Genomic DNA, 53,219 nt, shown 5'->3' on the forward strand with positions numbered 1-53,219 from the left:
AGGCAAACCTCTGGACAATGTAGGTAACAGCCTGGGTCTGTACAGGATGGGCAATAAATATCAGGGAGGCCGCAAGGGCTATAAACCACCTGGTCCTCGAATCCATTTTGAAGCGCTCCATGACAGGTGTCCTTAATGTCAGACCAGCAAGCAGCCAGACCAGGAGGCCGTTTATTATATGTATGACGATATTCACTACATGATACCCGAAGACGCTGAGACGGCCAAAATGATAGTTCAGTGCAAAGGAGAGCTCTCCTATATATCTTGTCCCCGAAAAATTATGGAAATTTGCAAGGCTTCTGATCTTGCTGTTCTTTATGATATTGCCAATATCATCAAAGTGGAAGGGAGAGAAAAAGCTGTTGGAATAGATAAGGAGGGCAGTTGCTGACACAAGTATCAGGGCCAGTGTAAAGCCGGACTTTTTATATACCTCTTTTTTCATCTCTGTCTTTCCTTTATTTCCTTTGCCTTGAAGGCCAAAACGAGGTTATTGCGGGCTTCAGAAAAATCAGGGTTCAGTCTTAAGGCTGCCCTGAATTCCCCTATCGCCTCGTCTATCTTTCCCATATTTGCAAAGATAAAGCCAAGACTGTTGTGGGCCTTGGCAAAGTCAGCATCGAGATTTAAGACGGTCTTGAATTCCTCTATCGCCTCATTAGAAAGGCCCTTTTTATAGTAAGCGACCCCAAGGTCGTAATGGGCCTCTGTCAGCTTCGGATTAAGCCGCAGGGCATTCCTGTATTCTTCTATCGCTTCATCAGCCCTCCCCTGTCCTGAATAGACAGATCCGAGGAGATGGTGTACCGGAGCACTTTCAGGCCTGAGTCTCAGAAAGGTCTTGAATTGTTCTATCGCCTCATTGTAGAGGCCTTTTTTCCTGTAGGCAACTGCGAGGTCATATATGGCCTCTACAAGATCAGGCTTGAACATTAAGGCAGTCTTGTATTCGTTTATGGCCTCGTCTATTCGACCCTCCTTATAATAAGCAGCTCCGAGGTTGTCATACCCCCTTGCCTTTTTAGGGCTTTTACGCACCACATCTGTCCAGAGGGCAACTTCATTCCCCCAGACAAGGTTCCTTTTAAACGTAAGCAGGGAAAGTGGAATGACAACAACAGCTATCACAATGGAGGCTGCAAGCATCTGAGAAACCCTGATCCCTGACCTCTCCCGCCAGTATTCAATACCATACAGCAGCGCTGAACCAGATGACATAGCAAATCCCGCACCAGGCAGATAGAGTCTGTGCTCAAAGATCACATCCTTTATAGGTATGATACTTGATTCAACTGAAAGGGTTATAAAAAACCAGAGGATGCCAAAGGACGTCAACAGCAGATACACATTACCGTTCCTACGGGAATAGACAAAAAGATATACAGCGAGACACAGGATAGCCAAAAGGAACAGAAAGGATAAGAAGACTGCAGGTGTAGAAAGGGAATGATAGACGGGGTAGTCATAATCAAGATTCTGATTGACAGGAAGAACCAGCAATCTGATATATGTAACTATCACCCGGAATTGTGTAAGTAAATAATCACCTCTTGAAATATTCAATGTGTTCTGAGCCGCCCCTTCCAGACTTCCCGCAATGTTGCTGACAGGTATATGGAAATCCATAAGGGTCAGGGGAATGACGGCAAGGGTTAGAAGATATGGAACAAAAACGTACAGATGCCTCCTCCTGTCCTTAAAAAATGTGAATTCAAATAGAAGGATCATAAAGGGGAGGGTAAAGCTGATCTCCTTGGTCTTCATGGCAAGGATGGCAGAAGATATGGAAAGAAGATAGATGATAATCCTGAATCTCTTACCGGAAGCGAGTCTCCATTTCAGAAAAAGCACCAGTGATAAGAAATAAAACAGCGTCGCCAGGGAGGCAAACCTCTGGATAATATATGTGACCGCCTGGGTCTGTACCGGATGAGTAATAAAGATCAGGGACGCAGCAAGTGCTATAAAACCGTTAAGCTGCTCCCTTCCGGATGCACCTGCCATCATCGCCGGCGTCCTGAATATCAAAGTGACTAAACACCAGACAAGGAGGCCATTAATAATGTGGATGGAGACATTGACCAGGTGGTAGCCAAAGACGTTAAGTCCTCCGAAATAATAGTTCAGTGCAATAGATAGTTCACCCACATATCTGGTTCCTGAAAGATCAAGAAAATTGGAGAGATCTCTGATCCTGCCTCCTTCAAAGACAATATGAGGGATGTCGTCAAAGACGAAGGGGGATGAGAATGTGCCGGAGTTGACAAGAATTGCAATTATGGTGACAAGAGACATTACTACAACAAAGGGAACCCCCTGCTGCATGTAAGAACGTGCCGGAAATTCCTTATGGAGATTTTGCACACCTGAAGCCATGATCAAAATCGCTGTGCCAGTTATGTCCCCTTGTCGCAAGGGTTGATCTTATAGCATATCTTGAGGCAGTTCTTGTATACCTGTAGAGGGGAGTCTCATAGGACCCGCCGCGCAGTACGCGATAAGGCCCGGTATAATGGCCGGCTGAAACAGTATTTCCCGGATAAGGCGTATACCACTCAGACGTCCACTCTCTTACATTACCGGCCATGTCATATACACCATACGGACTGACATCCCCCGGATAGCTGCCAACAGCCGCTGTCCACTTTCTCCCGGACTCTGCGGTGTTTGCCTTTCCAGTGTCATATTCATTCCCCCAGGGCCATAGCCTGCCGTCAGTACCACGGGCTGCCTTCTCCCACTCAACCTCTGTGGGAAGACGTTTCCCGGCCCACTTGCAGTAGGAATCGGCATCCAGCCAATCCACATCAACAACAGGATAGTTGTCCTCGCCCTTTTTAAATACCTCTCTCTCCACCCAGTGGCTTGGCCGATAGGGATCATTTACCTTGAGCACAAAGTCTAAAAACTGGGCATTAGTAACCTCATAGCGGTCCATGTAGAAATCATCTACATAAACCATATGCCTTGGAAGTTCATCCACTCCAATGGCCATACCAAGTTTGCCGTCGGATTCACTGCTTCCCATCTCAAAAGATCCGGCAGGTATATAGACCATGTCAGCAGGCAGATCCTTCTTTACAATAAAATTCTGATGACTGCAGCCGGCCAGCAGAGATACAATCGTTAGGATCACCAGGAACATCTTACCTCCTTTACTCAGCATTCATTACTCAGCATCCAGGGCACATCGGAATCCGTGGCCGGGATGATCCCACTGCGGGGCTACTGAATGTCTGTAGGCAGTTCTGGCAAAAGGCACAGAGGGGTTTTCAAATGAGCCGCCGCGCAGAACCTTATATTTTTCTCCAAATGCCTCACGCTTCAGGGTGCTCCCTGGATAGGGCTTATACCAGGAAGAGGTCCATTCCATCACATTTCCCCCCATATCATAAACCCCGTAGGGGCTCACCCCCTGCGGATAACTTCCAACAGGTGTTGTCCAGCTTGTCAGGGCCTCTAATGTATTGGCTTTTAAATCCTCTGGAACGTTTGGTTCGTTGCCCCAGGGCCACTGGCGGCCGTCTGTACCCCTTGCGGCCTTTTCCCACTCTTCTTCAGTTGGAAGTCTTTTCCCAACCCAGCGGCAATAGTCATCTGCATCATACCAGGATATAGCGTTCATTGGATGATTTATTTTTGGTACGGGATATATCTTAACCCACTCCTCAACTTTCCATATCCGCGGGGTCCTTCGTCCTGTTATATCAAGAAACTTCCTGAACTCCCCAACGGTAACTTCATACAGGTCTATGTAATAGCCCTTCAGATACACCCTGTGCTGCGGGATTTCATCAACCCCGACTGCCAGTCCCAGGAGGCCGTCTTTCTCATTGCTCCCCATCAGAAACCATCCTTCAGGGATGTATGCCATCCCATCAGGCGGAGCAGGAGGTTTGACCTCTCTCATCATTGTACTGCATCCGGTTAATAAAAGACCATAGACAAAACAACACAAAAGAGAAAAACCTGCTGTCGAAACACTCTGGTAAAATTTATTCCGCATCCTTCACACATCTGAAACCGAGTCCGCGATGTTTATATTCCGGCTCATAGGTATTGGAGCGATAGGCCGACCTGCTGTATGGAAGGGCTGGCATAACCCATGAGCCCCCCCTGCCAATCCTGTATATCTTACCATAGGATTCCCGCGTAAGTGAACTCCCAGGATACGGAAGGAACCATGATGACGTCCACTCCCCGACATTTCCACACATATCATAGACCCCATAAGGACTGACATCTTCCGGCAGACTCCCCGGTACAAGAATTCTGCCCGGTCCTGTATATTTTGAATTACAATACTCTCCTTTAAAATCATTCCCCCAGGGCCACTGACGATGGTCTGTACCCCGTGCAGCCTTCTCCCACTGCTCCTCAGTCGGGAGTCTCTTTCCGGCCCAGCGGCAGTAGGCTTCAGCATCATACCAACTGACGTATGTAACCGGGATATCGTCCTGGCCTTCCGGTGGAGAACCATCCTTCCACGAATATAAGCCTTCTTTAATATCCACCGGTGGGGGATGGCCGGTTGCCCTTACGAATAATTTATATTCACCATTAGTCACTTCATATCTGTCTATGAAATAGCTATCCAGAGACACCTTGTGCAGTGGAATCTCATCTACCCCTACAGATGTCCCTACTTGTCCATCATTTTCTGAGCTGCCCATGAGGAACTCTCCGGAAGGGATCAGAACCATCCCGTCTTCTAATGGTGGATAGTGATTGCCTGCTGATGATACTTCTTCTGCCTTCGCTGTTGATGCAATTACCATCACCAGAGCCATTGCAACTACCTGAGACAATAAAAAAAGCACGTACTCCCCCGGCCTCTCTAAAACTCCTCCCCTGCGGTCCCTGCACACCATAAGGGACCTATGAATGAGCTTGGATTGGGACGGTAGTGGCAGGTAGACATGGTCGTTCCATGACATTTCAGATCACAACGAAAGAGAGTAAAACTCCCCTGAACATCCATATACCACCTTGGTTTAATCGCCGTGGCGCCTTCTACGAGTCCGGGGGCGAAGTTAATAAGATGCGTATCTACCACCCCGTCAATAATACCATCTTCGTCATCCGGAGGAAGACACCCGGGAGGGTCTGACATGGAGTCTCCGCCGCCGCAGTTCGGGTAGATTCTACCGGTTCCATTCCCATAGATGGTGTTCGGCGCCTCAATATTGCTGTGGACGTTGTTGTGGCATTCATGACAGTAGGCGCCGCCAAGCAACAAGTGGTATACATGAAGATTGTAATCCCAGGCAGACGAAATCAATCCAGGATTCCCGAAGAAGTTGGTCCATGATGGATCATATGGATTCGCCCCGGACTGATTCGGATCAAATGCGCGCCGGTCATGGCACTGGAAACAGAGGCTGAAGTTATCATAATTTGAACTGCTCTTGCCATCCTCACCATAGTTTCTTCCCGGATTCCGGATGTCAGTATTGTACATGTTCCTCAGTATGCGTGTATAGATGGAACCATGTGGCCCCTGAGGTTTGGTTGGATCTATACTGGTATCTTCACCTATCTTGGACGGACGATCGGTTATCCTCCTGTATGAAGCACCATTCGGAAGGCCTGTTACAGGGCCTTTGACATCACCAATCCCTGACACGTTATTGTTATGGCAATCCGTACATTGGATGGTAATGTTCCTTAGCGCCCCGGCAGGGTCTGCATCACAGCTCCCATTGGTACCTGCCGGATTAACACTTGACTCACTGATATCAAAGGCAATGGCAAGCTGCTTACAGAGCTGACGTGTGCCATTTCTTCCAGGAGCAGCCACAGGGTGAAAGGCCGGATTATAAAACTGCTGCGTATGATCCAGACCTATATCCGCACTGTTAGGGTCGAACTCTTTCCGCTTGTTGCTGTAACCCCTGAGGCTCAAATTAGCATTAGTGGGACCGGCATCTCTTGGATCTGAACGATAGTTGGTATCCTCGGGGTATCTGCTGCCTAAAAACAGATTAGTATAACTATTCCCGTGACACCTTAAACAGACTTCATATACATATGGTTCACGGCTGTTCCCGGCTATCTTTGCCCCTACGACACTACCATTAATATCAATCCCCTTCATACCCTTTAACCTGTTGGTCTTCGCAACCTGATGCGGGTTGTGGCAATCTACACATTCGATATGTGTAGTATCCTGTATGGTGGTACCAGGGGTATATTCATTGAAAACCGGAGGGGAGGAACTCCAGAGTTCCACTCCTTCCTGAGGTCTGGCTACAAATACAGGTTCATGGCCCGGGTCCATGGTAATGTTCATTGCGCTGCCGGTGCCGCCGCGGCCTAAGTTTACATCTTTATAAAATTCGCTCCTGATATCAGGCGGCGTTACACCAGGCACAGGTGTGATTCCCATCTCCGTTGCCGGTCTGTGGCAAAGATAGCAGGTATTCTCTATGGCCAGATTATTGTTGAAATCCACTCCTTCGCGCAAGAGCCTCTTTGCACCCTGAGCCGTGTGTGGATCGTGGCAGGCCCGGCAGGCATATTTACCCACTGTATGATCCGGGGCCCCGTCAAAGTTATACGGATTAGACTGTGTCGGATTTGCCGGCGGTACAAATGTAGCCACATCGTGTGAACTCCCCGACCAGCCCGGCTTATCGTGACAGTAAACACAGATGATCTTTCCCCTGTCAGGACTCTCAGGCTCGTTGAAGAAGTTGGCACGCAGGAACTTGGGAAAAGTTGCAGCATGAGGATTATGACAGGAGGTACACTGCACTGAATCGTACCTGCCCGAAAGATTGCCGGGATATCTCCTCATCGGTGAAATAGGGGTGGTATCTCCCACCTTGGCAGGCGGAACCAACGGCGCACCCGGGTCTACAAGTTCTTCATCCCTGAGGGCAAGGACCGTATCGTATACAAAAGACACAGGATGGTCATTCTGCAGGTTAGTGCCAATAACCCTTGTATCCCCTGTTGAAACCCCTGATCCCACAGGCATTGTCCCGGCGCCTCCTGCCGATGCCTGACCTGTCGGATAAATCATGTCGAACGAAGGGAAAAATATCCCTGAACCAGGCGGATTGACGACTGTCCCCATGGCAATTGTCCCGTCATGACAGGAAAGACATAATCTCGAATAACCAGTAGGGGCATTAGGCTTTGGGGGGCTTACTTCATATGCCTCAAAACTGGTACTCCAGATCTGGTCGTAAAGGATATAGCGTGCTGCAGACAGATTTCTATTCCATAATGGCGCTGAAAGTGTCGTTGTGGCTTCTGCATCTGACCCGTGAGGAGTGTGACAGAAAATACATACTTCAGTTGTCTGTTCGGTGTATACATTGCGCTCTATACCTGAGGGAGGAACAGAGGAAAGATTATGTTTCGTATTTCTGATGTCTTCAAGCAGTGATGGCACTAATGGCACCGGTGGAGGCGGGGGAGCCGGAGGTGACTGGGAATGGCTGCTCTCTCCAGGCACAAGGACAATAGAAAGACATGCTAAGGAGATGACGACTACAAGTAAAATTAAGTATCTTTTAGAAGCGGCTATTTTATCCATTTAATTGAATCCATTATAAAGATAATCTAAAACATGTCAACTCTGCGGAAAGAAAAAAAACGACGAGATTTAAAGAATATTATTGGCAAGAATAAGCAAGCCACACTCAGTACGTCTATTCCACCACTTTCGGGGCCATCCCTGTGTGATCTTATAGTTCCGCACCCTAAGCCGTTTCCGTTCCTGACAGAGGCCTTGGATAACTCTAATGACATAGATCTCGTCCCCTCATCTGTAGATAAAAATGAGTAACTTGATTCCATGGAAATATCTGTCTGCTGCGGCTGCCCATCACTACCCGCAGAGCCGTTGTCTTTCAGTATAAGCCGCTCACCGGACTTTAACATGTCCTGAGGAATATCCCAGGTCAACACTACCTTCTTACCCTTTGGGACTGAATCAATGGAAATCCTCCACATTGTATTACCATCCGCAAATCCCCTGATGTCCTTCCAGAGTTGTACAGACTGTTTTCCTCCGGCAGCCTTTCCGCTCAGGTAGGCCCTCAGGATTAAAGGGTGGTCAGAATCAGGATGAGATGTCAGTGCAGGGGTATCCCATAGATAATCAAGATCATCGGTAGCCCCTTGTTCCTTGCCGATTACAAGCTTGTTGTAAATCTTTTCTCCATTATCAGAGACTGTAGAGACCTCTATAGGGAACTTCCATGCAGAGGCATGCGGAGGACACAGGAGAAAATTAGAAATAATTATTATGAACACAAAAATAGCGATAATACTGATTTGTTTTTCGGGTGCGTCTTTTATACTCATTTTTTACATTTACCTCATTATTCTGATATTAATATATAATATTTGTTTTTCCTATGCTACGGTTTTTTGAATCTTATCTCTACCCCATTCACATTATTCACATATATCCAATAGCCAATCCATGGCTCAAATGCCGCCGGAGGGAGGTCATTGAACGAGGCGAAATCATAGTTATTTCCGTTAAGATAGTACAGGGTATTCCCTATCAGGCCGTTCTGAACTGCCTCCATAAATGGCTGAGCAATGCCATTGGCACTATTGTCCTTCACAGATATTTCACTCAACAGGATTGCCTTCTCATACGGGTTGCCTATCATGTTCCAGCCATTTTGCAACATGACGCTATACTCCGGGTCCACAGTCTTGAGACCCTCAACAGTCAGGGTTATATTGTCAGATGGAGAATAGAGAAAATATCCGTTGCCCGGGAATATCATATCTTCCATGTAATACCTTGGCGGTGTAATGCCTGGATATGCAGAATACCATCTGTAGAGAGCAACAGGTTTTCCCACCATACGCTCAAAGAGCAAATCTATGTCATTCTGCACAGGCATAAGCGGGATTGATATGAGATTATATCCCTTTTTCAATATAACTGACGAGGTCAGATCTGAAAGCTCTGTTGCCCCCCTTTCGCCTGATAATGGGAAATTGACTATATTGGATATAGCCGATATGTGCCCCAATGAATCCATACTCTTGATGGCAATACAGTATGATGTTCCTGCCTTAAGTCCTGACAGGGTATATGTCTGAAGAGACCTTGCCTGCGGTCTCCTTTCACCATGCAGCTCGACCGCCATATCCCATGTCCCCTCATCAAGTTCTGAGGAGCCGGGACAGCTTTCCATATAACGTAAATCATAGATGGCTGCAGTGCCTGTCAAACTGTCGTCTGATGGTGCAGACCACATCAGCAGCAGCGATGTATCCGTCAGATAGATCCCCCGCAAGTCACTAATCGCATCCGGCGGTTCTTTATCGTCGGGTTCTTTCACTGTAATCCTGATATCCTTTGAATCAGTGGCCCCGTTAACATCCCTGATACCGGCGGTAAAATCATATATCCCAGGGACGATCAATGTCCCTGATAATATTCCTGTCTTACTATCGAGTAATACTCCTTCAGGGAGATTACCTAATATACTCCATACAATTGGCGCACTACCCCCCCTGACTGTAATCCGGCCGCGGTAGGCTTCACCTGCAACACCATCCGGCAGAGTCGAAACGTCAATATTCGGTATTGAGTTGATATTCAGCGTATAATCCCGTGACCTGCTGTATTTACTAACCGGGTCAACCCCGGTGATTGTAAAGCTGTAAATGCCGGTTTCGGTCGGGGTACCGGTGATATCGCCCGTGTTTGTATTTAATGACATACCGGGTGGAAGATTCCCACTGGCAAGCTTCCATACAGGAGATCCCCCTATTGCCGATAACTTCTCATTATAGGAGGAGCCCATCGTACCATCAGGGAGTTGAGGCGGGGTGATGAAAAGCCCTTTCGTTTTCATCCTTATCTCAAAATAGCGGACCCCATACTTCTTGCCTGCCTCATGTGTGTTTGTGTAAACATATAGCGAAGAGTTCCTCATATCCATACTTTTTGCCGCATTAGCCGCATTGGAAAGCTCAACAAGTGTTATATCCATATCCGCAGGCTTGTCTTCGAAACTCCAATTTAGTGTGACAGTCCCGCCATTCAAGGTGGAGAAGACAAGGAATGACCAGACCTTATATTCCCCAAATGCCCTTATATCCCGCCATAGTGAACACTCCTGATCCGTATATCCTTCTTCAGGGTTTTTGCATACCCAGTTATCCACCACGCCATCATTGTTCTTATCTTCCGGTATGGTGCCATGGGTAAACATGGACTGGATCGGGTAGTCAGCTTCAACCATAGAGAGGGTGTCCAGGGCGCTGTTAAACCCGTCCGTGGCCCCTTCCCGCACGCCTGCAATAAGGTGGTTCCAGACCGTCCCATCGGCCCCCCTCGAGTCTGGCACGGATACCTTGATATGGACAGACCAGTCGGCCTCCCCGGCAAAGGCTGAGGATATTATGCTGATTGAGAACAATATGATGATTATTATCGAACGCTTAAACACCGCTCTTCCTCTCATAATCACTTTAGTCAAAACTTTCAAAACACCTGCAATGCTGAACACTGCGCTATTTCGCAGGCTTCAGCCTCATTCTACTTTGGCGCCAGAATTTCAAAGGTTACCAGTGCGCCTTCTCCATGCACTTTGATCCAGTAGGCCTTCCATGGCTGCATGACAAGGCTGCACCGGGTACCCTGCGGTTCACCCGGCCTGTCCTGATCGCAAACCTCATAGGTATGATTTGTAAATACAGATGCGTCTATCCAGCTTCTTGAAATGACAGCATCCTGAAACGTTGCCACTGTCACTGCACCCTGGTTTGTCCTCCTGATATATAAACCTCTCTCGCTATTTTCTATGCCTCCGTTATTATTGATATCCCTCGGGCTGAAGTTTATCTCCTTATCATATGGGGCCCCTATCATATTCCATCCGTCCTGGAGAGATAATACATTGCATTGGAATGTAACCCCCCTGTCATCCAGGCAGCTCTGAGCCGGAGCCGGTGTTGATGCTAACGGGACATCAAGAGTAATATTCCCGGGTGGTACCCACAGGTAATATCCAATGCCTTCTTTGATGGATGTCAGCTTTGAGCATGTATAACTCGCCGGGGCCGTGCTATACGGGGATGGCTCGCCATTATAACACCCGCTGTTGAAGTCCGGGCCCCTCGAATCCCACTGATAAACAGTGAGCTGAGCCCCGACATCATCGCCGAAGACAGCCGCCGGGGTATCCGGAACAGGATGATAAGGTACAGAAACCATGTTATAGTCATAAGGGACAAGGGGCGTGAGGCCCATAACCTCTCCTGTGGAGATTAAAGATTTGTGGGCATCGGCTATAGAAGTATCTGCATCCTTTCCCCTCTCGTCCATTGCCTTGACTGCAAAATAAAACCTTGTATTCAAGGTCCTGTCATCTATCACACCACCGCCTGTATCAATCTTATTTTCTACCGGGACTATGTAGCACTCCTTCATCCCGGGCGATTTTGGGGGTAAAAACCCTCCTGACGGAATCACTGATTTTGCAGAGGGGAATACAACCTGTCCGGCACCCGGTGTCGAACTATCCACGACAATCTCCCTTGTAGAATAGCGCAGGTCATATCCTGTAACGGCGCCCGAGGATAAGTTCGTCCCGTCATCTGCAGGCGCAGTCCAGCAGAGGGTCATGGAATCTTTTGAAACATCCGTTACAACAAGATCTGTAATCGTCCCGGGTCTTGTTGCATCACCGGATATCTGCGTATGGGCCGGACACCCGCTGCAGGTAGATATGGAAGAGACATTCCCTGCCTCATCAGAAGTCTTCAAGGCGACATAATAATCGGTATTTGCATAGAGTTGTGAGATTGTACATGACTCGGAATTACCTGCAGATTTTGGCTTACCAAGGTTGCTCTCACCGGCTTTACAACTGCTCACCCTGGGATTCTGTAAAAAGTTATTGTCAGTAATTGGTGATGTGGAATAACGCAGATCATATGAAGTTGCTGTTCCACTGACCCCGTCATCTCCCGGCGCCGTCCACGACACCTTAAAGGAAGTGGTTGTCAAGCTGTCTATGTCCAGGACTACAGGGGCCGGGGGGGTCGTATCACTGCTGTTGATAACCGCCCTGACTGAATCAAATTTACTGCTGTCCCCTATTGATTGTATGTCAAATGTAATGGTCTGAGAGCCTGATGTAAAAGATGAGGGCGGGGTTATCTTAAAAGTAAAAAACGGAGACCCTCCCATATTATAGTTCGATGGATTACCTGCAGTTGCCGTTGGGACAACAACGGCAGGAGGGCCATACTCAATCATACTTCCATTGTTTAGCCTCTCCTGCATCACAACATTCCAACCTCCCGGACTGCTCCAGGAAATTCTATAAGTATCCGGCACATTACCTTCATTCTGCACACCAACCGTAATCTCCCTGGATGTCCCTGCCAGGATGTCACGTGAAGCACAACCGCCGTTGCCTGACCCCGTCGTCCCGTAAATATTATCCCCAGGACCTGAGGTTCCACAGCCTTGTCCCATTACATTGGAATATTTAATCTCTGCGATGCATTGCTCTCCAGTCTCACATATTCCATCGTCGTCACCAATAGAGTCTCCTATAACTTCTACATCTCCATAGCCATATGCATAGATTATCCCGTCTACCTTGTAGGTAGGGGCAAGTATTGTTGTGGCCTTAAGGGAGTCTTTAAGTTTATCATCTCCGAAAGATTTGATCTTCAGGATGGTATTACACGTAAGCGGCTCACCCTGCGGTACGACAATGAGCGTGTATCGCTTGAATGAAATAGCGTTTCGATTAACTGTTGCCGGAATATATTGATCCTGCGGTTGAGGCAGCGTCACAGGGGAAGAGGTTATCTCATAATCTTTGGCGCCATCGTTGATGAATATCTTCCAGATAGGGGAAAGGGGCTTTACCATGTCATTAACATCAACGCAGGAAGTTGTGTGGGACAAGGTGTAACGATCCCTGATATTTCCCTCATTTTCGATCTTGAGACTGAATTTAACCGAATCACCAGGGATGGCAGACCGGGATGAACTCCCGCCGTTGCCCTGTCCGGATGTGTCGTGGCCTATGTTCCCGGGGTCAACCGGCGGACCATCACCATTTTCATTGCTGATACTTCCGTCAGGATTAACAATCCCTATGATCCCATCGGCCTGGTATACGGGTTTAATCATTGTAGTGGCCTTTATCGAATCCACTCTTGCATAATTATTTTCCGAGCGAAGGTTTAATATGATGTCCTGAGATGAATTTGCCGGGGCATAATCAGAGGGGGTCACGATGAGGCTATATGGCAGCACGTTGCCAGCCTTGACTGCGACCTGTGTCCCTGATAGAACCGGGTCCTCATCAATAAGGCCAGGGATAGAGACCGTCCAGCTTCCGGAGGCATCCGATGGGATATTATATGTAACTGTGTAGATATCTGTATCATTGGACGGATCAATTGATGGGACGGTGCCGTCGTTCTGTATCTGAATGTTATAAGTATTCTGGCCGCCTTCGAATCCCGGATCTATATTTTTACTTGATGTTCCTCCATTGCCTGAACCAAAGGCCCCATAACATGGGGACGCCCCACCTCCGCAGGTACCATCCCCAAAGGTACCATCCCCATTGCCGTCTATTACTCCATCAGGCTGATACCTGCCGTCTGCAGGAAAATAGCCGATCCGGCTTTCACTCAAAACTGGAGTTATAGTCCCAAGCCCTGTAACCAAAAAGACCCTGTATTGCAGCCACCTGTCATCATTAACACCGCTGTCGCCGCTTCTATGGGCCGGGTTTATCGCTTCCGTCCCTGCCGGATCTGTGTATGTGTCTGTAAAGGAGGAGCCTGCGGCATAGCTGTAAGTGGTGGCCGAGTCCAGCGTGATCATGGAACCTGCGGGATTAATGGCAGTTATTTTCCTGACCTCCATCTGGTCGGTGTCGGCGCTATTCGTCAGCGTCACCCTTCCCCCTGCCGAAAAACCGGTTGTATCTGCAACGGTGACCTGTGAGACACCTGTCGAGGCAGAAAATGTTGTATTGTGAGGCCCGTACCATGGGCTCCATGCTGTACCATTTGCAGATGTACGCAGCTGGAGGACAAGGTCCGTAGATGCCGGGATATCCTCTGACCACTTCCACCGGTTAATAACATTGATGAGAACAGTTGAGTCATAAGGCGAGCTCACAAGGGTCTGAAGCGGCGGGTTTACCTCATAATGTATGGTTACGTCATCCAGCCTCGGATTATATAACGGATTAATGTCAGGCCTTTCAAAATATGCCCTATATTTGATATAGCGGTCCCCCACATGTCCCGAATAGATAGGCGAAGAAGGAGTTGTATAATAGTCATTAGCTCCGGTTGTACCATTCGGCCCCACAAAATTCCATGTCAGATTATCGCTATTAGTGGCAATCCGGAATTTCAGGCTGGACCCTGCAGGGACCGTGGAGTTCCATGTCAGATTAGAAAAAAATGCCCCCCCCGCACCGATGTCGAAAGAGGGCGACTCATAGACCCCCTTTAAAAAGGAGACCAACCCATAGTTGATTGTGACGTCATCAAGTCTTGGGCTGCTTACTGCTGCTGAATCTCTATCAAAATAGGCCTTGTATCTGACATACCTGTCTCTATTATGTCCCGAATAGATAGGTGGAGGAGGCGCAGTATAGTAGTCGTTGGCGCCGGTTGTACCATTCGGCCCCACAAAATTCCATGTCAGATTATCGTTATTAGTGGCAATCCGGAATTTCAGGCTGGACCCTGCAGGGACCACGGAATTCCAGGTAATTGAATAGAACAAGGCCCCTCCGGAATCCGTATCAAAAGAGGGTGACTCATAAGTCCCGGAAAGGACGCCGCCTGCAAGCAGTAAAGAGGCATTATTATCAGGGAATGCTGCAATAACATCGAAGGCATCCACCCCCACGTATGTGTTGATGCTCGCGTTATTTTTTCTCCCGCTCACTGTAATCCGGATAGTATGTGTAGTATTGGTCAGGCCCGAAGCTGTAAAGAGCGTTTGCTGGCCAATGGCCGTATTGATATAAGTGTCTACACTTCCAACAAGTATATTATCCAGATAGACGTCGGCGATGCCAAAGGCAGGGTGTTTGGGCCCGATCCACGTCACCTGTACCCCTGTAAAGGTAAGACTTGCAGTGGCGCCCTGCTGATTTGAATTAATGAAGGTACCTCCTGAAGGGTTGTACAACGTACTGGTAGCCCATGTGCCCGTCTTGACTACTGCCGAATTGTTATCCTCATATCTTTGAGGAGGATTGGAATAGTACCCTGTTCCGTTTATTACCACATTTGTCAATGTGCCCCTGTCGAAATCAGCTGCATCAGCTGTCTGGGTTATAAAACCGGTACCTCCATTTGCAACAAAGGTTATATATGCAGCCGTGTCCGGGTTCGAAACCGTCAACACGTCAAAGGCATCAATCCCAATGTATGTATTGCTGCTCGCGCTGTTTTTTCTCCCGCTCACAACGATCCTGATAGTATGGGCGTTATTGGTAAGGCCCGACGCCGTAAAAATTGTCTGCTGACCAATGGCAACACTGCGATAAGTGTCTACACTCGCCACAAGTGTATTATCCAGATAGACATCGGCGATGCCAAAGGCAGGGTGTTTGGGCCCGATCCACGTCACCTGTATCCCTGAAAAGGTAAAACTTGCAGTGGCGCCCTGCTGGTTTGAATTGGTAAAGGTACCTCCTGAAGGACTGAAAAGCGTACTGGTCGCCCATGTGCCTGTCTTTATTACTGCCGGGTTGTTATCCTCATATCTTGTCGTTGTATAAGTACCTCCACCACCTTTGATCTCCAGATTGGTCAATATGCCTCTGTCAAAATCGAGCACATCCGATGTCTGCGTTATTGAGCCGGGTTGAGGGGAAATGGAAATTTGTCCGGCTATTGAGGTGTTTACGTAAGGGTCTTTACTGGAAAATTTATTCCAGCCGGATTGATTCCCTGGATGACTGGCAGATACAGAAGGGTCTGCACCGCCTGACCAGTCACTCTGGATCCAGTTGTAATTGGAGGCATAAATTAATCCCGACCAGAGTATAATGGAAACAAACAGGAAAAAGGCAAGCGGCCTCTTTATCTCACATTTCATGTATATACCCATTCATAGATATGTAACGCAAGTTATATGCCAATGCGTAGGCTAAAATTCAACTCATCTTCAACTATTTACCTTTAGCAACATTCAAAGCAGCCAGCCGCTCTTCTGCGGCTTTCGCAATGTTGGCTGTCTCCGGCTTCTTAGATGTTTGTTTTATTACATACTGATATTGCTTGGCAGCCAGGGCCGGTTTTCCCTGAGACTCATAGGCCTTGCCAAGATTAAAATAGGTCTGAAAGTAATCAGGTTTTATCTTTATAGCGACCTCAAAGGCCTGTACCGCCCGCTGATAATTCCCCATCTGAGTGTAGATAATCCCTGCATTATTATAGACCTGAAAGGCCCTGGGATTGAGTTCCGCCACTTTATGATATTCCGCCAGGGCACGCTCCATCCTGCCGAGTTTTTGATAAGTAACTCCAAGTGAATATCTGGCATCCTGGCGGTCCGGGGAGATCTTGAGCGCCTTTTCAAAGTATGCAACTGCCTCTTCCGGTTTTTTCATCCTTAGAGATGCAAGGGCCAAACCATAGTTAGCATCAAAACTCTCCGGATTGGCCTTTGAGGCATTTTTGAACTCTTCGACAGCCGCGTCATAACGCCCCACCCTGAAGTTCTCAAATCCCATCGTCATGTGCTGCGTATAATAAGCAGGATCAGACCTCTCGAAGTATTTATAGGCATAATAGGCGCCCGGGATTCCGGCCGCCAGCACGAGAACAAGGATTACTATGTATTTCCATAGATTCCGCCCCCCTCGAGCCGCTCCTTCGCCAGTCTGCTCCTCCTGTAACAGATTACCCTCCGCTGCATTGCTTCCTGAGATATCTTCTGCATCGTTCCCTTCGCTGCCTGCCATGTTGTCCTCATTCATTGTTTTGCTCTCCTCGTTATTTGCGTTAATTGGAATATAAAGTTTCCAGTCTTTTTAGACGGTTTCGGGCTTCTCTTGCAATATCATCATCTTTTCCTGCCTTCCCCAACACAATCCGGTAATGCTCAACTGCATCACTCGTCATCCCCATCTCCTCCTGCAATATTCCAAGGTTGAGCTGTGCTAACAACATATCGGGATAAAGAGCAATGGCCTTCTGGTAGGCCAGAACCGCATCCTCCCTCATCCCTTTGTTCGAGTATAGAATCCCCAGATTGACATAGGCCAGATAATATTTAGGGTCCAGTCTGGCGGCCTCCCTGAAATGTTTCTCTGCAAGGTCAAGATTATTGATCCTGTAGTAGCACACCCCAAGGTCGTGATGGGTCTGGGCCTTATAGTAAAAAGCCTTGAGCGCCTTTTCAAACTCAACTGCTGCCATATCCCACCTCTTATTAATCATATGAATCTTTGCCATACTGTCGTGGACGATGAAATTATTCTGTCCGCCCAAAGCAAGCGCCTTTTGAAATGCTGCAACCGCATCATTATACAACCCATGGCCCTTGTAGGCAACCCCCAGCGCTGTGTAGGCCAAAGGTGACTCCGGGGCCTTCTGTACGGTGTCGGTCCAAAGTGTGAGGTCATCCTTCCAAACGCTGTTACGCTTTACAATAGCCACGGAATATAGAGCAACGAGGATTACCAGGAAAGCTATCCCTGCCTTTTCAAGGCTGTTCCTGCTGACTTTTGCTATAGCCACGCCTGCCAATACTGCAAAGCTGACAGCCGCGAGGTAACCCCTGTTTTCCTGAAAGATCGTATTCAATGGTATGATCGTGGTTGGTAAGAGGACGATAAAAAACCAGAACATAAAAAATGAAACCACCCTCCATGAATATGAGGAATATAGCAGGTATATGGCTATGACGACATAGCAGATCAGGACGATTGCAGATATTGCCACTGGAAAAGACCAGAAGGTTGAGTATATTCTCACATCATGAATCGGCGTGAGTCCTGTGGGAATAAGAAACATCTTCCAGTGCTGTATGAGTACAGGAAGTTCAGTCATGAGCTGTGGAAATATCTTTCGTTTGAATGGGTCGAGAACAACCCCATAAGACAGCAGTCGTATCAGAAGGTATGGGACAACCACAATAAGCACGAAAGGAAGATATGGGAGATAGTTTCGCCAGTCAACAATATATGCAAATGCTGAGGCCTGCTTCCTGGGGGCCTGTTGAAACCCATATAAATCATACAGCCATAACATCACCGGAAGGGTGACTGCCACCTCTTTACTCAGCATGCCGGCAACAAAGGCAAGGAGAGAGCAGAGATAGAAAACATAAATTAACTTATTACTGACTTCCAACTTCTGGCTTCTGTACTTAACCCAGCAATAAAAGGCCAGGAGATAGAAAAACCCGCTCAATACGCTCGACCTTGCAGTTACATAGTTGATGGCTTCTGAATTAAATGGATGTAAGAGAAATATGAAACCGGCTGAGACTGCGGCAAGAAACCGCCTCGAATCAATGAGAGGGCTAACGCCTTTCCACAACAACTTCACTTCAGCCAGTTCACTGCCGCCCATTATTGTATTCACTATCAGAAATAACAGAAAAGCCGAACCTATGTGAAGAATCAGATTAAAATAATGGTAGCCCGAAGGATTCAGGGCACCGATGGCATAATTGACTGCAAAGCTCATTACTACCAGCGGCCGGTAGTGCCCGGCTTCGTAAGGACTGCCGGATTGTGTTTTAGGGTCCGCAAAGAACTCAGGTATGTTTATTAATGATCTGATATTCTCATTAAGCTCAATAGACATTTGATCATCATAATGGAAAGAATTACCAAGGCTGTTCCAGTAGACTGCTGTACCAAGCAGGACAAATAGTACAAGAACAATCCATGCCCTCCTGCATTTCATAGTAACAGGATCTCCATTGCAAGCTCCCTATTTCTCAAGACTTCTTATATACCCGGAAAGTGCAGTGTCAGCAGGATTTCTCCGGGCCGCCTCTTTGTAAGCCTTTACCGCCAGCTCCATCTTCCCTTCCTTCTCATATATCTTTCCGAGACTATAGTATGCCTGTATGTATTCAGGGTTAAGTTTTAAGACTGTAATATACTCACCCCTGGCTGCATCCAGGTTCCCTTCCATTTCATATATTGCTCCAAGATTAAACCGCGACCTTTCATACCCCGGGTTGATATTAAGGACCTTTTTATAAAATCCGGCAGCGGGTACCAAATCCCCCTTTTTTTGATAGATAAGCCCGAGGTTGTGATAACTCTTAAAATCAGCGGGATTCTTTTCCAGGACTTTTTTGTATGAATCTATCGCCGCTGGAAGATCACCCCGCTGCTGATATATAACACCAAGATTGTAATAAGGACGTGAATCTAACGGGTCGAGCCTGGTGACAATCATGTATTCACTGACAGCCAAATCAGGTCTTCCGATCTGCTGATATACGCTGCCGAGATTATAGTGAACACTGAGGGGATCAATTCCTGATTCGGGGGTTGCCAGCTCTAATGCACGAAGGAAACTGCTGACTGCCTTCTCATTATCCCCTGATCTCGCATAGGCAGTTCCAAGATTACTATAAGCCCTTGCTGATCCCGGGGACTTGGCTGCAGCATCGCTCCAGAGACTGAGTCCATCCTTCCAGACACTGTTTCTATGGACAGTTCCTATAGAATATATCAGCAAGAGGATTGATATTATCGCTGTTGGTAAATAGCCCGGCAAACTGGTAACCTTGATTTTACCCAGAATTATTCCTGCAAGAACAGCAAAGGTCACTATTGCCAGATAACCCCTGTTCTCCTGAAATATGGCATTTAAAGGAAAGAGAGTTGTAGGAATCAGGACGATAAAAAACCATATCATAAAGAAAGATGCCAGCCTCCAATACAAGGCCTTTGATCTATATAAAAATGCAGCCGTTATTATATATAAGATGAGAATGACAGCTGAAAACATTACCGGGCCGGCAAAAAAGGTTTTATATGTCACTGCATAATGATCAACATTGAGGCCGACAGGGAGTATAAATAGTCTCAAATATTTTACCAGTACCGGCAGCTCAGTGAAAATCTGTGTCGTCACACCGGCCCTGAAATGGGGAAGGAAACTGCCAAAGGAAAAGAGCCGCATAATCAGATATGGAATCAAAACAATAAGTACAAAGGGAAGATACAGTATGCAGGTTCGCCAGTTTAATACGTGGGCACTGCCTGTAACAGACCGGCTCGTGCTTTCCTGTCCAAACCCGTACAAGTCATACAGCCATAACATCACCGGCAAGGTAATAGCCACCTCTTTGCTAAGCATACCGGCAATAAAGGCGAGAAGAGAGAAGATGTAGAAGTAAGATCTCTTTTCACTTCTATACTTCACCCAGAAATAAAAACCCAGCAAGTAGAAAAACCCGCTCATAACGCTTGAGCGGGCCGTTAGATAGTTCACCACCTCTGAGTTGAAGGGATGGACCAGGAAGATAAGCCCGGCTGCCAGGGCAGCAAAACACCATTTACTGTCATTGCTGACACGAGAAAGATTCGAAGAGACCTTTGAGTCAGATTGCCTGGAACGGTTCTGCCGGTCTGGCAGCGAATTGTTTGACGGCGTCTGATCACCCCTGCACAACATAGTATTCAATATCAGAAATATCAGTAAAGCTGACCCGACATGAAAGGCCAGACTGGTAAGGTGATAGCTGACAGGATTCAGACCGCCCAGGGCATAATCAACAGCGTGGCTCATTACCACTAAAGGGCGGTAGTGTCCCGCTTTGTTAGGATTGGATGCAATTGTCTTCGGGTGTGTAAAGAAAAGGGGGATGTTTTTTAGTGTCCTGATGTTAAAGTTGTCTTCAATATATAGTTGATCATCATAATGAAAGGGGTTGCCAATACTGTTCTTATAGATTGCACTGCCTATGACGAGGAAGAGACACAGGATTACTATATCCCTGAACCACCACCTCCCTGTCCATTTTACCAATCGGTTCATATGTTATTTTAATCCCGTCCTGTCCTTATTGTTCAATCTTCTCCAGCCTGCTGCGTACATCCTGCAGCAGTGCCTTGTCCCCTTCACCTGCGTGCTCCAACACCTGATGATAATATTGTGCGGCCTCTTCTTTATTACCAGTACCCTCTGATAATATCCCCAGATAAAACCGTGATGACAGATCTCCGGGGGAAAGAGACATAGCCTTTACAAGGGCCTGATGAGCATCTGCGGCCCTCCCCTGTCTCATATATAAGATCCCGAGGTTTAAATAGGGCTTGTGGTATTCCGGGTCTATTCTCAGTGCCTCCCTGAAGCTTTTTTCTGCAAGATCAAGCCTGTCCTGCCTGTAGTAGACTACTCCAAGATTATAATGAATCTGCGCCTTATCAGGGTAACCCTCTGCCGCTTTTTCAAGCTCCATGGCAGCCATATCCAATTTCCTCTGGGCAAGATAAATCATGCCAAGGTTCTCATGGACAACGAAATTTTTCTGTCCACCCAGTGCCAGGGCCTCCTCCGACGCCTCAATCGCCTGATTATACATTCCAGCCCTTCTGTATGCAACACTGATAGCCGTATAAACCTCCGGCGACTTATCGGTCTTATTTAGCGCATCAGACCAGAGGGTCAGTTCATCTTTCCATATCATATTCCTTTGAAATGAAACTATGGAGTAGACAGTGAGTAGTGCTGCAAGTACTATTACTGCTGCTGATTTTAATTTTGTCCTGAAGAGCTCACCTATGGCAACACCTGCAAAAACCGCGAAACTCACCAGGGCCATGTATCCCCTGTTTTCCTGAAAAATATCATTCAAAGGGATTATAGTCGTCGGCAGAAGCACGATGAAAAACCATAACATAAAGAAGGATACAACCCGCCACGACTGGGATGCTTTAAAAAAAAGAAAAACTGCAATGAAGGTATAAACGAGCAGGATAATTACAGAGTATATCACTGGAAAAGACCAGAAGGTCTTATATATCTCCACCTGGTGGTATACTGACAGCGGGGCGGGGAAAATAAACATCTGAAGGTGCTTTACCAGTACGGGAAGTTCCGTTAATATCTGTGTCACAATATCTCTGCTGAAGCCGGGCATCAGCCTGCCGAAAGAGAATATCCGGATTACCAGATAAGGGATCGCCACTATCAGCACAAAAGGGAGATATGCCATATAGTTTCGCCAGTTTAAAAGCCAGGCGCTGCCGGTCACAGTCTGTCCGGTGCGGACTCTTCCAAACCCGTAGACGTCAGACAGCCATAATACGACAGGAAGCGTAATTACCACCTCCTTACACAGCATTCCTGCTACAAAGGCAAGGAGCGAGAAGATGTAGAAGTGAGCGGTCTTCTCACTTCTGTACTTCACCCAGAAATAAAAGGCAAGGAGATAGAAAAACCCGCTCATTACGCTCGATCTTGCAGTAATATAATTTACCGCCTCAGAGTTGAAGGGATGTACAAGGAAGATAAGTCCGGCAGCTATTGCTGCAAAGGACCACACACTTCCTGACATCGCCCGAATTATCAGGAATATCAAAAATGCCGACACAGCATGAAAGGCCAGATTTACTATGTGGTAGCCCGTCGGATTCAGTCCGCCAATTGCATAATTAATGGCATAACTCGATATTATCAACGGGCGGTAATGCCCCCCGGACTCGTGGAGTTTACCCGCTATCAGCATACGTGGTTTCAGAAAGAAATACGGAATATTTTTTACAGTCCGTATATTCCGGTTATATTCAACCGTTACCTGGTCATCATACTGAAATGAATTAGAGAAACTATTTGCAAAGACAAGGATGCCTATGCCTGTAAACAGACAGAGGATTAAGATCTTTGAGTGGAACAGGCGAATAAACATCAGCGATTTCTCATTAATGGCATTGTAACACTTTGTTGAAGGTATTTTGTTTCTACTGCCTGAGCCTGTTAAGGCGGGCAAGACGCTGCTGAGCCATCTCAGCGAATTTCCTTATTACTCCTCTGTCCACACCAAGCATGGCTGACCAGTTGTCAGGCCCTGCAGAGCTTAGCCTGATAACTTCACCATATTGTTCCGCTGCTTCATTGTTTCTGCCAAGCTTCTCAAGCGTATCTGCAAGTTCAAGCCTGGCCTGAATATAGGATGGATTAAGGCTGAGCGCCTTGCGAAACTCAACTTCAGACTCCTTCAGCCGCCCGCGGCCTGCCATTACAACTGCAAGGTTGTAATGGATATTTGGCTGGTCCTGCCACTCCTCAGCTGCCTTCTTCAAATAGAGTTCAGCATGTTCAAGGTCACCCTTCTGACCGTAAAGGATCGCAAGGTCATTTGAGATAACGGCCTCACCGGGAGCAATCCTGAGGGCCTTTTCATATTCAGCTATCGCCCTATCCGTCTTCCCCAGCATCTGGTATGTCCTGCCAAGATTAACAATCGCATAATAACTGTTTGGATCTATGGAGAGTCCTTTCTCGGCAGTCTCTGCAGAAAGAAAAAGGTCGCCGCGATCTCTGTAGGCATTTGCCAGTCCTGCATATGCGAGGCTTGACCGTGGTGTCTTTTCCACCGTATCCTTCCATAATGCAACACTATCCCCCCATACCATGTTCCGGTGCACTGTAATTGCCCCGTAAGTTCCAAGTAAGACAAGCAGTACGGCCATCATTGCCGAGCGTGATATTTTCTTACCCAACTCCGCTATGGCCATACCCATCAGGACAACAAAACTCACGATGGCCAGATATCCCCGGTTCTCCTGAAAGACTGCGTTAAGAGGGATGATAGTCGTTGGTAAAAGGACGATAAAAAACCAGAACATGAAGAACGAGGCTGCGCGCAGGGAATGTCTCCCCTTCCAAATAAAATAGAATGCCAGAAATATATAGAGTATGAGAAGGAAGCCTGAAAGAAGTACAGCCCCGAGAACACTGCTATATACCCCGGTATCATGGATTATGCTAAGGCCACGAGGTAATAAAAACATCTGCCAGTGTTTTACGAGTACAGGAATCTCCGTGAGAAGCTGTGTTATCATGTCCCGCTGGAATGGGTCTATCACCCTGCCAAGTGAAAAGAAACGTATCATAAGATAGGGGACCACTACGATCAGCACAAAAGGCAGATATGGGATGTAGGTTCGCCAATTTAAAACATAAGCCAAGGTTGAGGAGTGACGTCCGGGGGCCTGCTGAAACCCGTATAAATCATACAACCATAGCATCACCGGTAATGTAACCGCCACCTCCTTGCTCAGCATGCCTGCAACAAAGGCAAGCAGGGAGGCGATGTAGAAGTTAGAAGTAAAAGATGATAACTTTTCACTTCTATATCTCACCCAGAAATAAAAGGCCAGTAAATAGAAAAAACCGCTCATCACACTGGATCTTGCAGTAGTGTAATTAACTGCCTCAGAGTTAAATGGATGGACAAGGAAGATAAGCCCGGCAGCTATTGCTGCAAGGGACCACACACTATCATTGCTGACACCCTCAGGATGTGAAGTAATCCGGGTATCAGATTGCTTTGACCTGCCTCGCCGGTCTTTTGATGGAGGACTAACTGGCGCCTGCTCTACCCTGCCTGACATAGCCTTTACCATCAGGAATATCAAAAACGCCGACCCCGCATGAAATGCCAGATTTACTATGTGATAACCTATTGGGCTCAGCCCTCCGAGGGCATAATTAACAGCATAACTCATTATTACAAGCGGCCGGTAGTGACCGGCAACTTTAGGGTCATTGGCGCCCAGGGAGGGGTCAAAGAAGTAACGCGGGATATTACCTGGCTCCCGAATATTAACATTCCTGACAACAACCACATCATCATCAAACTCGAAGGGATTATTCAGTGAATTCAGATAAATAATACCTCCTATAAAGAGGAATATGACAAGGACCAGACCCGGGCGGGACAATACATTGAGAAAGACAGAGGTACTCTTAATCATAGCTTTCATAGAATTATTAGCAATAAATATGCCACTATATTAGAGAAAAGCCATTATGAATGTCAACTTAAAGCCCGGGTCAGGCATAAGCTTTAGCGATAAAATAAAAATTCATGCTATAATGTCGGCGTCGTGAATACAACAACCAGAGATAGAGCGATAAGACAGGCAGAAAGCGGGAAGAGACTGGGTTTATTTTTTTCAGCGGCCCTCGTTTTTTTATTTTTTCTTGCGATTTCTTATCAACTCTGGCTGCATGATCTTTTGCTCTGGGGTCCTCACCACTTCATCCCCGACGGGCATGGGGAGTTTGCCGAAAAATGGCACCAGTTCCTGTCAAACCCCGGCGCCGGGACATGGGCTGATCTGACTAAATGGTCATCCGGATACTACCAGGCAGGCAATTGGCTCACTGCCTTTCTGGCCGGACTTGTCATGTTCATCACAGGCTCCACGCTGCATGCATTTTTCCTGGTCAGCGGAATTTCCAGCGCCGTTACCTCCTGGTTTCTATATGTCTATCTGAGGAGATTTCTACGCATAAAAGGCAGCCATTGCCTGATGATCCTGATCCTTTTCTGGAGCCACATCGTGGTACTGACCTCTTTGCTCCGACCCATGACAGATGCCCTTCTTCTCGCATTTGTCACCGCCTCGTTATATCTCATTACCGACTACTTCACTAATCGGCGCCCGGTCTCTTATGGCATCATAATCATCATTGTCCTCTCGCTGGGAATCATGGTCAAATTTTCATTTGCTCCAATCCTGGCAGTTCCCCTGACTGCCTGGATATTTTTGAAGTTTTCGGCTAAAAAGCCTCAACAACCTTCAAAACAAATCCTGCTATGGTCGGCTGCCTGTTTGCTCATTCCCTTGTTCTTCTGGTTTATTTATGTCCGCTCTCTGGACCTCTTTCCCACCATTGACATGCAGCGACAGGTACTGAAGCAATTTCGATACTCTTATAATCCTTTACGGTTCATCTATTCTTTCATCATTGCCGGGCAGGGCTACCTGTTTTTTCTTAAAAACAGCTTACGGAATAAATTGACTTCGCCGGCATATATGATACCGCTGCTCTGGAGCCTTGGATATCTCGTCCTGATTATTTCAGGCGGCGTGCCATTCTGGAACCGGCATTTCCTTGTATTTCTCCCGGTGCTCTTCATAATCTGTGGAGAATCCATAAGCCGGTATATTCAATCGCGCCGGTATTGGTGGATTCTCCCATCTGTTTTTATCCTTATAAATTTCATCATCGTTTTTCTATTGTTGAGCGATAACAAAGGCTCACCACTCCTGCAGCCTTTTCTTTATGGATGATCAGTCAGGATGGCCAGGCAGTTCGGGTTTATCCCGATAAAAATTGCTCTTTGAATCTCAAGGCAGGGTAATAATCCGGTTTGACTTTCAAGGCACGGTTTATTAAATCCAGTGCCGTTTTTTTATCTTTTTCAGTCATCATCTCAAGCTCAGCCAAATTCAAGAGACAGAGATAATTATCCGGGTCAAGGTCAACACAGCCCTGAATAAGGTCTTTCGCCTTTAATAATTCTTTTTTGCTGACGAGGTCATCAGCAAGATATATTCTGGGTAAAGTCTGTCTGCTGTTTATATTCAATGACTTCTCAAGATATGTCAATGCCTCTCCTTTCCTTCCATCTCTCATTAATCCCATTGCATAAGAATTGAGGGTGGTTGGATTATCAGGTCTGTATGAAAGAGACTTCTCCAGGTAAGTTAACCCTTGTTTATAATAAATACCTTTGAGCATGCTCGAACCGATCTTGTAATTGACATCTGCAAAATAATAGCTTGCCATTGGATAAGGATAAATGAGATCGGCAGCGGTTTTCAGTTCAGCGAAAAAGTCTTTGTCTCTGTTAAGATGTTTCAGATGTGACCTTATCAGGTGGGTTCTGGCGCTGAAGTATTTTGCCAGGACCGGCTCAAACTCCCGGGAACTTTCGGAAGAAGTAAACTTAAGCATTTTGGGTAAATTAAATTCTCTTTTCTCAAGAAAATATGAGACATTTTCCTTTTCTGTTCTCCTTACCAGAGTACGCGGCGTTAAAAACTCAATGATCGGGTAGTTGTCTGTGTTGATTGGGAGTCCCTTGCCAATATCGGGTATTTTATTTTCGTCGAACATATAGTTTGCCAGAAAATCGTATATATTATCAATCCCTATCTCTTTCAGGTCCTGAGCAATGCCGGGCTCGGATATCCGCCTCTTTAAATTTTCGACATCTATAACCAGGGGCTCTTCAGACCCTATCAGTATCATGTCGTTAAATGCAAACCATGCAGATACATGCGGAAAAACAGCATGAAATGTTTTTATAATTATCCTTGCCTCTTCAACCCCTACCTGGTACAGGGGAAGATACTGACACATTATGCCGCCGGGCTTTAATGCCCTTCTGGCATTTTGAAAGTGTTCCAGATCATACAAGTACCCGGATCCCATGAAGAACGGATCAAGGGGATCTTCCGTGATTACATCGTATTTTTTTCGGGTCGTCTTCAGGTAGTTTCGCCCGTCATCAAATATCAGGTGTGCATTTGGATTGTCCAGGACATCACGGTTGTATTTCTTGAACAGTCTGGCGCCACCTACAACTTCTGGAGAAATCTCGATAGCGTCAGACTGATGTCCATGACGTGCCAGGGCGCTGAATGTCATGCCTGCCCCAAGCCCGATAACAACCGATTCTCTGGGGTCAGGATGCAGAAGCATGGGGAGGTGTCCGAGAAGGTACTGGTTTGCCACGTCTGTAATTGAAGTGCTGGCCATAGGCTTTCCATTAATGCTGATAGTCGTCGGATCTATGTAGCCAATGACCGAGACATTTACATTGACACCCTCCTTATAATACATTAAGGGCAAATCATTTTTCGCTGCCATCAAAGATTTTACATCATCATAAAGACGGACATAAGGTGCGCTGTCCATCAGCTTTGCATCCCATGGTCGAAAAAGAATGAGTGAAGTGACTGCGGTAATACCGCAGAACACAACAACTGCAGTCTTCTGAATCCTGCCTGGCAGCATCAATGACAGCATGACCGCTATTGCCAAACCAGCCAGCCCCATGACTGTGATTGTAGTTTGAGTCCCAAGCAGGGGTAAAAAGATGAACCCCCCTATAAACGATCCGAAGACTCCGCCTACGGTATTGAGTGCATAGACTGATCCGACGTCTCCACCTGATTTTGAGGCCTTTTGGGCATAAACAGCTGTGACCAGGGGGAAGGCCGCTCCAAACATAAGGGTTGGAATGAAAAGGACAATAACATTTATGATAATCTTAATTATGAAGAATCCTGAAAAACTTTTCAGCCCCATAGATAGATAAGTGAATAGAACAGGAAGCTGATCATAATACCTGACAGCCAGCAGAGAGTAGAGGGAGGCTGCGAGTTCTACCAGGGTAAGGGCCAGTATTGCTGACCTGATACGGCTTAATAATCTTGTTGCAATCTCACTCCCGAGACCCAGGCCTATAATAAAAACAGAAAGCATCAGTCCAAAAGTATAAACCGTGTTCCCTGTCACCTGTATCAGGAGCCTGATCCATGCAACCTGATATACCATCGAGATTAATCCGGCTATACAAAACAGTGACAGAACATATTTCTGCGACGGGGTATGCCGATAGCCCGTTATCACAGGGAGTTCGGCAGGTGCTGCGTTATTACTCCTGAAAATTGCGAAGGCGGATATCCCGATTCCAATGTTAATTATACCGGCAAGGTACAGGCTTTCATTTACCCCGGCCAAAGGTATAAGCAGCATGGTGCCAAGTATTGTTCCCAACGCAGCCCCAAGTGTATTAATGGCATAAAGGCGTCCTGCATCGAAGGCAACCTTTTCGTCACTACTTGTCACAAGTTTTACCAGTACAGGCAGGGTTGCCCCCATAAGTGTTGTAGGTAAAAGAAGCCCGATATATGAGAGTATAAACCGGACTAATGTGAGGCTGAAGAGTCCGGTATCTATGAAAGGATAAATTAAAGAATAGATACCCTCTATGCCAAGAAATACAAAGGGACTGCAAATACCGAAGACGCCAATCAATATCTCAAGGATTGCATAGGTGAAGAGAGGGTTACGTCCACGATCCATTGCCCGGCCAATTAACCAGGCCCCCAGGGCTAATCCTGTAAAAAATACAGTGAGAATTGTGGTAACCGCATAGACAGTACTCCCAAAGATGAGACCCAGCTTCCGGTTCCACATGATCTCGTATATCAGAGCAGAAGACCCTGATAAGAAGAACATCAAATATATAATTGTCCTGTACCACATAACTTAATATCTGATAAAACCCATCATGAATTTAATTTTTGAAGATAGAGTATAGAAATAAAGTGTCCTCATGTCAATATTGATTCTAATGCGCAGGGCTATTGCTGCGGGAAAGCCTTTGGCGTGCCTTTTCTGCAGTCTCCTCCTGCTCCTTTCTTTCCTTCTCCGTCATAGATGCAATTGCTTCACTCTCCCCGGAAGCCAGCCTGATAATTTCCTGATACTGCACACCCGCTTCCCCCAACCTGCCAAGTTTTTCAAGCGTCATACCGAGTTCATATCTGGCCTGAAAATAAGAAGGACTGAGGCTGATGGCCTTGTTAAACTGACCCTCTGCATCCTGTAATCTGCCGCGTTCCACGGCGATAACACCGAGATTATAATAGACATGGGGCCGGTCTTTCCATACCTCTGCCACTTTCCTCCAATACAACTCCGAACGATTCAGATCACCCTTCTGCAGGTATAAAGCTGCCAGGTCATTCCAGACAATGACCTGGGTAGAAGAGATCCTCAGTGCATTCTCATATTCCTCTATTGCATTCTCAGGTTGTCCAAGTGCCTGATAAATGCGGCCCAGATTAAGCCGGAGAGAAAAATTATTCGGAGCTGCATTTATTCCCTTCTTTGCCTCTTCACGTGCAAGAAATAAATCTCCACGGGTTGCATAAGCCGCTGCCAGTCCTGCATAGGCCAGGCCGGAGCCGGGTGTTTTATCCAGGACATCCTTCCAGAATACTACACTGTCCCCCCATATCGTATTGCGGTAAACCGTAACAACACTATATGCCCCGAGTAAAAACACTAAAACAACCACCATGACCACCCGGGCTATCCTCGTGTCCAGTTCCGATAAACTCACCCCTGCCAAAACCGTAAAACTCACCATAGCCAGATACCCGCGATTCTCCTGAAAAACAGCATTCAGGGGAATGATTGTAGTTGGCAAAAGCACGATAATAAACCAGATCATAAAGAATGATACTATACGCCGCTTAGCGCTGCCCCGGATCATAAGGTAAATGGCGGAAACAAAATAAAGTAATATCAAGATACCTGAAAACAGAACAGTCATTGTGATACTGTGTTTTATCTCTACATCATGGATAAGCGTCAATCCGGAGGGGAAAAAGAACATCTGCCAGTGTCTTACCAGCACCGGCAGCTCGGTAAATAGCTGCGTCATCAAATCACGCTGAAATGGGTCAAGCACCCTCCCGAAAGAGAATAACCGGATTACCAGGTACGGGACCATCACAATAAGCACAAAAGGAAGATATGGTACATAAGTACGCCAGTGAACTAAAGTGCGGAGTCGAGAGCGCCCGGGGTCCGGTATAATTACAGATGAATCCGAAGGACTTGGCCCGCGCCCACGGAAGTAAAGGTCATACAGCCATAATACAAGAGGCAGCGTAATAACCACCTCCTTACACAGCATCCCTGCTACAAAGGCAAGGAGAGAGAAGATGTAGAAGTTAGAGGTCTTCGCACCCCTGTACTTCACCCAGCAGTAAAAGGCAAGGAGGTAGAAGAACCCGCTCATTAGGCTGGACCTGGCACTGACGTAATTAATGGCCTCTGAGTTAAAAGGATGGATAAGATAAATAAGACCTGCCGAAAAGGGGGCAAGAAAGGCGGTGGTGATTCCTGTTAAGTTGGCTGGTTGCGGGATAATGGCCTGAAGTATTAAAAATACCAGAAATGACGATCCGACATGAAAGAGCAGGTTTACCAGGTGATAGCCGGCAGGGTTTAAACCTCCAAGTGCATAATTGACCACATAGCTCGCAGCCACAAGAGGACGGTAGTGGCCGGCGTTGGCAGGGTCATTCGTACTTAGCCGGGGCTCAATAAAAAACTGCAGGATATTCCCGGTATCCCGGATATGTATGTTTTCTACAATATCTTCAAAGTCATCCAGACGGAAAGGATTGTCTATTGCGTTGAAATAGACAAAACTCCCCATTAGAAGGAAGATAAGAAAAACAATATATGAACGTGTCAGGAGTACTGGCAAGATAATCAAACTTTCTAATTTATGTTATGCAGCTATCTTTATGTCAGCAAGATATATGCCATCATAAAACTAAAATGTGGTGCTGATTGAGATTCCGATGTTATTCTGATAGTAGCCGCCTCCACCGCCAACCGTCGGTATCGGGGTAGCCAGTATGTCTCTTAAGGTCTGCAGCTCCTCTGCTGTTGGCGGAGGAAGATTGGTATGACTTATGGCATAAGCAAAATTATAGTTTAACGAAACATTTATGCTTTCCTGCAGGTTAACGCTGAAACCGGCACTCAGCGTCTGGTTGGTATTTCTGCGGAAACTCTGAAAAAGTGTCTGGGAATCCGGATTACTATAGTCTACAAAGCTTATGGTATAACCGAGATTAGCTCCTAAGCCGGTGAATAATGAACGGCCGTAGCTTAAAGAGATGGTATGGGTTCTGTTTGCATAATTGCTGCCTATCGGGTCAAGGTTCTTATAGATGCTGAATGAATAACTCCCCGATAAAGAATCCCTGAGAGTAAGCTGTTGTATCAGTGACGCACTCAGGGTGTGCTGTTCCGCGTTGCTCAACTTGTTGATATCTGACTGCCCTCTTAAACCGGTATAACTCAGGGAGGCCGAGGTTGGTATTGATCTCGGATCTGTCCTGGCAACACCGTAGAATTTTGTCTCGGTATAGCTATGTACGCCGTCAAAATAAGAATTCGAAATTGACAATACCCCGGATATGGTACGGTCTGAAGGAAACTGATAAATTCCGTTAAGGGATAGTGAATATGCATTTGACTGCAATTGTGTCGTATAATAGATCGTATTATTAGCTGATAGTCCCGAAGAAAGATACCACTCTCTGCCCCTTGCAAGATTATAAGTCATTCCAAGGCTGTAGACCGAATTATAATCCCATTGTGCCTTTGACCTGAAGGCAATATTGGAGTTATAGCCCTGGTTCAAAGTCAGGCTCGCATGCCAGTCTCTGAGTTGCTTCATTCTGACAGCAGCGACCTCTCCCTCCGGTGATTCCGCTGAAACGGAAATGACCTCTTTGTAAATCCTCTTGGCATCTTCATACTCTGCGTCTTTCACATATAAATCTCCCAGATAGAGGTGTGCCTTGGTATATTTGGGGTTTATCTCTATTGACTTCTTTAATGCAACCTTGGCATCATTGGTAAAACCGGCGTTGTTTAAAATAACACCGAGATAAAAATATCCAATGTAATTATTGGGGTAGGCTTCCACCACTGTATTTACTTCCCTTCTGGCCCCTTCCCAATCCTTTTTTTCCATCAAGTCAAACGCCTTCCTCATGTGTGTGACCAGTGTTTCCTGCTCTTGCAGCTGTCCGATCCGGCTGGTGGCAATGCGTGACTCCCTCCCCTCTTTCTGGAGAGAGAGTACCTTCTCGTAGGCCTCACGTGCTTCGTCAAACTTTCGCAGTTTCTCCAGGACTACCCCCAGTTGGAGATATGCCTGAATATAGTCAGGCGAAATGGAAAGGGCCTGCCGGAGTTGTTTCTCTGCCTCGGCTGGCATGTTTAGACGATCATAGAGAACCCCCGAATTAAACAGGGCCACATGGTCATCGGGCTTTATTTCGAGAATCGCCTGCATGTCTGTGAGGGCTGCCTCATAATCCCCTGCTTCAAGAGACTTCTTCCCATGCTCAAAGTGAAACTTAAGGGAAAGGTTGCGTACACGGGTCCTGGCATCCTGGCCAAGAGGAGACTCTTTCTCAAGTGAAGCAACAGTCTCATATGCATCTATAGCCTTTTTGTACTCCTTTAAACCCTCATACAGTTGAGCGAGCAGAAACCTTACATTTGTATCCTTTGGAGACAGGGCCAGAACCTTCTCCATGTTGGATGCTGCATCCCCGGACCTTCCACCCCTTATGTAGAGCATGGCAAGGGACAACAGTAGTTTCTGATCATCTTTTTTTAATGCGAGTAGTGACTCCACCTCTTTAATAGCCCCAGCTATATCATTCTTCTCGAGAAACTCCTTTGCTGTACCGGCCATCTCTTCAGTCTGGAAGATCGGTTCAAGAATGGCAAGCCGGTCCTTCGCTTTCCCGGCTTCCGGAGTCTTTTCTCCAAGGATAAGCACTTGCCCATAACTCTTTACCGCCTCTCCAAAATTACCAAGGTCATCGTATATTACACCAATCTGGTAGTGTGCCTTCTGAAACTTCGGGTCAATCGCTATGGCCTGCTGCAGAGTCTCAAGAGCCTGGTCGTCTTCCTTTAGTTGATGGAGGATGAGACCCAGGTTGAACAGGGCGTTTGGATTTTTTGGCTCCTCTGCTATGATAACCTTCATCTCCTTCAGCGCCTCCGGCCATTGTTCCTTACGTATCAGATCAGCTGCAATTTCAAAATGCCTGCGTGTTTCACGGCGCCTCTCAATCCCGGGTATCCTCTCCTTTGCCTCTGAGGCACGGGGATTGTCCGGAAAGAGAGAGATCACCTGCTGGTAGGCAGCAACTGCCTCATCATAAAGACCTGAGGCATCATATATAGCCGCAAGCTGGAAGAACGCTTCTGCGTGGTCTGGATTGATCTCCGTAATCTTTTTAAATACCTCTCCGGCCTCCTTAAGGCGCCCTGTGCGCTGGTAAATGGTTCCCGCAGCAATGAGGGCATCTATATCCTCAGGATTCACGGTTAATATAATCTTAAGCTCTTTTAAAGACTCCTCAAACTGCTTTTCCTGAAAAAATCTCACTGCCCTCCGGTAGTGCTCTGCAGCTGCCAGCTTGCGGTATCTCTCATTTGCCTCCCGTACTGCAGGAGTATCATCTTTCCTGCCTGCTGCGGCCTGGTATGCCTCCAGCGCCTTGTCAAAGCGGCCATTCTCCTCAAGGATAATGCCTATCTCCAGGGCAGCCTCTGGCATCCCCGGGCTCAGATTCAGGGCCCTGTTAAGCGATGTCAGGGCGGCTACCGGATTCCCCTTGCGGTGATAGGCTACACCTGTATAGTAGTGCGGCATGGGATTGCCCGGGTCTTTTACCATTGCCTCCGCAAAGGCGGCCAGCGCCTCGTCATATTTCTTCTCATTGAGAAGCTGGATGCCATGTTCGAGAGAAGTGGAAACAGGGAAAGATGGTTCAGCGGCATAGGCAGGGAGAGGAGTCAAAAAAGAGGCAGGAAGGTCACAGTTAAGGGATACAACAAGGTTCAGGAGAATGAAGAGACAACATGATTTGAATCTGAAGTTAAAAACTATCATAAAGATTATGAACTATATCGGAATTACCTCATTGAGTCAAAGCCTATCTCATGGCCACCCCCTCAAAAAAAAGGGCCCTTGTTTCCAAGGGCCCTGAATATGGATCAGATTAAAACTAAACCATCAGGAATGTCTTACGGATCTATATGATCGTGACCTAAACTTACGGTCTTGTTTATATCTCCGTGACCTCCGGCATAGTTATACTTGTAGTCCCAATCCTTGCCAGTTCCGATCTTGTACCAGGAGCTATACCCCTGAGCAACTCCTAAACCAGTGATTTTCCCATCATGGGAAGCTGGGTCAAGAGGATCGATTGTTGTCCAATCATACATATCAGAAACCAACCACTGATCTATAGCCAGTGCATGCAGACCATCTGCAGAAACCACGCCATCAGCACCGGTACGGTAGTTCACGTTAGTTCCAGCCGTACAAGGATTGCTGTTGTGGCCCTCATCAGCTGCGGAGTACCCTGCGCTGGCGCAACCTACAAAGCCGGAACCACCATTAACAAAGCCTGCCCAGCCGGTCTGTGCATGAGTAGATACACCACCTGCAATCTGGAAGAGCTGTGTCAACTTGTTGAATACACCCATGGTTTCACCATAACCAGAGGTTGTCACCCAGTCGGCGACATCCTGATCCAATGTCTGGTCAATATTAAAGTGGAAACCTGCAGTAGTACCACCTGATGCAGTTACGAGACCAGCACCGGTTGGGGCATCAAGAATACCGTCACCATTAGCATCACCCAACTTCGTGTTGCCATCATAGACGATAGCCTCATTCCCGATGAACACAAGGATATCCAAAGCCTGTGTCAGGAACCTGGTACGTGGATCACCGTTTGAATCTATACCGCTGTCATCTACACCAACGGTCTGATACAGATCATCCAGCAGCTGTCCTCCGGCACCGTTTCTATCATGCTCGGTCTGTGGATCTGTTGCCCAAGTGTTGGCCGGACAACCTCCAGCAGCCGTTCCGTTGAGATCGAGTGGACCCTCACCCATAGCCGGGCTTCCAGCATAATATTGATTAGGACCTCTCAGTGGGGCGCCAACCTCAATATTCGGACATGGGCTGGTGTATTTAGGAACACCAGAGTTATTGAGACCTACTGTCTCATTACCGTCTGCTATCCCCGGAACAAATGGGCTAAAACCTGTGGTATAACCAAATGACTCATCACCATCAACTACACCGTTTGCAAGATCTTTCAGAACAGCCGAGCTGAGCTGGAAGTCTCCCTGGGCATGACCTGAGTCAACAACGTCTGTTTGCTTATAGACGTTTTGTCCGCCCTCAGCCTGTGGTACATACTCTTCTGTGAATGAACCTGCGAAGGCACTGGATGCCGTAAAGGCAACCGCGCCAACCATTAAAAGAGGAAGTATTAATTTTCTCATTTTTTTTGCTCCTTTGTTGTTTATTGTTAAATTCTTCATTATTGCGTTTCACCTCCTTTCCATTGTTAAATTTGCTGTTTTCTCAGCAGACACGTTTAGTCTTTTATTGCAAGGGATATGCCATGAGTTGAGGAAAAGTCAGAAATAAGAAGCAAAAGAAGAGATATCTTGAAAATCAATAGGTTGGAAGTGGAATAAGGAAAATAAGGAAATCTCACACCAGTGATTTCAGGCTGGAAATCAGCCGTAAGAATTTGAGCATAAGGATATTGATAAAGGAATGCACACCCGTCAAAGGTCATAGTAGCAATTATACACAATATCTGATTTGTATTTAATAACAAAAGGTTATGCCAGCTTTTTTCCTCGACTACCCGACGCATTGTATAAATAATATACACTTTACTCCCTTTGTTGACCAACTCCCTCATGATTTCCGGTTTCAATCCTTTCCCTTCACTTGAAATATACCCTCACCTGCCCCTTGAAGTCCCAGCCATTCAGGTCTAAGAAAAGCGGGACGAGCTGACCTTTAAGGAGGTCAGCATATAGGACCTTGTCTCCGGTTTTTATAATATCCTTCTCTAATGGGTCTACTGTAAAATAACGGGCATACCTCATATTCCCCACTTTACCGACCGTGTAGTCTATATCCATGCCGAGGGATAACCATTTCTTTACGAAATACTCTCCACCCACCCCTACATAGGTGGCATATCCACTCCCATTGATCCCTGTCTCGGTCACCTTGTAGAAGTCAAACCCCTCCTCGGGTGCATAGACATGGAGCCAGACATCTGTGGTGAGATATGCCCTTGTTATGGCAAGTATCCCCATTTCTGCATAAAGTCTTGCGTTAGTCTTTTTTTCTCCTGACTTCTGAACCTCCCCTTCCGGTTTCATACTTCCTTCTCCAGGCTTCCGACTCATCTCATCTGTCTTTTCCCATTCCCAATATCTCTTTACCCCGAGCCAGAATTGATTCAGAGAGAGAGAAAACCTGGTCTCTCTCGTAGCGTCTATCGAGAAACCAACAAAAAAGGGCCTGATATCCCTCGCTGAGGAATCGAAGGTTGCTATAGTCCCTCCAAAGACAACCGCATAGTTAGTGTTGATATCGGCTTGCAGCTGAAGACCGGCCTTTGGCCTCTCAGGACTCATCTCCGGCATCTTCGGGCTGAAACCCTGATAGATCACCGGATATGATACGGGCTTTGCCTCGGTATTACGGGGGCCAAGCTCCACTGCTATATTTTTTAAAACATAGTTAAGGTCGTTGAGTCCTGGCAGGTAATAACCTTCAACTGCGGATAGACTCCATTGGGTTGCTGCCCGGGCAGGGGATGCGTTGGAAGTAAGAAGTAAGATGAAAGAAGATAGAAGCAACAGGCTATGAGTTAGACGTAAGATAAGTTTAGTATGTCTGCCAGTTTTCAAGTAAGCCATTTAACATTCTTCCGACTTCTGTATGATGTTCAAATAATTTTGAACATGAATTGCTGTCAACCCCTGCTATCCGGACATAAATCGCGGTCTTATCACCCTTACAATTGCAGGCAGGACAACAAGTGTCGCTAATGAACTCGTTATCATGGCAAGCGGTACAAGGAAGCCTTCCATGTGCAGGTAGTAGCCTGTAAAAAGCAGCGTCAGAGCACCCGCTGAAAGCGCCGCTGCCACAAATATAATCGCCTTCCCGGCCGTGAGGAGCGTCATTTTTATTGCTCTGTCTATATCCGTTGCAGTCCCAGCGCCTCCTGATTTTAATTTCTGACGTATAGTCTCTTCTCTCAGCCTGTAAATAAGATAGATCGAATAGTCTGCACCAAAACCGACTGCCATTGCCGATATGGCGGCCGTGCCGACTCCAAGTCCTATGCCGAAGAGACCCAGCACTCCGAAATTAGTCAACACTGCAATACCAAGGGGCAGCAGGACAAGGATGCCGCCGACTGCAGACCTTAAAACTATAGATGTAATCACAAATACTATGCCTGCGATCTGGAGAATATTCCAGATCTTGCCTGAGACCATAGTCTGGTTAAGGGCCATCATGACAGGAATGCTGCCGGCAACACCTATTTTTATGCCGGGCGGGAATGAAGATTTATTCACAATAGATATCAGTTTCTCGCCAAGCACCGTGCTGTCATCCCTCAAAAACACCCATATCACGCTCTTTTGATACTGGTAATCTAAGAAACGGTTCATCTCACCGTCAGAACCTGACAGCGAAAAGAGGAAGAGATATTCAGATATCGTTGCCCGTGAGTCAGGTATAGTTCGGTACGCCGGATCGCCTCCGTGCATACTCTGGTTTGTAGCCTTTACATAATCAACATATGACTGTGTCTTACCAACCTCAGGAACAGCTTCTATCTCCTTCTGGAGGCTGTCTATCGAACGCAGGACCGCCGGGTCCTTAAGTGCATCCGGCTCCTGAGCCTGGAGGTAGACATAGAAGGTAGCGGTTCCGCCAAAGTATTTGTTGAGCGCCGCGTCATCTTTCCTGAATTGAGTGGACTCAAAGAAGAGGCTTTTCAGGCTGTTGATGACCGTAAGCCTGTTAATGCCATATAATGAGACAGCTATCACCACTATAAGACCAATCCAGACAAGCCAACCCCGGCTGGTCACAAGCCCTGAGATTGCAAGCAGGAACCTGTCAAGGATACTTCTGCCTGCTTCATGATCATTACTGCCTGCTACCTTTTTGGGCGGTCTCATCAGAGATCTTGCCGCAGGGATAAATGTCATTTCAAGGACAAGGGCGCTAAGTATGCCAAATGCCGTAAAAAGGCCGAAGGACTGAAAGGTCTTGAGTTTAAATGTAAGCAGCGATGCAAAGCTTGCCGCTGCAACAAGGCCCGCCGTAATCATGACAGGGCCGATCTTCGTGAGAGATGCGATTACCGCCTGCCGCGAGGCATCTGCTCCCCAGTGGCTTCCATCACCTGCAACCAGCTCACTTCTGCCTGTCCCCTCACGGCCGTTTCCCAACTCCTCATAGTATCGCTTGAGTATCTGAACAGAATGACCTGCCGCGACTGCAAGGATTAATATTGGCGTCATCAAGTTCCATGGGTCAAGCGGTATCTTAAATACCCCCATAAGACCTACGGCCCAGACCACACTCAGAAGCGCGCATATAATAGGGAGGATCATACCCTGTATGCTCCTGAAGGCAAGGTATAGTATGAACATTATTATTATTACTGCAACCGGATATATGTATCTGCTCATCCTCAAGGAATCGGCCTCAAGGAATGAGAGCGCAACAGGCAGTCCGCCAACATATATTTCTGTATTGGCATCCTTATATTTATTTACTATATCAAGTACACCGCTGTATATCTTTGAATCGCTGACATACCATTGCGTCCAGTCAGCCTCTCCCTTACCAGCCTGCCAGCCGCTCTCGCCGCCTGCCGGCCATTTGCCATCAGGGTTTTCCGCAGTAGTCTTGTCCTGTGGCGTCTCAGCCGGCACGGATTCAGCAGGTGCGCTGCCTTCTGTGCCTTTGTCACCCCCGCCCTTCTGCCACTTCTTCCAGTCTTCCTGGGCAAAGGCAGGCGGCACAAGACTTAAAGCCGAGCTAACCCCCTCGCTATGATTCGATTTATCATCTGCCTTACCCTGTTTATTCAACCAATCGCTGTCGCCGCCCTTGAAATCCAGTATGATTGCAGCTACTGTTCCGTCCTCGGAGATGAGGCTGTTTATAAACCCCGGGTTGGAGTGAACACGCGCTTTTAACTTAGCCATCCCTTCAGGTGTATATTCTATCCCGTCGAGAAGGCTGTTGATCTCAAGCGAATCCCCCTCTGCCTTAACTACCTTTACCTTCCGGTCCGCAATACTGACAACATTGTTTTCCAGTATGCCCGGAAGGGTCTTTACCTCTTCATTTATCTTACGGATCTTTTCTATGTCAGAAGGATTGAATATGTCTCCATCCTTTGATGCAAAGCCTATAATAACAACACGGCTTCCTCCGAATTGCTTCTCTATCTCATTATTCAGCTTGACATATGGATGGTCCTGCGGAAGCAGGGCCTTCGGATCAAGGACCATACGAAGCCCGCTGATCTGAAAGGCGAAGAAGACTGTGATGAGAACAGCCAGTAAGATGGTAGTAACAGGAAACCGGACTATTCGCTCTATGTGTTTACTAAGCATGTATTACTCCTTTTAAAAACTGTATTTAACCTCCATATAAACCCGGTCGTCATCGTCAAAGTATCCAAAGAAGTTTAGCCTTCCGGGATCGGGACCGGGGTCTCCGGAAAATACGTCAACTCCAAACAGGAATGTTACCTTATCCGTGTATCTGTATTCAAGTTTGGGACGGAAGAGGTATTCATGTCTGTTTAATAAAGAAATCACCAGCAACTGTGGGACCATTGTGCCATAACGTATCTCTTTCCTTGCGAATATGGATGCGGCATTCTCGTGTCCGTCTTGCTGGATATCACTTGTATGGTTCAATATTATGTCCTGCGAAAAGTTTACGGATATATCTGCTCCATACAGGACGGTCTTAACACCGACAACATGTTTAATATAATCCCGCTGCTTCTCACCAAATACAATTTCAGGACCAGTACATTCTGTACAGGTTCCCCAGTATTTTCCATCCACATATGCAAATTCACCTTCAAGGACTACCTTACCGAGGCTCTTGGCAAGACCTACCCCGTATGACTGGAGTCGTCTGTATACAGGGAAGAATTTTACATCTGGTGATATGCCCAGGGTTCCAAGACCAAGACCTGACACAGACCTGAAGGCCGCAGGGAAGTCATCCCACTGGTTTAAGTATGCAACGGCAAATTCATATCCCTTTATGCTGCCGGAAAACCGTAGTCCACCCTCACTATTCTTAAAATTCCTTGGCACCTTTTTCAGATCAGGAAGTGTCTGGAACTGTGACCACTCTGACCTCAGAGGGGCAGGCTTATGTCCTTTAACATCAGGGATCCATAAACCCTCTACTGTATAAGGACCTATATAATAATCAGCCTTAACCATCCAAAGGGGGATATACCGGTCAGCTACATCCCGCAGGATATGCTCCGTAAAGTCAAGTGGGTTTACCTCGTCGAGAATTCTCCAGCCTTCAACTATGCCCCATCTTATTATCTGCTTTCCTATCCTGAAGTCCATTTTACTCAGGAAAACATCAACATATATCTCCTTAAGGTCAAGGCCATAATGATCTACCTTGATTTTTCTTAAATTTTTTATATCAGGATCAGGCTCACCCGGTGCGGGAGGTTCAATAAAGTCAAATGCCTTCATGGGTGCAATTGTCCCTAAATCCTGCAGGTCATACGCAAGATCATAATATGCCCATAACCTCGCACTCAGTCTGACATCGCTATTAAGAGAGTATGAAGGCTCGAGCTGTAAAATGTTGAGTATCTTCGTAAAGGCAGGCGGACTCACATACCTGTATGCAGTCTCATTCTTTAAATAACCTCTATACTCAATTTTTTTCAGGAAAGCTTCATTTATCCTTGTGAGTAAACCCCTTGGAGATTCTGCGGCTTCCAGTGGAATTGAAACTGTGCCTTCCTGGGCTGGCAAAGGGAGGGCTTCCTCACCAATTCCCTCACCCTGGCCTTCTCCCCCCTGAGGAGAGGGTGATAGTTGTGCAGGCGCTTCTCCCGGCTGCTCTTGAGTATCAGGCACAACAGTGGGGGGCGCTGCGATAGTTTCCGGCTTAATGGCGTCTTCTTCAGCTGGCTGTGTAATCTCGTCTGCAGCAGCCTGTGGAATTGGCGATATTATCTCCGGAGACTTATCTGCAGTCTCTTCACCCTTACTTGCATCAGGATTGACAACGATAATAAGCAAACACAGTATGCAGAAAAAACAGCGGGACAGAACCCTGAGCCTGTCCCTTAGAGAATGCCTATTGACTGACATGTGAGACAAATAATTACGGCCCCTCTCCTCTTCTTAATAATCTTTCGGTAAAGAGGTCGTCACGCAGACCGGTGTTAATTTTAATGTTGCTGATCTCAAAGATTGTAGAGTGACCTGTCTGAACATTCTTTACAGTTGCATCCTTCCATATCCAGAGGCTGCCGCTCTTCTGCCACTGAATGGTCTGGGTCTTAAGCGGCTCCTTCTTCTGGTCAAAATACTCTATTTTAACAGCCCTCCATTCATCTTTTAAGATCCAGAAGATTCGCTTGCTGTATGCGGCGCCTTCCTCCTTCGGGGTACTTTCAATCACATAGCATTTATTTTCATCACACGGTTTCTCTCCGATGAGCGTATGCTCGTCTTCATCAATTCTTCTCTGTCCCATGTCAGCAAATGTGAGGTCTGACCCCATAAAGGCATCGTTCTGATCACGACTTGATACTGTACTAACCTTTCTTAATGACGGGAGGTATAACCAGAGTCCATCAGTCTTACCTTCCTCTGCATAATCCCAGATAAGGAAACCGGTACTTTTCACATCAGGTGGAAAATCTGTAAAAAATAATGTCTTACTGTAAAAACCATCCTTTCCCCTGTAGTTTTTCCAGTAACGTGAGGTGACAATCTTTCTCTCCTGTCCCTGGGCCGAGATCAAACGTAATGTAACGGTTGACTTCTGGTCATTACCCTGAGGAAGTTCATCCACCTTTTTCATGATGTCTAACCCGCTAAGGGCTGCATGTGCCGTGACAGGCAGTGCTATGACAAGAGCAATGAGAAGTGAAAAACCTGCAATTAACGCCTTCTTAATAACCATATTTTATTCTCCTTTCGCTCGAAAATAACTTTTCAAATCCCTCCTTACCCCCCTTTGAAAAGGGGGATTAAGGGGGATTGCAAAAAAAACGGATAGAGTGGCTCTATCCGTTATCAAAGATGCAAATTTCCTTTTCCCAACATCTTACACCATACGTCCAACTTCTAACTTCTTACTCCTAACTCCTACTCCTAACGTCTCACGTCTACATCTAACTTCTTACATGTTACTTTTACTTCTCAACTAAGGTTTTACTGCTGTCAGAACTGTAAAAGGACTCCACTGTGCAAGAGGCTTAAATCCCACATTCCTGAAACCGACCTCCTCGAGCCAGCCTGCTATCTCCTTGTCTGAATATGCAGCGCCTGCAGGTGTATGGATAAGTTGATTGACCCCGATGAGCGCTGAAAGCTCAGGGCCTGTCTTGTCTGCATTGAGCATCTGCTCCTGAACTATAAGGAGGCCTCCGCTAACCATAGAATCAAATGCCTTCTTAAATGACCTCTTATTGACTTCCGGTGACTCCTGATTCATCATGGAGGAAAAGAGAACGACATCATGACCTGAACCAAAACCGTCTTTCAGGTAATCCCCTTCGCTGGTTGTCACCTTATCTTCCGCGTTAAACATCTTTATAACCTCTTTGGTAATCCTGAGTGTCTGAGGAAGATCAAATACAATCCCTTTGAGTCCCGGGGTCTTGTTGCAAAGAAATATGGTAAATGTCCCCGGCCCGCCGGCTATGTCACAGAGTTGCTTTCTGCCGCTCAAGTCTATGGTATCTGCAAGAAGATACGCCTGGCCGACAGCCCTGTGATGCATCCCCATTATGTAATTTCTGGTTGCACCCTCACTTATATCGTGAGGTTTATGCACCGAAGGTTTTCCGGTGACTACTGATTCAGGGAGACCAAGCCATGCGGTATACCAGTCGTCAAACATCGCCACAATACCGCCCTGATATCTCTCTCGCCCTTTCACCAGGAATGCACTTGATACCTCTGTATTAGAATATTTGTCTTCTTTCCTGTTTAGAAGGCCGAGTGATGTACACGCTATCAGTAGTATTTCAAGGCCCCGCTTGTCGGCATTGCAATCCCGTGCAAGCTCTTCCACAGATGCCTCACGGCCTTCAATCTTTGTAAACAGCTCAAGACGGTTGGCTGCATGCAATACCCTTGAACTCCAGTAGGCGGAAGCAATCTTCATTACTGCCATGAAATCCGGACCGCTATTGTCCCAGGAACCTTCTTTCTTGGTTTCTTCTCCCATTGCACCTCCTTAATTTAGCTGAAAATGCAGTATCAAATCCCCCCTCACCCCCCTTTACTAAAGGGGGGAAACCTGATTATCCCATTTAAAAATGGGGTAACTGATTTCCCCCTTTGAAAAAGGGGGATTAACGGAGATTTATCATCATCCTTTGTAAGTAGGATTAATGCTTATGAGCATGCTCCTGTCCATGCGGGTGCGGGTGCTCGTGGCCATGTTCATGCCCGTTATTTCCTTCTTCCTCCCCTTCAAACTTGCTTCTTTGGACCATGTCAACCTCATTTATAAGCTGAATGAGAAGCGCCGCATGGCCTTTCTGGTCTTCAATGATATGTTCGAGGGTGTGAGTGATATCATCTGCCGCCGAAAATTCAGAACCTGACATGATTGCCCTCTGATATTCCAACTTGGTGACCAACTTAAACAGCTCTCCGAGGTCATCCCTCAAATCGGCTGCTGCCTTCTCTTCACTGGTGAGTGTACCATGTGCTGCGTGGCTGTGTCCTCCTGCTGTACTACACATTGTTGTTTCTCCTTTCTTACATTGTTAATTATAAGGTGGACAATGCCCACCCTACTACTCACTGTCATTCCCACGAAAGTGGGAATCCAATGTTTCCTGTTTCTCGATTCCTGCTTTCGCAGGAATGACAATACAAAATACTACCTATACCTTATTCCCCCCTGGCAAATAGCCAAGGTAAATCAGATTCACCGAGCTGCTGCCGAAATCAACCCTCGTGGCAGAACCCGGATGAATCTGCAATTGCCTGTAATTTATCAACGGAATCTTGAGGGCCTGTGTCACCGCAACCCTTATAGGGCCTGTGTGAGATACTATTACCACCTTTTTCCCTTTATATTCCTGCAGCGTCCATTGTAACACACTGTCCACCCGTTTTTGCAAGTCGTATATTGATTCACCACCTTCAGGGGTGTAACTGGCCTGATCTGCCTTCCATCTTTTAAGACCTTCAGGGTATTTCTCTTCTATCTCCTTAAACGTCAGTCCATCCCATACTCCGAAACAGCGCTCCTTCAGTTCATCGAATGTCTTTAACTCTATTCCGAGGGACTTGACTATTGGTGCGGCGGTTTCCATAGTCCTTGTTGAAGGACTCACCAGTACGGCTGCGATATCGCTTCCCTTAACCCATGCCCCCAGATTCTCTGCCTGAGAACGTCCTCCTTCATTAAGGACCGGACCATTATCTCCTTTATAGATCCTGTCTTCCGGATAATCAGTACTCCCATGCCTGACGAATAGTACGCTTGTGGATGGTTCTTTATAACGCATTATAGTAACTCATACCTCCCCCGCATGATTGGCACATTACCTTACCATCAACAACTATCTCTTTATGATCGTTTACGACCTCACCGCAGACTTCACACCGCGTCTTGAATTTTTCCTTGCTGAATTTATAATTATCCACCTTTACTTTTGTGATTACAAAAAGCTCCTTCTCAGGCATAACCTTGTAGGCATCTACTTCCCGCGCAGTCTTTCCATGCTTGTCATCAGGATATTCACCTGATACATAATCGTCTACATGTTCTCTTGCCGAGTCAGGACAGATAATTCTCACTGCCTTGCCGGTCTTTGTATTTACAAATGTTGCTGCAACCTTTCCCCAGTCAAGAAATTTCAGACTTCTCCGGCTGATCCTGGCGCCGCTTACGACAGAGATAGCATCAATCGGGCACCGGTCAGTCTCAATAAATACAAGGAAATCTTTCTGCTGAGAACCCTCCGGATCTGTAATGCCTACCTCCCTTAACCCTGCAATAGCCATCCTCGTACCTATAACTGTCCCGGGACACAAATGCCCGTGGAATCCGGCAGTCTTCTTGAGCATATTGTCTAATGACGAATCCGTCTTTGCTTTAGATTTAGTAAGCGTGAAACCCATGTTGCAAACTCCTTTTTCTTACCGGCGCAAGATTAACCTCTTATCTGACATTGTTAACGTTCAAAAATGCCCGGGTGCAAGGATGCGTTAACAACCTATGGCCATTGAGACCGCCACGTGCTCTCCTGATCAGACGTACAACCTATCGTACAATTGGAGCTGGATGAGTATGAATTACCGGTACTCATATATGTCCCTGTAATAGTATATCTGTAAAAAACACCGGGATTGTTAGGGTCCATTTCTGTAACTTCCTTTGAATAAACACCGGTAGCATTACCAACCATATTACCGCCAGATTGACTGGAATCTACTGTAGTATACGGTATGCTGAATTTCAGATAATATGGCTCAAGCGGATCAGTCTTTTTGTCTACAGTAATCTCAAAACCAAATTCGTTGTGTTGTCCCGTGAGGCCTCCTGAAGGCTGCGAGGTAACACCGGATGTGGCTGTTGTGCCGGGGGCTGAAGGGGCATTAAAATACTTTACTGTGAAGTGCGGCTCTGATACGAGAGTAGTGGATGTCTGCCCAAAAGATGCGCCACTGCCGCCAGGGGTGATCCCGTTTCCCTTCTGTGTATCCATAGCGGGATTTGAAAACCATGGAGTTGATGTGTCGCCCCATGAACACTCACCCTGATCTATCCATCCGTTTCCGTTTTGATCGGTACATGTAATATTGGCAGGGTCAAATCCGTTCGTGCATGGCAAACCAGTCGTCGGGTCCACTCCTTTGGCACAATAGCTGCCATTACTAACCGTGGTCTGCTGATATGCTTCAGGACTGATTGGATTGCTGTAACTGCCCTCTGCCTTAACTGCATCAGTTACTGCAAAGCTCGCGTATAGCATAAATAAGAGCGTTGTGATTAGCTTATCTGACACTTTCATCAATCACCCCCATCCCTCCTCTTGAAGCGGAGGGTAATTTAATCTTCCTTTGCAAGCCTGCACTAATGTGTACTCTCGCTCATTGTTCATTGCTTTCCACTCATTGCTGTCAGTTAACTCCGGCTCATGGATGTTCATCCACCCATATCTCCCCTTCCGGTGTTGTTTCTTTCTTCCAGATGGGTGTTATTCGTTTAAGCTCATCAATACACCACTTGCATGCCTTGAAGGCATCTGCCCTGTGGGCGGCGCCAACCACAATCAGGACGATGTTTTCGCCGATACTTATCTCACTGACCCTGTGGACTATATTGACCTCTATAATGTCAAAATCTTTAAGCGCCTTCTCCCTGATCTCGTTCAACTTATTTTCTGCCATACCGGGATAGTGTTCAAAGTCAAGTTTACTGATTGATCGTCCGCGGGATGTACCTCTACCCGTTCCAAGGAATACGACAATGCCTCCAACATCACCGGAAACTGCCTTGACCCTGTTAATCTCTTCATCTACTGAAAAATCTTCTTTTTGTATTCTAACCATAGGTGATCCGGTTGCCCCCCCTGCAAATGGCGGTAATATGGCTACCTCATCACCATCTTTTACCAGCATATCGTCGCTTCCTATCTCCTGATTAACAGAGATAAGCACCCTCTTGGTACGAAGCATCTCTCCTACCTTAGGGAAATCTTTATCAATCATATCTACAAGATCTTTGAGCTTGATTGAACCTCCCACATCAAACTGTGCACCTTCTTTACCTGCCAGGTTCTTGATGATTGCAAAAAATTTAACTTTTACCATACGCTGCCCCTCCTATAATCATTTAATCATTCACTCTGATTCATAAACATCTCTGTTGCCCATGAAATGGAAGTAACTGCGAACAAAGACAAAAACAGGAAACCGACTATGGTTGTATTGAGTGTAGCGCCGCCGCTGTAAAAGGCTCGTGTCGTCTCCACCGCGTAATCTATTGGATTTATCTTTGTAACAATCTTTATCCATTCTGGCATAAAACTCTTTGGTACCATGGCAGATGATAGAAACATCAGAGGAAGTGTCATCATGTTCCCAAGCATTACCAGCGGTTCTTCCCTCTTTAACCACATCGCAAGCCCGTTTGAAATACCCGAAAATCCGAGTGACAGTAAAAATACTATGACCAGACTTAAAACTGCCCCCTTGACCCCTGATACTGTCGCCCCAAAAATAATAGCTATGATCATTATGATAAGACATTGTACTATGACCGTAACTGCCGTGTGTATGACCCTGCTCATAACAATAGAAACTCTTGATACAGGTGTAACCATCATTTTTTCTACAGTCCCGAAATTTATTTCACGGAGAAGGCTGACACCTGACCATGATGTACCGAAAAGCACTGTCATAATAATAGCGCCCGGCAGGAAGAAGTCCATATAGCGTCCCTCAGGGAATCCCGGAAGAGATGCCATCTTCTTAAATAACTGCCCGAATATAAGAAGCCATATGAGCGGCTGAACAATAGTAAAGAGCGCCCACATAGGCATACGAAGTGTTATTCGTAAATACTTGTTGAACAAATACCATGTATCGCTGACAAGCTGAACCATATTTAACCCTCTTTCTTACCCTGCTTGGCCCACCACTCTGCTGCCTCTGGTGTCCCCTGCCATTTCTTCCACGGTTCTTCTATATTCTCTTCCTCCTTATTTTCTTTGTCCTTTATATCTTCCTTGCCTTTATCTGCTGTAACTTCCACTTTATCATCCTTTTCCATTTCGCATACTCCCTTCGTAAATTTATCAAGCCACTCTGTTGTTTCCTCAGGGGCTTCCTCTCCGATGTCATTTGTATTTCCATTATCCGGAGACGTTTCACTTTCCTGACTTTTGTTCTGATTCCACCATGCAGTCATCTCTTCAGGAGACCATTTTCCCCACTCCTTGTCCCCGTTTTCCGGCACTGTATCACCATTATTTTCGCTGCCTGCCCATTCCTTGCTGCCGTTACCCCACCCCTGCTGACCACCTTCCTGGCCTTCCTGACTATCCTGACCGGAGTCTTCGCCACCCTTCCAGTTCTTTCCCCATCCGGCCTTCTGCCACTTGGCCCACCATGGCTCGCCGCCTTCTTCAGAATCACCTTCCTTGAAACTGGCCCCGCTGTATTTCAGATAAACATCATCGAGGCTCGGCCTGGATATGGAGAGAGACGAAACATCTATGCCATTCTGGTTAAGCAGCTTTATCATCCACTGAATAGCTTCACTGCCATTGTTGACATATACCCTGACATGCTCATTTTCAAGAAGGATTTCTTTGACCCTGCTGTCGCCCTTCAATATTGAAATAGCCTTGTCCTTTGCACTCCCCTTCAATTCGAGATTTACCGAATCACCCCTGATACTGTCTTTCAACTTATCAGGTGTATCAATAATCTTTATGCTCCCTTTATGAAGTATACCTATCCTGTTGGATAGCTTGTCTGCCTCATCCAGATAATGGGTAGTAAGGAATATTGTAACCTTGAGGTCCCGGTTTAACATGCGTATATAGTTCCATAACTGTGATCTGCTGTGCGGGTCAAGTCCAAGGGTCGGCTCATCGAGGAATATAAGCCTCGGGTTATGTATAAGGGCGGTTGCGATATCAAGTTTTCTCCTCATGCCGCCTGAATATGTAGAGACAAGCTGATCTGCGCAATCTTTAATGCTGAATAATTCCAGAAGTTCATCAACCCTTCTGTTGATCGTCTTTCTATCCATCCTGTACATCCTGCCCTGAAGTACGAGGTTTTCCCTTCCTGACAGGAAATAGTCTACTCCTGTTTCCTGAGCCACGTATCCTATAGCACACCTTACCTTTACAGGTTCAGTCTGGACATTGTATCCTCCGACCCATGCCTGGCCTGACGTAGGACGCGACAGGGTTGTAAGTATCTTTATAGTAGTGCTTTTTCCAGCGCCATTAGGCCCCAGAAAGCCATAGATCTCTCCATCTTCAACATTGATGCTGAGATTGTCTACAGCCTTTGTCCCTGATGAAAATGTCTTTGATAGATTTTCTGTCTTTATCATGAAATTCGCCTAATTATTCTACTCATTGCTTCTTATAATCATTGCTTCCGAATATACGTTCCTGATTTACCACCGGTCTTTTTTTCAAGACATATCTCACTCAGGATCATCCCTTTATCTATAGCCTTGCACATATCATAAATTGTGAGTGCGGCAACAGAAGCCGCTGTCAGCGCCTCCATTTCAACGCCGGTCTGTCCGCCAACCTTGACTGTTGCGGTAATACCCACTGAACAAAGCCCGTTTTCATCGGGTACGGGATGCTCGGAAAAAGATATATCTACACCGGTTAACAACAACGGATGACACATCGGAATTATATCGGATGTTTTCTTGGCCCCCATTATACCTGCTACCTGAGCCACTGCGAGTACATCACCCTTGGCGATCTTTCCATCCTGTATCCTTTTTAATGTCTCCGGAAGCATATAGACCTTCCCCGTTGCTATTGCAGTCCTTGAAGTAACAGCTTTTTCACTTACATCTACCATTTTCGCTCTGCCCTCTACATTGAAATGTGTAAGCTCTGACACTTTAACCCCTCCTTTAAAAAGTAGACATCCTTATATTTCAAACTACAAAATTCATACCAGTATATCAAATTCGTGAGAAATAATTCCACAAAAAAATGGCAGGTGTTATAACTTACACCTGCCATTTCCAGTTCACAATAACTTAAAAAAATGGGGACAGCGACTATTTATTTGTAGAATCTCTAAATAAATAGTCGCTGTCCCCATTTTTTTATTAACTATGTTATCCACCAATCTGGGTCATGGAATGAAGGAACTTCTGAGACTCTGCATTCATATCTATGTTATGAGCCTCAGGTTTAGTTTCCATAACTGAACATAACAGCCTCTCTATCTCGGCATCATCGCAGCCATTCCTTATCGGCTCTCTGAAGTCAAGGTATGACTCTGAGAAGAGACAATGTTTAATCTTACCATCTGCGCCAAGACGGATCCTGTTACAGGTGTCACAGAAGTGCTCACTTATGGCACTTATAAATCCAACCTGACCAGGGGCCCCGTGTAATCTGTAATTCTTTGCCGGACCTGACCTTTCTTTCTCTGTTACCGGCTCAAGCTTCCCAAGTGCAGACTCAATCTTTTCCATCATCTCACCCTTGGATATAAAGCTTTTCTTCCATCCTTCCCAGTCATCAACAGGCATGAATTCTATGAACCTAACCTGGAAAGGTTTAGTCAATGTTAATTTTGCAAAATCAACCAGCTCATTATCATTACATCCCTTCGAGGGGACAACATTAATTTTTATAGGATCAAAACCAACGCGTTCGGCCTCAAGGATACCTTCCCACACCCTGTCAAAACAATCACCCTTAGTGATTTCCATAAACTTTTTCGGATCAAATGTATCCAAACTTATATTAAGCCTTCTCAGCCCTGCCTTTTTCAGAGACTGGGCATATTGTTTAAGGAGAACCCCATTAGTAGTCATAGCAATGTCTTTTATACCATCAACCTTATTGACGGCCGCTATGAATTCCACCACACCTCTCCGGACCAATGGCTCACCGCCGGTAATACGCACCTTGGATAACCCCATTTTTGCTGCAACTTTAATAATTTTGAGCATTTCATCGAATGACATCAGGTCCTTGGAAGGCATGCTGCTTATGGTACCGCAGGATGGGACACAGTAAACACACCGGAGATTACATCGGTCTGTTACTGAAATCCTGATGTAGGTTATCTTACGGTTAAAAGCGTCTATTAGTTGTGCCATTGGGAACCTCCTTGATTCCGTTTAAGTGGTAGATTTAAAGATATTACACTATCATTGCAAATCCTATACCATTAGCCAATTACACACACAATGTCTGATATCGGACTGAAAACTACTCAACACATGCGTAATAATAGCCTCCGTAATAACAAAATGCAAGCCGCATTAACTCAATGATATATAGATCTGTCTAATTAGCATGAATTTTTGTGTAATGATTATACAGATTGATCATTCTCGCACCTATAGGAATATGTAACTATTCAATTTATATCAATATTCATTGTATACCTTTTATACAGCATGCCTTGAAATATCACTTGACCCACACTATGCAAATATCATAGGATAGCGGGCAGGGAGGTGAACAATGCAGGCAAAAGTAAAAGGCAAGCGGGTTATTGTAAGGATGAAAACATCCAGTTCTTCCTACACCGGTGAATACTTTGTCCCAGAGCTCAGGACAAGGCTGTCTGATGTGCTAAATGATAAAGACATGGTGAGAGGAAAACAGGCTTCGTCTGCCTGAATAAACAGATGATCGAATCGCTTGAACCATATCAGACTTAGACATTAAGATATAACCTTGTAAGACTCAGCCTTGCAAAGGCGCATGAAAATACTAACCTCATCACTCCTTCGACTCCTCACTGGACAGGCATGAGCTTTTCGGCCGTGCAATTAAGCTTTTAAGCATCTATGTACAGTTTTAATATTCCTTTAATGGTGAACTACGATAATAACTTCTAACAATTAGAGAAGATGAATTAAACTGGGTAGCCACACAAAGAGTTAGCCGTGCCCTATTGGGCTGGCATCATTTATGCATTAACAAATTATTGATACTGATTGTTTATAAGTTTGGAATTTATCGCCTTTGCTCAGAGCAACGCTATCGAAAGATCGTGACGCAGAGTAACGGGACTAAGGGAATTCGGAAATTCCTACGTCAGCCGAGCCGCCAGAGGGAAATTTCTCTGGCGGCTTTTTTTTGCCAGGAACCTGGAGAGAAAACATGCACCTGGTAAAACAACGATTATTTAATACAGCTTTGAATCCCCCTCTTTCCCCCTTTAGAAAAGGGGGATTAAGGGGGATTTTGTCTATTCTGATACTTGTTGTCATCCTCTCTGTTATTAGCATTGGGGCGACTAATTCGGCGCGTGCAGGTCAGGCTATTTTGACCTGGGACCCGCCAACTACCAATAGTGATGGGTCTCCTTTAACCGACCTGGCTGGTTATAAAGTTTACTATGGAACTACTTCAGGTAACTACAGCACTGTCATGGATGTGTCAAATGTCACCAGTTACACAGTCTACGGCTTGTTCGATAATACAACCTATTATTTCGCTACAACAGCCTACAATACCTCCTCAATCGAAAGTGCATATTCCGGAGAAGTTGCAAAGACTACTGCAGGCACATCCAATATAACTGCAGCACTGCCCGACACAACACCTCCTACCGGTACCATTACTATTAACAATGGGGATCCTTATGCCACATCCGCCTCCGCTGCCATAACCTTCTCCTGCAGTGATGCAGGTTCAGGGTGCAGCCAGATGAGAAGCTCCAATACCGGCAATGTCTGGCAAAACTATGTTACAAGCTGGACATGGACATTATCCAGCGGTGACGGGCTAAAG

The 53,219-nt window shown here is 46.3% G+C and carries 35 protein-coding genes and 1 riboswitch; of the genes, 3 read left to right on the plus strand and 32 right to left on the minus strand.

The genetic code is table 11. The features are described 5' to 3' along the window. The 14 genes from IT392_07855 to IT392_07920 form a co-directional block, all read right to left on the minus strand. On the minus strand, positions 1-448 hold a 448-nt coding region (locus IT392_07855), incomplete at its 3' end, for a tetratricopeptide repeat protein (protein MCC6544399.1). Then, complete coding sequence (locus IT392_07860; protein MCC6544400.1) at positions 445-2,367, minus strand: tetratricopeptide repeat protein; 1,923 nt, start codon at positions 2,365-2,367, stop codon at positions 445-447. The genes IT392_07855 and IT392_07860, both read right to left, overlap by 4 nt. Next, the gene (locus tag IT392_07865) at positions 2,351-3,148 is read right to left on the minus strand and encodes a formylglycine-generating enzyme family protein (GenBank protein MCC6544401.1); all 798 of its coding nucleotides are present in this window, start codon (positions 3,146-3,148) and stop codon (positions 2,351-2,353) included. Before IT392_07865 ends, IT392_07860 begins: the two co-directional genes overlap by 17 nt. Positions 3,149-3,172: 24 nt before the next feature. Further along, positions 3,173-3,916, minus strand: a complete 744-nt coding sequence (locus tag IT392_07870; protein ID MCC6544402.1) for an SUMF1/EgtB/PvdO family nonheme iron enzyme — start codon at positions 3,914-3,916, stop codon at positions 3,173-3,175. A gap of 82 nt (positions 3,917-3,998) precedes the next feature. Further along, positions 3,999-4,823 carry a formylglycine-generating enzyme family protein gene (locus tag IT392_07875; GenBank protein ID MCC6544403.1) on the minus strand — a complete coding sequence of 275 codons (825 nt, stop codon included), beginning with the start codon at positions 4,821-4,823 and terminating at the stop codon, positions 3,999-4,001. Between the two features lie 17 nt (positions 4,824-4,840). Continuing rightward, positions 4,841-7,549, minus strand: a complete 2,709-nt coding sequence (locus tag IT392_07880; GenBank protein ID MCC6544404.1) for a hypothetical protein — start codon at positions 7,547-7,549, stop codon at positions 4,841-4,843. Positions 7,550-7,575: 26 nt separating this feature from the next. Continuing rightward, positions 7,576-8,322: a hypothetical protein gene (locus tag IT392_07885; protein MCC6544405.1), complete on the minus strand. Its 747-nt coding sequence runs from the start codon at positions 8,320-8,322 to the stop codon at positions 7,576-7,578. Positions 8,323-8,378: 56 nt separating this feature from the next. Beyond that, positions 8,379-10,439 (minus strand): putative Ig domain-containing protein, encoded by a 2,061-nt coding sequence (locus IT392_07890; protein MCC6544406.1) that lies wholly within the window; start codon positions 10,437-10,439, stop codon positions 8,379-8,381. Between the two features lie 89 nt (positions 10,440-10,528). Further along, positions 10,529-16,093: a fibronectin type III domain-containing protein gene (locus IT392_07895; protein ID MCC6544407.1), complete on the minus strand. Its 5,565-nt coding sequence runs from the start codon at positions 16,091-16,093 to the stop codon at positions 10,529-10,531. A 73-nt stretch (positions 16,094-16,166) separates the two neighbouring features. Next, a complete protein-coding gene (locus tag IT392_07900; protein MCC6544408.1) occupies positions 16,167-16,976 on the minus strand; it encodes a tetratricopeptide repeat protein in 810 nt (269 codons plus the stop codon). Positions 16,977-17,001: 25 nt separating this feature from the next. Then, positions 17,002-18,915, minus strand: coding sequence for a tetratricopeptide repeat protein (locus tag IT392_07905; GenBank protein MCC6544409.1), 1,914 nt, complete (start codon positions 18,913-18,915; stop codon positions 17,002-17,004). A 27-nt stretch (positions 18,916-18,942) separates the two neighbouring features. Then, complete coding sequence (locus tag IT392_07910; protein MCC6544410.1) at positions 18,943-21,009, minus strand: tetratricopeptide repeat protein; 2,067 nt, start codon at positions 21,007-21,009, stop codon at positions 18,943-18,945. Between the two features lie 25 nt (positions 21,010-21,034). Beyond that, positions 21,035-22,882 carry a tetratricopeptide repeat protein gene (locus tag IT392_07915; GenBank protein MCC6544411.1) on the minus strand — a complete coding sequence of 616 codons (1,848 nt, stop codon included), beginning with the start codon at positions 22,880-22,882 and terminating at the stop codon, positions 21,035-21,037. A gap of 52 nt (positions 22,883-22,934) precedes the next feature. After that, complete coding sequence (locus IT392_07920; protein ID MCC6544412.1) at positions 22,935-24,953, minus strand: tetratricopeptide repeat protein; 2,019 nt, start codon at positions 24,951-24,953, stop codon at positions 22,935-22,937. 132 nt (positions 24,954-25,085) lie between these two features. Here IT392_07920 and IT392_07925 point away from each other — a divergent pair, with 132 nt between their 5' ends. Beyond that, positions 25,086-26,279, plus strand: a complete 1,194-nt coding sequence (locus tag IT392_07925) for a glycosyltransferase family 39 protein (GenBank protein MCC6544413.1) — start codon at positions 25,086-25,088, stop codon at positions 26,277-26,279. 28 nt (positions 26,280-26,307) lie between these two features. Here the strand turns inward: IT392_07925 and IT392_07930 are convergent, their stop codons facing one another. The 18 genes from IT392_07930 to moaA form a co-directional block, all read right to left on the minus strand. Next, entirely contained in the window at positions 26,308-29,268 is a 2,961-nt protein-coding gene (locus tag IT392_07930) for a fused MFS/spermidine synthase (GenBank protein ID MCC6544414.1), read from the minus strand. Between the two features lie 85 nt (positions 29,269-29,353). Next, positions 29,354-31,288: a tetratricopeptide repeat protein gene (locus tag IT392_07935; GenBank protein ID MCC6544415.1), complete on the minus strand. Its 1,935-nt coding sequence runs from the start codon at positions 31,286-31,288 to the stop codon at positions 29,354-29,356. Positions 31,289-31,357: 69 nt separating this feature from the next. Then, positions 31,358-34,516 (minus strand): tetratricopeptide repeat protein, encoded by a 3,159-nt coding sequence (locus IT392_07940; protein MCC6544416.1) that lies wholly within the window; start codon positions 34,514-34,516, stop codon positions 31,358-31,360. 134 nt (positions 34,517-34,650) lie between these two features. Beyond that, on the minus strand, positions 34,651-35,967 hold the full coding sequence (locus tag IT392_07945; GenBank protein ID MCC6544417.1) for a hypothetical protein: 1,317 nt from the start codon (positions 35,965-35,967) through the stop codon (positions 34,651-34,653). Positions 35,968-36,384: 417 nt separating this feature from the next. Further along, positions 36,385-37,374 (minus strand): hypothetical protein, encoded by a 990-nt coding sequence (locus tag IT392_07950; protein MCC6544418.1) that lies wholly within the window; start codon positions 37,372-37,374, stop codon positions 36,385-36,387. 66 nt (positions 37,375-37,440) lie between these two features. Next, entirely contained in the window at positions 37,441-40,107 is a 2,667-nt protein-coding gene (locus IT392_07955) for an MMPL family transporter (GenBank protein MCC6544419.1), read from the minus strand. Between the two features lie 12 nt (positions 40,108-40,119). Beyond that, complete coding sequence (locus IT392_07960) at positions 40,120-41,787, minus strand: hypothetical protein (protein ID MCC6544420.1); 1,668 nt, start codon at positions 41,785-41,787, stop codon at positions 40,120-40,122. Between the two features lie 85 nt (positions 41,788-41,872). Then, positions 41,873-42,679, minus strand: a complete 807-nt coding sequence (locus IT392_07965) for an outer membrane lipoprotein-sorting protein (GenBank protein MCC6544421.1) — start codon at positions 42,677-42,679, stop codon at positions 41,873-41,875. 243 nt (positions 42,680-42,922) lie between these two features. Next, on the minus strand, positions 42,923-43,951 hold the full coding sequence (locus IT392_07970) for a hypothetical protein (GenBank protein MCC6544422.1): 1,029 nt from the start codon (positions 43,949-43,951) through the stop codon (positions 42,923-42,925). A gap of 163 nt (positions 43,952-44,114) precedes the next feature. Then, complete coding sequence (locus IT392_07975) at positions 44,115-44,474, minus strand: hypothetical protein (GenBank protein ID MCC6544423.1); 360 nt, start codon at positions 44,472-44,474, stop codon at positions 44,115-44,117. A 144-nt stretch (positions 44,475-44,618) separates the two neighbouring features. Next, positions 44,619-45,248: a histidine phosphatase family protein gene (locus IT392_07980; protein ID MCC6544424.1), complete on the minus strand. Its 630-nt coding sequence runs from the start codon at positions 45,246-45,248 to the stop codon at positions 44,619-44,621. Continuing rightward, positions 45,238-45,864 (minus strand): formylmethanofuran dehydrogenase, encoded by a 627-nt coding sequence (locus IT392_07985; protein MCC6544425.1) that lies wholly within the window; start codon positions 45,862-45,864, stop codon positions 45,238-45,240. The genes IT392_07980 and IT392_07985 overlap by 11 nt, the downstream gene beginning before the upstream one ends. Before the next feature lie 95 nt (positions 45,865-45,959). Next, positions 45,960-46,757 carry a hypothetical protein gene (locus IT392_07990; protein ID MCC6544426.1) on the minus strand — a complete coding sequence of 266 codons (798 nt, stop codon included), beginning with the start codon at positions 46,755-46,757 and terminating at the stop codon, positions 45,960-45,962. A gap of 124 nt (positions 46,758-46,881) precedes the next feature. Next, positions 46,882-47,559, minus strand: a complete 678-nt coding sequence (locus tag IT392_07995) for a molybdenum cofactor biosynthesis protein MoaE (protein MCC6544427.1) — start codon at positions 47,557-47,559, stop codon at positions 46,882-46,884. A 26-nt stretch (positions 47,560-47,585) separates the two neighbouring features. Beyond that, positions 47,586-48,353 carry an ABC transporter permease gene (locus IT392_08000; GenBank protein MCC6544428.1) on the minus strand — a complete coding sequence of 256 codons (768 nt, stop codon included), beginning with the start codon at positions 48,351-48,353 and terminating at the stop codon, positions 47,586-47,588. Positions 48,354-48,355: 2 nt separating this feature from the next. Continuing rightward, positions 48,356-49,819, minus strand: a complete 1,464-nt coding sequence (locus IT392_08005; GenBank protein MCC6544429.1) for an ATP-binding cassette domain-containing protein — start codon at positions 49,817-49,819, stop codon at positions 48,356-48,358. Between the two features lie 38 nt (positions 49,820-49,857). Further along, a complete protein-coding gene (moaC, locus tag IT392_08010) occupies positions 49,858-50,352 on the minus strand; it encodes a cyclic pyranopterin monophosphate synthase MoaC (GenBank protein ID MCC6544430.1) in 495 nt (164 codons plus the stop codon). A 223-nt stretch (positions 50,353-50,575) separates the two neighbouring features. Beyond that, positions 50,576-51,571: a GTP 3',8-cyclase MoaA gene (moaA, locus tag IT392_08015; GenBank protein ID MCC6544431.1), complete on the minus strand. Its 996-nt coding sequence runs from the start codon at positions 51,569-51,571 to the stop codon at positions 50,576-50,578. 370 nt (positions 51,572-51,941) lie between these two features. On the opposite strand from moaA, the gene IT392_08020 reads away from it, so the two are divergent. Further along, a complete protein-coding gene (locus IT392_08020; protein ID MCC6544432.1) occupies positions 51,942-52,100 on the plus strand; it encodes a hypothetical protein in 159 nt (52 codons plus the stop codon). A 346-nt stretch (positions 52,101-52,446) separates the two neighbouring features. Continuing rightward, positions 52,447-52,537: riboswitch (cyclic di-GMP riboswitch) on the plus strand. A 133-nt stretch (positions 52,538-52,670) separates the two neighbouring features. Next, on the plus strand, positions 52,671-53,219 hold a 549-nt coding region (locus IT392_08025; GenBank protein ID MCC6544433.1), incomplete at its 3' end, for a fibronectin type III domain-containing protein.

This window comes from Nitrospirota bacterium, from assembly GCA_020846775.1.
Lineage (GTDB): Bacteria > Nitrospirota > 9FT-COMBO-42-15 > HDB-SIOI813 > HDB-SIOI813 > RBG-16-43-11.

What these genes read in the sequence shown, in the direction of transcription:
- IT392_07865 (MCC6544401.1), bottom strand. Translation starts at nt 3,148, where the DNA reads ATGTTCCTGGTGATCCTAACGATTGTATCTCTGCTGGCCGGCTGCAGT.
- IT392_07870 (MCC6544402.1), bottom strand. Translation starts at nt 3,916, where the DNA reads ATGATGAGAGAGGTCAAACCTCCTGCTCCGCCTGATGGGATGGCATAC.
- IT392_07880 (MCC6544404.1), bottom strand. Translation starts at nt 7,549, where the DNA reads ATGGATAAAATAGCCGCTTCTAAAAGATACTTAATTTTACTTGTAGTC.
- IT392_07885 (MCC6544405.1), bottom strand. Translation starts at nt 8,322, where the DNA reads ATGAGTATAAAAGACGCACCCGAAAAACAAATCAGTATTATCGCTATT.
- IT392_07895 (MCC6544407.1), bottom strand. Translation starts at nt 16,093, where the DNA reads ATGAAATGTGAGATAAAGAGGCCGCTTGCCTTTTTCCTGTTTGTTTCC.
- IT392_07900 (MCC6544408.1), bottom strand. Translation starts at nt 16,976, where the DNA reads ATGAATGAGGACAACATGGCAGGCAGCGAAGGGAACGATGCAGAAGAT.
- IT392_07905 (MCC6544409.1), bottom strand. Translation starts at nt 18,915, where the DNA reads ATGAAATGCAGGAGGGCATGGATTGTTCTTGTACTATTTGTCCTGCTT.
- IT392_07910 (MCC6544410.1), bottom strand. Translation starts at nt 21,009, where the DNA reads ATGAACCGATTGGTAAAATGGACAGGGAGGTGGTGGTTCAGGGATATA.
- IT392_07915 (MCC6544411.1), bottom strand. Translation starts at nt 22,882, where the DNA reads ATGTTTATTCGCCTGTTCCACTCAAAGATCTTAATCCTCTGTCTGTTT.
- IT392_07920 (MCC6544412.1), bottom strand. Translation starts at nt 24,953, where the DNA reads ATGATTAAGAGTACCTCTGTCTTTCTCAATGTATTGTCCCGCCCGGGT.
- IT392_07930 (MCC6544414.1), bottom strand. Translation starts at nt 29,268, where the DNA reads ATGTGGTACAGGACAATTATATATTTGATGTTCTTCTTATCAGGGTCT.
- IT392_07940 (MCC6544416.1), bottom strand. Translation starts at nt 34,516, where the DNA reads ATGATAGTTTTTAACTTCAGATTCAAATCATGTTGTCTCTTCATTCTC.
- IT392_07945 (MCC6544417.1), bottom strand. Translation starts at nt 35,967, where the DNA reads ATGAAGAATTTAACAATAAACAACAAAGGAGCAAAAAAAATGAGAAAA.
- IT392_07950 (MCC6544418.1), bottom strand. Translation starts at nt 37,374, where the DNA reads ATGGCTTACTTGAAAACTGGCAGACATACTAAACTTATCTTACGTCTA.
- IT392_07955 (MCC6544419.1), bottom strand. Translation starts at nt 40,107, where the DNA reads ATGCTTAGTAAACACATAGAGCGAATAGTCCGGTTTCCTGTTACTACC.
- IT392_07965 (MCC6544421.1), bottom strand. Translation starts at nt 42,679, where the DNA reads ATGGTTATTAAGAAGGCGTTAATTGCAGGTTTTTCACTTCTCATTGCT.
- IT392_07970 (MCC6544422.1), bottom strand. Translation starts at nt 43,951, where the DNA reads ATGGGAGAAGAAACCAAGAAAGAAGGTTCCTGGGACAATAGCGGTCCG.
- IT392_07975 (MCC6544423.1), bottom strand. Translation starts at nt 44,474, where the DNA reads ATGTGTAGTACAGCAGGAGGACACAGCCACGCAGCACATGGTACACTC.
- IT392_07980 (MCC6544424.1), bottom strand. Translation starts at nt 45,248, where the DNA reads ATGCGTTATAAAGAACCATCCACAAGCGTACTATTCGTCAGGCATGGG.
- IT392_07985 (MCC6544425.1), bottom strand. Translation starts at nt 45,864, where the DNA reads ATGGGTTTCACGCTTACTAAATCTAAAGCAAAGACGGATTCGTCATTA.
- IT392_07990 (MCC6544426.1), bottom strand. Translation starts at nt 46,757, where the DNA reads ATGAAAGTGTCAGATAAGCTAATCACAACGCTCTTATTTATGCTATAC.
- IT392_07995 (MCC6544427.1), bottom strand. Translation starts at nt 47,559, where the DNA reads ATGGTAAAAGTTAAATTTTTTGCAATCATCAAGAACCTGGCAGGTAAA.
- IT392_08000 (MCC6544428.1), bottom strand. Translation starts at nt 48,353, where the DNA reads ATGGTTCAGCTTGTCAGCGATACATGGTATTTGTTCAACAAGTATTTA.
- IT392_08005 (MCC6544429.1), bottom strand. Translation starts at nt 49,819, where the DNA reads ATGATAAAGACAGAAAATCTATCAAAGACATTTTCATCAGGGACAAAG.
- moaA (MCC6544431.1), bottom strand. Translation starts at nt 51,571, where the DNA reads ATGGCACAACTAATAGACGCTTTTAACCGTAAGATAACCTACATCAGG.
- IT392_08020 (MCC6544432.1), top strand. Translation starts at nt 51,942, where the DNA reads ATGCAGGCAAAAGTAAAAGGCAAGCGGGTTATTGTAAGGATGAAAACA.